This window comes from Streptomyces sp. NPDC057002 (genome assembly GCF_042673825.1).
Taxonomy (GTDB): domain Bacteria; phylum Actinomycetota; class Actinomycetes; order Streptomycetales; family Streptomycetaceae; genus Streptomyces.
The window spans coordinates 1,541,060-1,598,730 of record NZ_JBHURZ010000001.1; the positions used below are offsets into that span (position 1 = coordinate 1,541,060).

Annotated in this window: 46 protein-coding genes and 1 tRNA gene (2 of these 47 running past the window's edge); 14 read left to right on the plus strand and 33 right to left on the minus strand. The window is 71.3% G+C overall.

Features of this window, described 5'->3' with window-relative positions:
• Nucleotides 1-100 carry the 5' portion of a zinc-binding alcohol dehydrogenase gene (locus ACFT32_RS06930; RefSeq protein ID WP_382486577.1) on the minus strand. It extends 881 nt beyond the left edge of the window, so only the first 100 of its 981 coding nucleotides appear in the window; it begins with the start codon at nt 98-100; its stop codon lies beyond the left edge, outside the window.
• Between the two features lie 108 nt (nt 101-208).
• Between ACFT32_RS06930 and ACFT32_RS06935 the strand changes: the two genes are divergently transcribed.
• Nucleotides 209-970 (plus strand): CDP-alcohol phosphatidyltransferase family protein, encoded by a 762-nt coding sequence (locus ACFT32_RS06935; protein ID WP_382486579.1) that lies wholly within the window; start codon nt 209-211, stop codon nt 968-970.
• Nucleotides 971-982: 12 nt separating this feature from the next.
• Here the strand turns inward: ACFT32_RS06935 and ACFT32_RS06940 are convergent, their stop codons facing one another.
• The gene (locus ACFT32_RS06940; RefSeq protein ID WP_382486581.1) at nt 983-1,366 is read right to left on the minus strand and encodes a winged helix-turn-helix transcriptional regulator; all 384 of its coding nucleotides are present in this window, start codon (nt 1,364-1,366) and stop codon (nt 983-985) included.
• Between the two features lie 115 nt (nt 1,367-1,481).
• On the opposite strand from ACFT32_RS06940, the gene ACFT32_RS06945 reads away from it, so the two are divergent.
• Nucleotides 1,482-1,883: a RidA family protein gene (locus tag ACFT32_RS06945; RefSeq protein ID WP_382486583.1), complete on the plus strand. Its 402-nt coding sequence runs from the start codon at nt 1,482-1,484 to the stop codon at nt 1,881-1,883.
• A gap of 7 nt (nt 1,884-1,890) precedes the next feature.
• Here the strand turns inward: ACFT32_RS06945 and ACFT32_RS06950 are convergent, their stop codons facing one another.
• On the minus strand, nt 1,891-3,402 hold the full coding sequence (locus ACFT32_RS06950; RefSeq protein WP_382486585.1) for an ABC transporter substrate-binding protein: 1,512 nt from the start codon (nt 3,400-3,402) through the stop codon (nt 1,891-1,893).
• A 107-nt stretch (nt 3,403-3,509) separates the two neighbouring features.
• Between ACFT32_RS06950 and ACFT32_RS06955 the strand changes: the two genes are divergently transcribed.
• Both ACFT32_RS06955 and ACFT32_RS06960 read left to right on the plus strand, forming a co-directional pair.
• On the plus strand, nt 3,510-4,469 hold the full coding sequence (locus ACFT32_RS06955; RefSeq protein ID WP_382486587.1) for an AAA family ATPase: 960 nt from the start codon (nt 3,510-3,512) through the stop codon (nt 4,467-4,469).
• Nucleotides 4,470-4,715: 246 nt separating this feature from the next.
• Complete coding sequence (locus ACFT32_RS06960; protein WP_382486589.1) at nt 4,716-5,339, plus strand: HD domain-containing protein; 624 nt, start codon at nt 4,716-4,718, stop codon at nt 5,337-5,339.
• A 139-nt stretch (nt 5,340-5,478) separates the two neighbouring features.
• Here ACFT32_RS06960 and fusA read toward each other — a convergent pair whose 3' ends face one another.
• The 7 genes from fusA to ACFT32_RS06995 form a co-directional block, all read right to left on the minus strand.
• Nucleotides 5,479-7,518, minus strand: a complete 2,040-nt coding sequence (fusA, locus tag ACFT32_RS06965) for an elongation factor G (RefSeq protein WP_382486591.1) — start codon at nt 7,516-7,518, stop codon at nt 5,479-5,481.
• Between the two features lie 342 nt (nt 7,519-7,860).
• Nucleotides 7,861-8,775 (minus strand): YceI family protein, encoded by a 915-nt coding sequence (locus ACFT32_RS06970; RefSeq protein ID WP_382486593.1) that lies wholly within the window; start codon nt 8,773-8,775, stop codon nt 7,861-7,863.
• A 154-nt stretch (nt 8,776-8,929) separates the two neighbouring features.
• Nucleotides 8,930-9,772, minus strand: coding sequence for an NAD(P)H-binding protein (locus ACFT32_RS06975; RefSeq protein ID WP_382486595.1), 843 nt, complete (start codon nt 9,770-9,772; stop codon nt 8,930-8,932).
• Between the two features lie 201 nt (nt 9,773-9,973).
• Nucleotides 9,974-10,840 carry a GNAT family N-acetyltransferase gene (locus tag ACFT32_RS06980; protein WP_382486596.1) on the minus strand — a complete coding sequence of 289 codons (867 nt, stop codon included), beginning with the start codon at nt 10,838-10,840 and terminating at the stop codon, nt 9,974-9,976.
• Nucleotides 10,841-10,905: 65 nt separating this feature from the next.
• Nucleotides 10,906-11,985: a maleylacetate reductase gene (locus tag ACFT32_RS06985; RefSeq protein WP_382486598.1), complete on the minus strand. Its 1,080-nt coding sequence runs from the start codon at nt 11,983-11,985 to the stop codon at nt 10,906-10,908.
• On the minus strand, nt 11,982-12,851 hold the full coding sequence (locus ACFT32_RS06990) for an intradiol ring-cleavage dioxygenase (RefSeq protein WP_382486600.1): 870 nt from the start codon (nt 12,849-12,851) through the stop codon (nt 11,982-11,984). Before ACFT32_RS06990 ends, ACFT32_RS06985 begins: the two co-directional genes overlap by 4 nt.
• A gap of 87 nt (nt 12,852-12,938) precedes the next feature.
• The gene (locus ACFT32_RS06995; RefSeq protein ID WP_382486602.1) at nt 12,939-14,723 is read right to left on the minus strand and encodes an FAD-dependent oxidoreductase; all 1,785 of its coding nucleotides are present in this window, start codon (nt 14,721-14,723) and stop codon (nt 12,939-12,941) included.
• Between the two features lie 121 nt (nt 14,724-14,844).
• Here ACFT32_RS06995 and ACFT32_RS07000 point away from each other — a divergent pair, with 121 nt between their 5' ends.
• On the plus strand, nt 14,845-16,722 hold the full coding sequence (locus tag ACFT32_RS07000) for a helix-turn-helix domain-containing protein (RefSeq protein ID WP_382486604.1): 1,878 nt from the start codon (nt 14,845-14,847) through the stop codon (nt 16,720-16,722).
• A 52-nt stretch (nt 16,723-16,774) separates the two neighbouring features.
• Here ACFT32_RS07000 and ACFT32_RS07005 read toward each other — a convergent pair.
• Nucleotides 16,775-16,859: transfer RNA gene (locus ACFT32_RS07005), tRNA-Leu, on the minus strand.
• A gap of 142 nt (nt 16,860-17,001) precedes the next feature.
• On the opposite strand from ACFT32_RS07005, the gene ACFT32_RS07010 reads away from it, so the two are divergent.
• Nucleotides 17,002-18,342 (plus strand): DUF2254 domain-containing protein, encoded by a 1,341-nt coding sequence (locus tag ACFT32_RS07010; protein ID WP_382486606.1) that lies wholly within the window; start codon nt 17,002-17,004, stop codon nt 18,340-18,342.
• An 18-nt stretch (nt 18,343-18,360) separates the two neighbouring features.
• Here the strand turns inward: ACFT32_RS07010 and ACFT32_RS07015 are convergent, their stop codons facing one another.
• The 3 genes from ACFT32_RS07015 to sucC form a co-directional block, all read right to left on the minus strand.
• Nucleotides 18,361-19,902 carry an aldehyde dehydrogenase family protein gene (locus tag ACFT32_RS07015; RefSeq protein ID WP_382486607.1) on the minus strand — a complete coding sequence of 514 codons (1,542 nt, stop codon included), beginning with the start codon at nt 19,900-19,902 and terminating at the stop codon, nt 18,361-18,363.
• Nucleotides 19,903-19,983: 81 nt separating this feature from the next.
• Nucleotides 19,984-20,865 carry a succinate--CoA ligase subunit alpha gene (gene sucD, locus ACFT32_RS07020; RefSeq protein ID WP_382486609.1) on the minus strand — a complete coding sequence of 294 codons (882 nt, stop codon included), beginning with the start codon at nt 20,863-20,865 and terminating at the stop codon, nt 19,984-19,986.
• A 14-nt stretch (nt 20,866-20,879) separates the two neighbouring features.
• Nucleotides 20,880-22,010, minus strand: coding sequence for an ADP-forming succinate--CoA ligase subunit beta (sucC, locus tag ACFT32_RS07025; RefSeq protein WP_382486611.1), 1,131 nt, complete (start codon nt 22,008-22,010; stop codon nt 20,880-20,882).
• 143 nt (nt 22,011-22,153) lie between these two features.
• Between sucC and ACFT32_RS07030 the strand changes: the two genes are divergently transcribed.
• From ACFT32_RS07030 to ACFT32_RS07045, 4 genes are all read left to right on the plus strand, one after another.
• The gene (locus tag ACFT32_RS07030; RefSeq protein WP_382486613.1) at nt 22,154-23,836 is read left to right on the plus strand and encodes a thiamine pyrophosphate-binding protein; all 1,683 of its coding nucleotides are present in this window, start codon (nt 22,154-22,156) and stop codon (nt 23,834-23,836) included.
• Nucleotides 23,837-23,845: 9 nt separating this feature from the next.
• Complete coding sequence (gene frc, locus ACFT32_RS07035) at nt 23,846-25,087, plus strand: formyl-CoA transferase (protein ID WP_382486615.1); 1,242 nt, start codon at nt 23,846-23,848, stop codon at nt 25,085-25,087.
• A gap of 4 nt (nt 25,088-25,091) precedes the next feature.
• Nucleotides 25,092-27,236: an acetate--CoA ligase family protein gene (locus ACFT32_RS07040; RefSeq protein ID WP_382486617.1), complete on the plus strand. Its 2,145-nt coding sequence runs from the start codon at nt 25,092-25,094 to the stop codon at nt 27,234-27,236.
• 120 nt (nt 27,237-27,356) lie between these two features.
• A complete protein-coding gene (locus ACFT32_RS07045) occupies nt 27,357-28,745 on the plus strand; it encodes an OFA family MFS transporter (RefSeq protein WP_382486619.1) in 1,389 nt (462 codons plus the stop codon).
• A gap of 97 nt (nt 28,746-28,842) precedes the next feature.
• Here the strand turns inward: ACFT32_RS07045 and ACFT32_RS07050 are convergent, their stop codons facing one another.
• The 19 genes from ACFT32_RS07050 to ACFT32_RS07140 all read right to left on the minus strand — a co-directional run bounded on the left by ACFT32_RS07050 (nt 28,843) and on the right by ACFT32_RS07140 (nt 52,115).
• On the minus strand, nt 28,843-29,901 hold the full coding sequence (locus ACFT32_RS07050; protein WP_382486621.1) for a sugar phosphate isomerase/epimerase family protein: 1,059 nt from the start codon (nt 29,899-29,901) through the stop codon (nt 28,843-28,845).
• 82 nt (nt 29,902-29,983) lie between these two features.
• Nucleotides 29,984-31,423, minus strand: coding sequence for an alkaline phosphatase family protein (locus tag ACFT32_RS07055; RefSeq protein ID WP_382486623.1), 1,440 nt, complete (start codon nt 31,421-31,423; stop codon nt 29,984-29,986).
• A complete protein-coding gene (gene eboE, locus ACFT32_RS07060; protein ID WP_382486624.1) occupies nt 31,420-32,589 on the minus strand; it encodes a metabolite traffic protein EboE in 1,170 nt (389 codons plus the stop codon). Before eboE ends, ACFT32_RS07055 begins: the two co-directional genes overlap by 4 nt.
• 3 nt (nt 32,590-32,592) lie before the next feature.
• Nucleotides 32,593-33,513 carry a TatD family hydrolase gene (locus tag ACFT32_RS07065; protein ID WP_382486626.1) on the minus strand — a complete coding sequence of 307 codons (921 nt, stop codon included), beginning with the start codon at nt 33,511-33,513 and terminating at the stop codon, nt 32,593-32,595.
• Nucleotides 33,513-34,238, minus strand: coding sequence for an EboA domain-containing protein (locus ACFT32_RS07070; protein ID WP_382486628.1), 726 nt, complete (start codon nt 34,236-34,238; stop codon nt 33,513-33,515). The genes ACFT32_RS07065 and ACFT32_RS07070 overlap by 1 nt, the downstream gene beginning before the upstream one ends.
• Nucleotides 34,235-35,206 carry a sugar phosphate isomerase/epimerase family protein gene (locus ACFT32_RS07075; protein WP_382486630.1) on the minus strand — a complete coding sequence of 324 codons (972 nt, stop codon included), beginning with the start codon at nt 35,204-35,206 and terminating at the stop codon, nt 34,235-34,237. The genes ACFT32_RS07070 and ACFT32_RS07075 overlap by 4 nt, the downstream gene beginning before the upstream one ends.
• Nucleotides 35,203-36,246, minus strand: a complete 1,044-nt coding sequence (locus tag ACFT32_RS07080) for an SCO3242 family prenyltransferase (RefSeq protein ID WP_382486632.1) — start codon at nt 36,244-36,246, stop codon at nt 35,203-35,205. The genes ACFT32_RS07075 and ACFT32_RS07080 overlap by 4 nt, the downstream gene beginning before the upstream one ends.
• The gene (locus ACFT32_RS07085) at nt 36,243-37,430 is read right to left on the minus strand and encodes an inositol-3-phosphate synthase (protein ID WP_382486634.1); all 1,188 of its coding nucleotides are present in this window, start codon (nt 37,428-37,430) and stop codon (nt 36,243-36,245) included. The genes ACFT32_RS07080 and ACFT32_RS07085 overlap by 4 nt, the downstream gene beginning before the upstream one ends.
• Before the next feature lie 79 nt (nt 37,431-37,509).
• Nucleotides 37,510-41,232, minus strand: coding sequence for a ThuA domain-containing protein (locus ACFT32_RS07090; RefSeq protein WP_382486636.1), 3,723 nt, complete (start codon nt 41,230-41,232; stop codon nt 37,510-37,512).
• Nucleotides 41,233-41,351: 119 nt separating this feature from the next.
• The gene (locus tag ACFT32_RS07095) at nt 41,352-42,350 is read right to left on the minus strand and encodes a sugar phosphate isomerase/epimerase family protein (protein ID WP_382486637.1); all 999 of its coding nucleotides are present in this window, start codon (nt 42,348-42,350) and stop codon (nt 41,352-41,354) included.
• Nucleotides 42,351-42,365: 15 nt separating this feature from the next.
• Nucleotides 42,366-43,580, minus strand: coding sequence for a Gfo/Idh/MocA family protein (locus tag ACFT32_RS07100; protein WP_382486639.1), 1,215 nt, complete (start codon nt 43,578-43,580; stop codon nt 42,366-42,368).
• Nucleotides 43,581-43,641: 61 nt separating this feature from the next.
• Nucleotides 43,642-44,688, minus strand: coding sequence for a substrate-binding domain-containing protein (locus ACFT32_RS07105; protein WP_382486641.1), 1,047 nt, complete (start codon nt 44,686-44,688; stop codon nt 43,642-43,644).
• Between the two features lie 17 nt (nt 44,689-44,705).
• A complete protein-coding gene (locus tag ACFT32_RS07110; protein WP_382486643.1) occupies nt 44,706-45,722 on the minus strand; it encodes an ABC transporter permease in 1,017 nt (338 codons plus the stop codon).
• Nucleotides 45,719-47,236 carry a sugar ABC transporter ATP-binding protein gene (locus ACFT32_RS07115; protein ID WP_382486645.1) on the minus strand — a complete coding sequence of 506 codons (1,518 nt, stop codon included), beginning with the start codon at nt 47,234-47,236 and terminating at the stop codon, nt 45,719-45,721. Before ACFT32_RS07115 ends, ACFT32_RS07110 begins: the two co-directional genes overlap by 4 nt.
• A gap of 109 nt (nt 47,237-47,345) precedes the next feature.
• Nucleotides 47,346-48,527: an ROK family protein gene (locus ACFT32_RS07120; protein ID WP_382486647.1), complete on the minus strand. Its 1,182-nt coding sequence runs from the start codon at nt 48,525-48,527 to the stop codon at nt 47,346-47,348.
• A gap of 207 nt (nt 48,528-48,734) precedes the next feature.
• Nucleotides 48,735-49,412 (minus strand): GntR family transcriptional regulator, encoded by a 678-nt coding sequence (locus ACFT32_RS07125; RefSeq protein WP_382486649.1) that lies wholly within the window; start codon nt 49,410-49,412, stop codon nt 48,735-48,737.
• 153 nt (nt 49,413-49,565) lie between these two features.
• Nucleotides 49,566-50,504 (minus strand): beta-ketoacyl-ACP synthase III, encoded by a 939-nt coding sequence (locus ACFT32_RS07130; RefSeq protein ID WP_382486651.1) that lies wholly within the window; start codon nt 50,502-50,504, stop codon nt 49,566-49,568.
• 173 nt (nt 50,505-50,677) lie between these two features.
• On the minus strand, nt 50,678-50,815 hold the full coding sequence (locus tag ACFT32_RS07135; RefSeq protein ID WP_215117504.1) for a hypothetical protein: 138 nt from the start codon (nt 50,813-50,815) through the stop codon (nt 50,678-50,680).
• Nucleotides 50,787-52,115: an OFA family MFS transporter gene (locus ACFT32_RS07140; protein WP_382486653.1), complete on the minus strand. Its 1,329-nt coding sequence runs from the start codon at nt 52,113-52,115 to the stop codon at nt 50,787-50,789. The genes ACFT32_RS07135 and ACFT32_RS07140 overlap by 29 nt, the downstream gene beginning before the upstream one ends.
• A gap of 227 nt (nt 52,116-52,342) precedes the next feature.
• Between ACFT32_RS07140 and ACFT32_RS07145 the strand changes: the two genes are divergently transcribed.
• The 4 genes in view from ACFT32_RS07145 to ACFT32_RS07160 are tightly spaced (at most 6 nt apart) and all read left to right on the plus strand, a layout consistent with a single transcriptional unit that may run on beyond the window.
• Nucleotides 52,343-53,314, plus strand: a complete 972-nt coding sequence (locus ACFT32_RS07145; protein WP_382486655.1) for a 2-dehydropantoate 2-reductase — start codon at nt 52,343-52,345, stop codon at nt 53,312-53,314.
• Nucleotides 53,311-55,230: a molybdopterin oxidoreductase family protein gene (locus ACFT32_RS07150; protein ID WP_382486656.1), complete on the plus strand. Its 1,920-nt coding sequence runs from the start codon at nt 53,311-53,313 to the stop codon at nt 55,228-55,230. The genes ACFT32_RS07145 and ACFT32_RS07150 overlap by 4 nt, the downstream gene beginning before the upstream one ends.
• Before the next feature lie 6 nt (nt 55,231-55,236).
• A complete protein-coding gene (locus tag ACFT32_RS07155; RefSeq protein ID WP_382486658.1) occupies nt 55,237-57,060 on the plus strand; it encodes an NAD(P)H-dependent oxidoreductase subunit E in 1,824 nt (607 codons plus the stop codon).
• On the plus strand, nt 57,057-57,671 hold the 5' portion of the coding sequence (locus tag ACFT32_RS07160) for a 2Fe-2S iron-sulfur cluster-binding protein (RefSeq protein WP_382486660.1). 246 nt of this gene lie beyond the right edge of the window; the window shows 615 of its 861 coding nt (coding positions 1-615); its start codon is at nt 57,057-57,059; its stop codon lies beyond the right edge, outside the window. The genes ACFT32_RS07155 and ACFT32_RS07160 overlap by 4 nt, the downstream gene beginning before the upstream one ends.

The window sequence follows — 57,671 nt, forward strand, 5'->3', positions numbered from 1 at the left end:
GGACCAGCACCTCGTCCTCGCCGGGTGCCGGCAGGGTGACGTCCCGGATGGCGCCTCGCCCAGGCGAGTCGATCCAGAACGCCCGTGCGGTGTGCTTCATCGAAGTCCTCCTGAACGATCGGGAAGCTGCTTGCGTACCGAGGGGTGCACAGGCCGCGCACAAGGTAGCGGCGTTGATCGACTCTGTCACACGGCCGGAGGGTGTTCGGTGGCCCTGAACAACACTTACGACGCGAGGCTCGTACAGCAGGAGACCGCCCTGGGGGCGGGAGCGCAGATCCTGCTGCTCGCCCTGATCGGTACGGCGATCGGGATGGGCCCGGCGGGCTGGCTGACCGGCCTCGCGTTCGCCCTCGCCACCTGGGCGGTGCTCTCCCGGGCCCTGCACCGCTCCCGGCTGCGCTCCTTCGGGGCGGCCAACCGGGTCACCCTCGGCCGTGCCACCCTCGTCGGCGGGGTCACCGCCCTGGTCGCGGACTCCTTCCAGAGCTCGCCGCCCGTGTCGCTGTTCGTCGGCCTGACGGCGGTCGCCCTGATCCTCGACGGCGTCGACGGCAAGGTGGCCCGCCGCACCGGCACCTCCACGGCGCTGGGCGCGCGCTTCGACATGGAGGTCGACGCGTTCCTGATCCTGGTGCTGAGCGTGTACGTGTCGATGGAGCAGGGCCCGTGGGTGCTGCTCATCGGCGGTATGCGGTACGTCTTCGTCGCCGCAGCGCGGGTCTGGCCCTGGCTGACCGCCGCCCTCCCGCCGAGCACCGCCCGCAAGACGGTGGCGGCGCTCCAGGGCGTGCTCCTGCTGGTGGCGGGCGCCGATCTGCTGCCGTACGCGGGCAACTTCGGGGTCGCCGCCCTGGCCCTGGGCCTGCTGGTGTGGTCGTTCGGGCGTGACGTGCTGTGGCTGTACCGGACGTCGCGGGTCGATGAGACCGCGGCCCGGCGGCAGGTGCGGGAACTGGTCGCGGGCTGACGCCCCGGCCGGTCAGACCTCGAACCGCCCTCGCGCCGTCTCGATGTGACCGAGGTACTGGTGCGTCCAGCCGCAGAGCAGGTCGACCGTGGCCCGCAGGGCCCGGCCCGGCTCGGTGAGCGTGTACTCGACCTTCGGCGGCACGGTGGGGTGCACCTTCCGGTCGACCAGGCCGTTGCGCTCCAGCATCCGCAGGTTCTGGGTGAGCATCTTGTGGCTGACGCCCTCGACCTCGTCGCGCAACTCGCTGAAGCGCAGGGTGCGTTCACCGAGGGCCTCGATGATCAGCAAGGCCCACTTGTTGGCGACGTCCGAGAAGATCTCACGCGCCAGCGAGTCCGCCCGCCGCAGATCCGCGTCCTCGGGCAGTCCGCTCAACTCCTGCTTGGTCACCATCTGTTTCCCCAGTCACCGAAAAGTGCGTTCTTCCAGGTCGGCGGTCACTCTCCTACAGTTCCCGAGTAACCGCAAGAGAGCACGTAGACGCGTGCTCGACGGAAGGACAGGAACTGTGACGACTCCTGATGTCTACGACCACGCCATTCCGGCCGAGACCTACTTCGGCTACGCGCAGGCGATCCGGTCCGGCGATCTGATCCATGTCTCCGGGCAGCTCGCGTTCGACGAGGCGGGCGGCTTCCGCCCCGAGGACGACTGGGCCACCCAGCTCGAGCAGACCCACGTCAACATCGACAAGGTCCTGGCCCACTACGGCGTCACGCGCAACCAGGTCGTCTCCCAGACGCTGTACGCGGTGGACCTGGTGCGCCACGCCGATGTGCTGGCCAAGGCCAACCGGGCGTATTTCGGCGACCACCGCCCGGTCAGCACGGCCCTCGGCGTCACCGAGCTGACCTTCCCCGGGCAGTTGGTCGAGATCAGCTGCGTGGTGGACACCAGGCTGCCCGCGTGAGGGAGCCTCAGCGACGCGTTCCGGTGCCCACCAGGGTCCGCTCGTAGGGGTCGAGGACGACGCCCCGGACCTTGGTGGAGACGCCGGCGATGATCTGCTGGTGGGCCAGCGGCACGACGGCGTCCGTCCTGAGGATCGCGGCCTCGGCGGCCATGGCCGCGTCCTGCCTCTCACCGGTGCCGTCGGTCCCGTCGGCCTCGGCGACGGCCCGGTCGACGTTCTTGTCGCACAGCCGGGCCAGGTTGTAGCCGCCGTCGCAGGTGTAGTCGCTGCCGAGGACGCCGACGGGGTCGCCGGTGTCGAGGAGGCTGTTGCGGGCGCCGATGAACGCGTCGAACATCCCGGCGAGGGCGTCGCTCTCCAGCCGTGAGTACTCGCGCACTTCCAGCTTCACCGTGAAGCCGGCCTTCTCCAGCTGCTGTTGCACGACCTGGGCGGTCTCGGGCAGCTCGGGCCGGTTGTCGTAGGTGGCGAGGGTGATCCGCTCACCGTCGGGCTCGGCGGCGTCCGCACGTCCGGCCGGCTTCACCCGCTTGCTCTCGGCCCAGGTGACGGCTGGACCGTAGATGCCCGCGCCCGGGTCGGCGTAGCCCTCGAAGACGCCCTTGACGATGCTGGAGGAGTCGATCGCCGTGCGAGCGGCGGCGCGCAGCTTCGGGTCCTTGAAGGGACCTGTCCTGGTGTTGAGCTGCAGGCTGGTGGTGCGGGTGGTGCCGGCTTCCTTCAGGGTCGCCTTGTCGAGCGTGGCGGCCTGGGCGACGGGGACGGCCTCGGCTATGTCGATGTCACCGGTGCGGACCGCGTTGGCGCGTGCGGTGCCGTCCTTGACGAAGCGCGCGTCGATGCCGGAGGCCTGGGCGCGGCCGCCCCAGTAGTCGTCGAAGCGGTCGAGGGTGGCGGAGCCGCCGTTGACCTCGGTGATCTCGAAGGGCCCGGTGGCGCTTCCGACCGGGTCGGGGTTGCCCTTCCCGTCGTAGGCCTTCGGGGAGAGGATCGCGAGGCTCGGGCTGGACAGACGCATGGGCAGGACGGGGTCGGCCGTGGCCGTGGTGACGCGTACGCCGCGGTCGCCGTCGGCCGTCGCGTCGAGCGTGACACCGGCGAGGGCGGCGGGCGCGGGCTTCGCCTTCGTGGCGCGGGTGAGCGCCGCGGCCACGGCGGACGGGGTGACCTCCACGCCGTCTTGGAAGGTCGCCTCGCGCAGGGTGAACCGCCAGATGCGGTCGCTCTCCCGGCGCCAGGACTCGGCGAGGGCGGGGGACGCGGCACCGTTGGCGTCCAGGGCGGTCAGGCCCTCGGTGACGCCGAGCCGGCTGAGGAGCGTGGCGTCGGCTCCGTACGGCGAGAAGTTCTCGGCGGGCGGGAAGGCGAGGGCGACCCGCAGCCGGGAGCCCGACTGCCCACCGTTCGACGACGACTCCCCTCCCGGGGAGGCGAAGCAGCCGGCCAGGCTCGGGACGAGGGCGAGGGCGGCGAGGAACCGGAAGGGACTGTTGATGCTCTGAACACGCACTTGCACAGCATATGCATCACGTGATCCCGAACGGCCCAAGGGATTTGACAGTGGCGACGGTCACTCCCTAAACCTATCCACATGACATCCATTTTCAACAAGCTGGGGCGACCGTGAGGATCGCGTTCGTCGGCAAGGGCGGCAGCGGCAAGACCACGCTGTCGGCACTCTTCTCCCGCCACTTGGCGCGCTCCGGCGCCCAGGTCCTCGCCATCGACGGCGACATCAACCAGCACCTGGCGGAGGCGCTCGGCGGACAGGAGCAGTCCGCCCCTCCCCTGGGCGCCCACCTGTCCTCGATCAAGGACTGCCTGCGCGGCACGAACCCCCGCGTTCCTTCCCGCGAGGCGATGATCAAGACCACTCCCCCGGGCCGCGGCTCCCGCCTCCTGCGCCCGCTCGGCGACGACGAACTGCACGCCCGGCACGTCGGCCGCGCGGGCGGCGTACCCCTGATGGTCACGGGCGAGTTCGACGAGTCCGATCTGGGCGTGGCCTGCTACCACTCCAAGCTCGGCGCGGTCGAGCTGTACCTCGGTCACCTGCTGGACGGCCCCGGCGAATATGTCGTGGTCGACATGACGGCGGGCGCGGACGCCTTCGCCTCCGGCCTGTTCACCCGCTTCGACATCACCTTCCTGGTGGCGGAACCCACCCGCAAGGGCGTCTCGGTCTACCGCCAATACCGCGACCACGCCCGCGAGTTCGGCATCCGGGTCGCCGTGGTCGGCAACAAGGTGACCTCCGAGGACGACCTGCTCTTCCTCAAGGAAGAAGTAGGGGACGACCTCCTGACCCACCTGGTCCACTCCCCCTGGGTCCGCGCGGCCGAACAGGGCCGCGCCGAGGCCGGCCCGGACCCCCTGGCATCCCTGGAGCCCCACAACCGCCACGCCCTCGACGTCCTCCGCGAGGCGGTCGACACCCACCCCCGCGACTGGGACCGACTCCACCGGCACGCCGTCGAGTTCCACCTGCGCAACGCCCGCGCGTGGGCGGACGGCCGCACGGGCGTCGACCTGGCGGCCCAGGTGGATCCGGACTTCGTCCCCGGGCCGGCCGCCTTGCGCTGACTCCCCCCACCGGCTACTCGATCCCCGTGGCGTCGAGTAGCCGGACCACGGCCTTGCGCCCGTACCCGAGCAGTCGGGCACGGTCAGCGGCCATCAGATGTCGATGGACGAGAAGTCCCGTCACCAGCCCGAACGGCCCGCGAAGCCGACCCGTGCCCACTTCTGGGCGGCATCACCCGATCGCGTGAAACAGGCGGCGTGGGAAGTGGCCGACCAAGCGGGCAGGGCGGTTGTTACGCTCCTCCGGTGAGGATTCCGGGCCCCGCAGAGATCCAAGCGCTGCACGAGAAGCACGCGCCCTCCGCCGAAGCGTTCAGGCTCGTCCACACGCACTGCGAGATCATCTGGGGAATCGCCGAACAGCTCCTCTCCGCGCCCCACCTCGCTCACCTCGACGCCGAACTGGTCCGCGCCGGCTGCCTCCTTCACGACATCGGCGTCTACCGCCTCTACGGGGACGACGGACGGCTAAACCACGCGAACTACATCCGGCACGGCCTGCTCGGCCACGAGATCCTCGAAGCGGAGGGCTTCCCCGAACCCCTCTGCCGCTTCTGCTCCCACCACACCGGAGTGGGACTGACGCGGGACGACATCGTGAGCCAGAAGCTGCCTCTGCCTCCCGCCGACTACCTGGCGCAGTCGGAGGAGGAGAGGCTGGTGATGTACGCGGACAAGTTCCACACCAAGTCCAGGCCGTCGGTGTTCCTCTCCCCCGACGAATACGCCGCCCACGTCCGCCGCTTCGGTGCGGACAAGGTGACCGCTTTCCAGGCACTGCGCGCAGAGTTCGGCGACCCGGACCTCACCGGTCCGGTACCGGGCGTCGGAGCGGAGGAAAGCGCGACGACGGCCGCCGTTCAGGCGTAGGGGTCGGCCATGACGTGGCTGCGGCCTACGTGAACACCCAGTGGCGTTCCACCCGCGCCGGCTTGGCGAACCGCCTTCTCCACGCCCCGGAACGGCCCGTCCCCTTCCGGCACAGGAAGGGGACAGGCCTGACCGAGCGTTACCGCACCGGCGTCGCGACCGGTGCCGACGCATAGCCGGTGGGCCGGGCCGTGAAGGTGCCCCGGCCCTGGGTGCGGCTGCGCAACCGGGTCGCGTAGCCGAACAGTTCGGCCAGCGGCACAGTGGCGGTCACGACCGCCGCGCTCGCCCGGGTGACCGAGCCGCTCACCCGTCCGCGCCGGGCGGCGAGGTCGCCGAGCACACCGCCCACCGCGTCCTCGGGCACGGTGACCGTGACCTCGACGACCGGCTCCAGCAGGACCATCGCGCAGGCGCGCAGGGCCTCGCGGAGGCCGAGGCGGCCGGCCGTGCGGAACGCCGTGTCCGAGGAGTCCTTCACATGGGTCGCCCCGTCGGTGAGCGTGACGCGCAGCCCGGTCACCGGGTGACCGCCGAGCGGCCCTTCGGCGAGGGCGTCGCGGCAGCCGGCCTCGACCGCCCGGACGTACTCCTGCGGCACGCGCCCGCCGACGACGGCGGAGCGGAAGGCGAAGCCACCGTCGTACGGCTCCACGTCGAGGACGACATGGGCGAACTGCCCCGCCCCGCCGTCCTGTTTGACGTGCCGGAACACCAGTCCGGTCACGCCCCGGCCGACCGTCTCGCGGTAACTGACCCTGGGGCGGCCGATGTTGACGTCCGCGCCCAGCTCGCGCCGGAGCTTCTCCACCGCCACCTCCAGGTGCAGTTCACCCATGCCCGAGAGCACCGTCTGGCCGGTCTCCGGGTCGGTCCGCACGACCAGCGAGGGATCCTCCTCGGTCAGCCGCGCGAGCCCCGACGCCAGCCGGTCGGTGTCGCCGGTCCTGCGGGACTCGACCGCGACCGAGACCACCGGCTCGGGCACGCCCGGAGGCTCCAGGACGAGCGGGGCGTCCGGCGCGCACAGGGTCGAGCCGGCGCGGGCGGACTTCAGCCCGACGACCGCGACGATGTCACCGGCGACCGCCCGGTCCAGCGGTGCGTGCCGGTCGGCCTGGACGCGCAGGATCCGGCCGATCCGCTCGGTGCGCCGCGCGCTCGCGTCCCACAGGGTGTCTCCCTTCTCGATCGTTCCCGAGTAGATCCGCAGGTAGGTCAGCCGTCCCGTCGGGGTGGCGTGCACCTTGAAGGCGAGGGCGGCAGACGGCGCGGCCGGGTCGGCGGGCCGCTCCTGTTCCTCGCCGTCGTCGGTGCCTTGGACCGGCGGCACGTCAAGCGGCGACGGCAGATAGGCCACGACCGCGTCGAGCAGCGGCTCCACACCGCGGTTGCGGTACGCGGAGCCGCACAGCACGACCACGCCGTCGCCGTCCCGGGTCAGGTCCCGCAGCGCCGAGGAGAGGGTCCGCTCGCCGAGCTTGCCCGTGGCGCAGAACTCCTCCAGTGCGCCCGGATGGAGTTCCGCCACGGCTTCCTCCAGCGCCCGGCGGCGTGCCAGGACTTCGTCCCGGAGGCCGTCCGGCACCGGTGCCTCCTCACGGGTGTCACCGTCGCTCCACAGCAGCGCGCGCAGGCGTACGAGGTCGACGACACCGGTGAAGGTGTCCTCCGCACCGATCGGCACCTGCACGACCAGCGGGGCCGGGTGCAGCCGCTCCCGGATCGACGCCACGGCCGCGTCGAGGTCGGCACCGGCGCGGTCCATCTTGTTGACGAACGCGATCCTCGGTACGCCGTGCCGGTCGGCCTGCCGCCACACCGACTCGCTCTGCGGCTCCACCCCGGCGACCGCGTCGAACACGGCCACCGCACCGTCGAGCACCCGCAGCGCACGCTCCACCTCGTCGGCGAAGTCGACGTGCCCCGGGGTGTCGATCAGATTGATCCGGTGACCGTCCCAGGCGCAGCTCACCGCCGCGGCGAAGATGGTGATGCCCCGGTCCCGCTCCTGCGGGTCGAAGTCCGTGACGGTCGTGCCGTCGTGGACCTCGCCGCGCTTGTGCGTGGTTCCGGTGGCGAACAGGATCCGTTCGGTGACGGTGGTCTTGCCGGCGTCGACGTGGGCGAGGATGCCGAGGTTGCGGACAACGGCGAGCGGGTTGTGGTTGATGCGCACGGCCCATGGCCTTTCGAGGCGATCAGAAAAGGGGCAGCGCGATTTCCGGGCGAGGCAGGTGTGGTGACACACGTCCGCTTCGGCTCGCCGACGCTATGTCAGCGAGCCGAAGCAGGCGCTCTTCAGGCGTTCGTCCCGGTCATCCGGCGTCCGCCGCGCAGCGGGCACCGGAGCGACGAGGACACGAGGATCACCTCGTAGCGCGGCAGGGAGACGGCGACAGCGGTGTGGTCACGCATGGCGGTCTCCCTTCGGTCGTCACAACGGCGCGCGCCGCTCACGTCGTGGGCGGCGCCGGGTACTCCGTGAGTGTAGGGAGGGCGGGTGGAATCGGGCCAGGGATTATTCCGGCGGGGTCGGGGTGTCGTGGGTCCGGTACATCGCCTGGACGTCCAGCTCCAGTTGGACCGTCGGCCCGACCACCGCGATGCCCCGGGCCAGCATGGTGCGCCAGTTGAGCGTGTAGTCCTCGCGGTGCAGTTCCGCCGTCGCCAGGGCCGCGCAGCGCAGCTCCTGCCCGTAGCCGCCGTTCACCGTGCCGAGATACGTCGTGTCGAGCGAGACGGAGCGGCTCACGCCGTGCATCGTGAGGGAGCCCAGCAGTGACCACTTGCTGCCGCCGCGATAGGCGAAGCGGGTGCTGTTGAAGTCGATGTACGGGAAGCGTTCGACGTCGAGGAAGTCGGCGGACCGCAGATGGTTGTCGCGGGTGGTGTTGCCGGTGGTGATGCTGGAGGCGTCGATGCGGACGGACACCCGGGAGTCGGTCATGTCCTGGGAGATCATGATCCCGCCGTCGAAGCGTTCGAATCGGCCGTGGACGTTCGCCATGCCGACGTGCTTGGCGATGAACCGGATCGCGGTGTGCGGCGGATCGAAGAGCCACGTCCCGGGCGCCGGCAACTGGAGCGCCTCGGCCGGCTGGAGCCAGACCCGCTCGGTGGGCGTCGGGGTGCCGGTGCCGATCTCGATCGTCTCGCGGTGCGGCCGCAGGCCCTCCGCCGCGACCATCAGGCTGTACCGGCCGGGCGGCAGCGCGGCGAGGAAGTAGCCGTACGGGTCGGTCGTCCCGCGGGCGGCCACCCGGTGGGTGTCCAGGGCGGTGACGGTGACGTCCGCGGCCGCCAGGGGCGAGCCCATCGGGTCCACGACCTCACGGGCCACGGCACCCGCGCCGGACGGAAGGGGGAGCGCGAGGCCCGCCGCCGCGGCGGAGGCGCCCTTGTGCCGCCGGCGCCGGAGCAGTGCGAGGGCCATGATGTTCACCTTTCATCAGGTGGCACGGCCGTAGGCGCGGCGGTTCAGCGCACGACGACGGCCGCACCCTGTTGCGGTCACACCCCCCTTGTCGATCTTGCGGCACCGGGCTCCGGGACGGGTGTCTCAATACGAGACAGTCAGGACGAGACAGTCAGGCCCGTTTCCGGAAAACGTCCGCGTGTTCGCCGGCCCACTGGGCGAAGGTACGGGCCGGGCGGCCGGTGACCTTCTCGACGGTGCCGGACACCGTACGGCCCACCTCGGGGGTGTTCCCGTACGCCTCGAGGAGGAAGCCGATCACGTCCTCGGGGAGGTACGCCGCCCGCCACTGGGCGACGGCCTGCTCCTCGGTCAGTTCGACCAGGGCGATCTCCCGGCCGGCTGCGGCGGCGACGGCCGCCACCTTGTCGCCGACGGTGAGCACTTCGGGGCCGGTGATCACGTACTCCTGGCCCGCGTGGCCCTCCTCCGTGAGCGCGACCGCGGCGACGGCGCCGATGTCTCCCTCGTGGACCATGGCACTCAGCCGTGCGACGAACGGCTCCCGTACCTCGCCGGCGGCCTGGATCCCGTCCGCCCACTCCAGGGCGTTGGCCATGAACTCGACGGGCATGAGCACGGTCCAGCTCACTCCGTCGTCGCCGCGCACCGCGTCCTCCAACGGGGTGGGCCCGCCGCCGTGCAGCACGGTGATCCGGCGGACACCGGCCGAGCGGGCCAGTTCCAGGATCCGGGGGCCGGTCTCCAGCGGGGTGAAGGCGGCTCCGGCGAAGGTGATCAGGTGGAGTCCGGTGATCCCCTCCAGGGCGGGGGCCAGGCTGCCGGGGTCGTTCAGGTCGCCCTCGACGACCTCGACCCCGGCCGGGAAGGCGGCCTTCCCGGCGTCACGCGTGAGGGCGCGGACCGCGTGGCCCCGGGCGAGCAGTTCGGCGACCACCTGGCGGCCGACGGTTCCGGTGGCACCGGTGACAAGAATCTTCTGCGTCTGCGTCATGCCTCGACCGTAGGAACTCTTGCGGTCACCTTCTGTCCGCGAGCCAGGGGCTTCTCGTCGGCGAAGTCCGGCGAGTACTACGCCAGGAGGGACACGAGCAAGGTGAAGCCGTACAGGGCCGACCTCCGGGTGGATCTGTGGTGACAAGATCCAAGACGTCACGCCGGGCGGGTGGAGTTCCGGGGGCCTTCCCGGACAGGCCTAGGCGGGCCGGTATCGGTCCCGGACCTCGGGGCGTTGCCGGAAGCCGGCCGCCTTGTAGGTGGCGACGGCGCCCGCATTGGAGCTCGGGGTGCAGACGAGCGCGCTCGAAGAGCCCAGCGCCTGGAGTGCGGCCGCCGCGGCGACGGTGATCGCCTTGCCGTAGCCCTGACCGCGATGTTCCCGGTGCACGCCCATCGGTTCGAGCAGCCCGGGCCTCCCCGGGCCGGCCGACCACACCGTGACCGCCGCCACCGCGTTGCCCCGGTCGTCGTAGGCGACCAGACACCGGGCGTCGGCGTACGGCACTCCGGCCGCCATCGCGTGCCAGTGCTCGTCCCTGAACGTCGACCCGTCAAAAGACGCCCGCTGCACGGCGGTCCGCACCCCCGCCCGCTCCGGCCCGACCACCTCGATCCGCACGCCCGGGTCGTTCACCGGCTCCGTGAGGTCGCGGCGCAGCGGGGTCCACGGCTCGTCGGTGTGCCAGCCCTCCTCGCACAGCAGGTCCTGAACCAGCGCACCCGTCGGCGCCTCGACGTTCACCTTCCCCTCGGGCAGCACGCCGCGTTCCGGATCGGTCACGTCCGCGACCAGCTGCCGCGCCAGCTCCTCGTCCCCGTGGGCGCCCGGCGCGATCGTCAACCGCAACAGCCCGGGACCGTCCAGCAGCCCGACGGCGAGGATCCGTCCGTCCCGGCTCCAGGTCCGGACCGCCGCCGCGGTCGCTTCCGCGCCCGACCGCCAGAACCAGCCCAGGTCGCCCGGATGCAGTTGCGTCGGCGCCCCCTCGTACTGCCACTCCCGCAGCACGCCGACGGTCTCGCTCAGACCGTCGGCTCCCGGCTCGCCCAAGACAATCGCCATGCCCTGATGACACACCACGGCACCGACAGCCCGCACCCGGGTTTCCGGCCGGCAGAGGGCACGGCCTAGACGGCGGGCTCCGGCGGTCCGCCCTCGTACGCCGCCCGCAGCACGGCCCGGACACCGTCCGCCGTCACCGGGCGCGGATTGGCGTACGGCTCGCCCGCGACCCGAGTCGCCGCCGGTGCCACGTCGGCTTCCGTGAGGCCGAGTTCGGCGAGGGAGCGCGGTGCGCCGAGGCGTCCGGCCAGCTCCCACAGGGCGCGCGGCACGTCGTCCGTGCCGAGGGCCCGCCCCAGTACGGTCAACGCCTGTGGGGCGGCGGGGGCGTTGTAGGCCAGGGCGTACGGCAGCATCACGGTGTGCGTCTCGGCGTGCGGCAGCCCGAAGGTGCCGCCCAGCACGTGGCACATCTTGTGGTGCAGCCCCATCGTGGTCGCGCCGAGGCACGCGCCGCACAGCCACGCCGCGTACAGCGCCCGGCTGCGCGCGTCCAGGTCCCGAGGGTCGGCGGCCAGGTGCGGCAGCGCCCCGGCCATCGCCCGTACGCCCTCCTCGGCCATGACCGAGACCAACGGCGAGGCGTCCGGGGCGTACAGCGCCTCGACGGCGTGCGCGAGCGCGTTGACTCCGCTGGTGACGGTCAGCGGCACGGGCAAGGAGAGGGTGAGCCGGGGGTCGTAGACGACGCTGCGGGGCTGGACGACCGGGTCGCGGCCGGTGCGCTTGGCGCCGTGCTCGGTCAGGCCCCAGACGGGCGTCATCTCGGACCCAGCGTAGGTCGACGGCACGGCGATCAGCGGCAGCCCGGTGCGCAGGGCGATGGCCTTGCCGAGCCCGATCGCGGAGCCGCCGCCGACCGCGACACACCCGTCCGCCCTGGCCGCGCGCGCCACCTCGACGGCCCGGTCGGCGTCCTCGGCGGGCACGTGCATCCGGGCCTCGGCGTGCAGTCCCGCACAGGAGTCGCCCAGCGCGTCCGCGACCGCCCTGGCGACTGATTCGCCCCTGCTGCCGCACACCACGAGCAGTCGCCGCAGGCCCAGGCGTGCGGCCTCATCCGGGGTCGCGGTGACGGCCGCGCCGGGCCGGAAGACGACACGTACGGGCCGGGTCTCGTACGAGAACTCGCTCTGGTACGTCATGCGGCATGCTCCAGGACGAGGTCGAAGCGGGCGAGCCGGAACGGGTTCGGCACACCGAACTTCTCTGCCAGGGAGGGGTCGTCGGTCTCGGCGAAGTCCTGGACCAGGCTCTGCTTCACGGCGAACACCGCGTCGGTGTCCAGGTACTCCCCGCCCGCCACGAAGATGTGGGTGGTGACGGGCGTGTGTCCCTCGGCCGTGGCGATGAAGTGGATGTGCGCGGGACGGTAGGGGTGCCGTCCGGTCGCGCGCAGCAGACCGCCGACCGGACCGTCGGTGGGGATGGGGTACGCGGCCGGAACGCAGGTGCGGAACCAGAAGCGGCCCTCGGCGTCGGCGGTGAACAGCCCGCGTCCGTTGCCGGCGGGCTGGACGCCGGGCTGCTGGACGTCGTAGAACCCCTTGTCGTCGGCCTGCCAGACGTCGACGACGGCGCCGGGCAGCGGTGTGCCGTCCCGCGCCAGCACCCGGCCGCTGACCACGCATTTCTCGCCGCCGCCCACCAGGTCGATGTCGTCGCCGAGTTCACGGACCGGCGACTCTGTCATGTGGAAGGGACCCAGCACGGTCGACTCGGTGGCCCCGGGTGCACGGTCACCGTGGACGGTCTCCACGAGCATGGACAGGCCGAGCACGTCCGACAGCAGGATGAACTCCTGCCGGGTGTCGGTGCAGGCCTGCCCGGTCGCCGTCAGAAAGGCGATCGCCCGCTCCCACTCCTCCTGCGTGAGCCGGGTCTCACGCGCGAAGTCGTGCAGATGCCGGACGAGTCCGGTGAGCAGCTCGCGCAGCCGCGGGTCGGCGGTCGCGCGGAGGCTGGCGAGGGCCTGCTCGGTGACGCCGGCCCCGGTCGCGTCGGTGGTCATCCCGGCTCCTCGTCGTCGACGTCGGCTTCTTCCCTGTTGGCGTCCGCTGCTTCCCTGATCGCGTCCGCCGCTTCCATGATGGCGCTCTCAGGCGTGACCGAGGATCCGCCGCAGCGCGTCCGCGAGCAGTTCTCCGGCGTCCGGAGCAACGGACGCGTGCCGGAAGGCGACGAAGCCGTCGGGGCGTACGAGGAGGGCGCCGGTGTCCGTGATCTCGCGCAGCCGCGCCCAGTCGCCGTACGGGTCCTCGTACTGCTGCCCGGGACCGATCACCACGGTGGCGATCTCGATGTCCTGGGTCTCGGCCGCGCGCACCCAGTCCTCTCCCCCGATGCCGGTCAGCAGCGTGAAGCGGCCCCGGCCGACCGTGTCGAGGGTGGAGAGCGTGCGGGTGCCGGAGGTGATCCAGGCGTGCGGGAGCCGGGCGCCGGGGCGGGAGGACGGCTGGTGGTGCAGCTCGGGGTCGCGGGCGAAGCCGGGGTCGGGCGTGCCGTCCGGGACGATCGCGGCGGAGCTCTCGGCGGGATAGCGCTGGTTGAGGTCGACGCCGTGCGCGTTGAACTCGTACACCTTGAAGGCGATCGCCTCGCGCAGCTCGGCCCGCTGCTTCTCGGCCGCCTCGGTGGGGTCCTTGCGGGCGGCGATGTTGGCCCAGAGCTGCTCGGGGGTCTGCGGGGAGAGCCCGTCGAGGGCCTCGAAGACCGGGGCGGTCTCGCGGATGGACTGGTTGGCGCGGGTGACGATCTGCCGCCCGACCGGGGCGCGCTCGGCGGTGTAGGAGTCGAGCAGGGCGGGTGCGGCGGCGCCGTCGAGGACGAGCTTGAGCTTCCAGGCCAGGTTGTAGGCGTCCTGGATGGAGGTGTTGGAGCCGAGGCCGTTGGACGGCGGGTGGCGGTGCACGGCGTCGCCGGCGCAGAAGACGCGGCCGTTGGCGTACCTCTCCGCGTACATCTCGTTGACCGTCCAGGCGGAGGACGACTTGACGGTCACGGGGATGTCGTCGTCGCCGACGAGCTTGCGGACGACGGATTCCGCGTACGCGGTGGTCAGATCCGGGGCGCCCGCGGTGACGTCGTAGCCCCACACGATCAGCCACTCGTTCCAGGGCCGGACGCAGCGCACCAGGCCCGCGCCGATGCCGCCGACCGTCGCGCCGGGCGCGAGGACCCAGTAGAGGGTGGACGGACGGTGGGCGGTGTACTTGGTCAGGTCCGCCTCGAAGACGATGTTGACACTGCCGGCCACGCCCATCTGGCCGCCCATCGGCAGCCCGGCGTCCGCGGCGACCTTCGACCGTCCGCCGTCGGCGCCGATCAGGTACTTGGCGCGGATCTCGTAGGTGTCCCCGCGCAGCCGGTCGCGGACGGTGGCCGTGACGCCGTCCGCGTCCTGGGTGTGGGACAGGTACTCGGTCTCGAAGCGCAGCCGGGTGCCACGGGCGACGGCCGCGTTCACGAGGACCGGCTCCATGAGGTGCTGCGGCATGTCGCACATGCGGGTGGGGCTGGCGAGTTCGTGTTCCGCCTGGACGAGCGGGTCGTTGCCCCAGGAGCGCACCCGGCCCAGTTCCTCGCCCGCCAGGCTGGTGCAGAACGTCGTGTTGCCCATCAGGTGCTGCGGGGTCGCCTGCTCGATGACCTCCTGCTCCACGCCGAGGTCGCGCAGCACCTCCATGGTGCGCTGGTTGGTGATGTGCGCGCGGGGCGTGTCGGCGAGGCTCGCGTAGCGGGTCACCACGAGGTTGGGCACGCCGTAGGTGCTCAGGGCGAGCGCGGCCGAGGCACCGGCCGGGCCGCTGCCCACGATCAGGACGTCGGTCTCGACGACGGTGGACACGGGGCGCTCCTGCGGGGGGAATCGGACTTCGGCCATTCATGATCATGGAGGGGATCGGCGGGAGACGGGTGTCTCATTACGAGACAGCGTGCGCGCCGGACGTTCCGGACACGGCAGTGGTTGTCCGTTCAACGGAACCCGATACGGTGGACATGTCGTGACCACCACAGAGCACATCCCCGCCGCCACCGCCCTCTCCTCGCTGTATGACGCCCGTGAACGCTTCCTGACGGGGCGCCCGTTGCCCGACGGCGTACCGGAGGAGATCGCCGCGGCCTGGCGACGGGCGCGGTTCTTCGGGGTGCCGCACGACTTGAAGGAGCCGGCGGCCCGTCCGGTGCGACCGCCGGAGTCGGCCCTGCTCGGCGCCGCCCGCCCGGTGCTCGAACGGATCGCCCCCGCCCTGGGCGCGGGCAGGTCGCTCCTCGTCCTCACCGACGAGCGGCTGCGCGTGCTCTGGACGACGGGGAGCGTGCCCGGGCTCGAGACGTGCCCCGTTCTGTCGGAGCAGGAGGTCGGGGACAACAGCGCGGCCCTCGCCCTGCGCACCCGGCGCCGGGCCGAGATGCACGGGCCGGAGCACTTCCTCGACCGGTGGCAGGACGTGTCCGCGGTCAGCGTCCCCGTGCGCGACCCGGAGAATGCGCAGGCGCTCGGCACGGTGACCGTGGCGTCACGGCTGAGCGCCACGCGTGCGCCCCATCCGCAGGCGGCACTCGCCGAGGCCGCCGCGGCCGCGGTCGAGACGGAACTGCGCGCGCGGGCGGGCCGGGCCGAACGGATGCTGCTGGACGCGTACCTACGGGCGTCCGGGCCGGACGGAACACGCGGCGCGGACCTGGCCGTGGTCGCCCTGGACGGCCGCAACCGGCTGGTCAGCGACGCGGCGCAGCGGTTGCTGACCCCGGAGGTGCTCGAGGCGCTGGAGCGCACGGCGGTGAGCGCACGGCGTGGGGACGGCGCGGGCGGGACGGAGGGATCCGCCTGGGAAGCCGGGCGTACCGCGCGACTCGGGGGCGGTGCGGGTGAGACGGAAGGGGCCGCCCTGCCCGCCCTGACCGCCCGGCCCGGCGGGCTCACCGGGCGGCTCGAAGACGGCGGTGTGAGCGGGGCGGGGGTGACCGAGGCAGCCGGGTACACCGCCCGGATCACCCCCGCGCGTCTGGACGACGGCACGGTCCTCGGGATCGTCGCCGTCCTGGAACCGGTCGGCGATCCCGTACCGTCGGCGCCGGCCTCGCCGCGCCCGCCCGTCACCCTGACCGGTTCCTCGGTGCCCTGGCGGCACGCCGTCGCCCGCGCGGCGGAACTGGCGCGCTCCCCGGAGCCGCTGCTGCTGACCGGTGAGCGCGGAACGGGCAAGTCCGCGCTGGCCCGGGAGTTGCTCGGCCAGGGCGCCGTCCGGATCGCCGACGCGGCGCGGGACACCGGGCTCGACGGGGCCCTGACCGCGTGGCCGGCCGACCGGCCGCTCCTGCTGCGGCACGCCGAGCGCCTCGAACAACCGGGGGTGGCCGCGCTCAACTCCCTGCTCGACACGCGCCCTGACGCCCGCGTCCTGGTCACCTACACGCCCGGCGCGCCGGTCGGCCCCTGCCTGCAGCGCCTGCTGGACAAACTGTCCGCCCGCTCGGTGACCCTGCCCCCGCTGCGGGAACGCGCCGAGGACATCCGGGAACTGCTGCCGGTCCTCGCGCCCCGGCCGGCGCCCGGACAGCCCCCGCTGACCTGGACCCTGGACGCCCTGCGCGCGCTCGAGCTGTACCCGTGGCCCGGGAACATCACCGAGCTGACCCATGTCGTCCGGGCCCTGGCGGAGCAGCGGCGGATGTCCGGCCCGGTCCGCCGGGCCGAACTCCCGGACCCGGTGCGCGAAGGTCCGGCCGCTCGGCCCCTCAGCCCCATGGAGCACGCCGAGCGCGCCGCGATCCTGGAGGCACTGCGCCGCCACGGCGGCAACAAGGCACGCGCGGCCGCCGCGCTGGGGATCGGCCGGGCGACGCTGTACCGCAAGTTGCGGGGATACCGGGAGTGAGCAAACAGCTCGGGCGGGCCGGGAGATATCCCGACCCGCCCGAGCTGGTCTGTGTCCGAGGGGGGACTTGAACCCCCACGCCCGATAAAGGGCACTAGCACCTCAAGCTAGCGCGTCTGCCATTCCGCCACCCGGACAAGGTGTCTGCCGCCTGACCAGGGGTGTTCCCCGCGGCGACATGGACAACAATACCAAGGTTTCGGAGTGCCCTTCACCTGCGTTTCCGTCCGCCTGGCGGGGGTCCGGGACCTCGCGGCCCGATACCCCTAGGGTCGCACCATGAGTGACTGGATGGTTACGCAGAGCCCGGTTCGGGGTCACCGCCCTCGTGCGCTGTCGCCGCTACGGGAGCATCTGCGGGACACGTTCTGGTTCGCTCCCACCCTGGCCATGGTGAGCGTCTTCGTGGTCTGGGCGGGGGCGCAGGCCCTCGACACGGTCATCGTCGACGCGCTCCAGGAGGACGGCGACTACGAGACGCTGGACGAGCTGCTGCGGTTCGCGGAGGACGCGAAGGCCGTCGTGACCGCGGTCGGCTCGGCGATGATGACCTTCATCGGTGTGGTCTTCAGCATCTCGCTGGTGGCCGTGCAGATGGCGAGCGGGCAGTTCACCCCGCGCGTGGTGCGGCTCTTCGTGCGCAGCCGGATCACGAAGGCGACCTTCGCGGTGTTCCTGGCGACCTTCGTGCTGACCCTGCTGGTGCTGACCTCCTTCGACACCGCCGACGACCCCCGCGCCGTGACGTCGGTGCCGCTGGTGCAGTCGGTCCTCACGCTCTGCATGGTCGCGCTGAGCCTGTTCCTCTTCGTGCTGTACGTGAACACCACCCTGCGGCTGATGCGGATCAGCCATGTCATCGCACGGATCGCCACGGAGTGCTTCCGGGTGGCCGCCTCTATGCCCGTGCCGGCGGGCGGACCCGACGGGCCCGAGCCCGCCCTCCTCGGTCCCGCGACCGCATGGGTTCCGCACGAGGGCCGGGCGGGTGTGCTGCGGGACGTGCACATCGCGCGCTTGGTGCGGGTGGCGCGCAAACACGGGGTCGTATTGCGGCAGATCCCCAGGATCGGGGACTTCGTGGTGCCCGGTACGCCCGTGCTGGCCGTCCACGGCGGGCCGGCCCCGCCGCGCGGGGCGCTGCGCTACACGGCCTCGGTCGGGGTGGAGCGGACCTACCACCAGGATCTCGGCTTCGGTTTGCGCCAGTTGTCCGACATCGCGCTGCGCGCCCTTTCGTCCGCGATCAACGATCCGACGACCGCCGTCCAGGCGCTGGACCGCATCATCCAGTTCCTGGCCTCGCTGAGCCGACGCCCGCTGGACGCCGCGCTGCACCGGGACCGGGCCGGTGCGGTGCGGCTGGTGCAGCCCGTGCCGGGGTGGACCGAGCTGGTGGATCTGGGGTTCACCGAGGTACGGGGGTGCGCCATCGGGAGCCCGCAGGTCTCCCGGCGCATGCTGGCCGGACTGGACGACCTGCTCCTTCTCGTCCCGGCGGAACGGCGGGAGCCGCTGCTGCGCCACCGCGAACTTCTCCGCCAGGCGGTCGACCAGGCCGAACCGTCCCCCTCGGACCGCGCGTTCGCCCTGCGCCCGGACCGGCAGGGCATCGGCTGAGTCCGAGGGGGTCCCTCCTCACGGCAGGAGCTGGTACTCCGGGAAGTTGCCCGGCAGCCGCTCCCCCGCCGGTCCCCGCGTCACCGCGCGCACCAGCAGCTCCCCGCCGACGAACGCGCCGCGCCAGGACGCGCCGAGGCCGCCGAAGAGCTCGTCGCGATCGCCTCGGGAGCGGGGCCGGCCGTGGCCGACCTTGAAGGCGCGGATGTGCGGGGCGAGTCGCTCATAGGTGGCCCGGTCGTCGGTGGACAGCGTGGCCACGAGCGCGCCGTTCGAGGCGTTCATCGCGGCGAGCAGCTCCGCCTCCGTGTCGACCAGGACGATGGTGTCGACCGGGCCGAACGGCTCCGCGTGGTGCAGCGGAGAGGACGAGGGCGGGTTGAGGAGCGTGACCGGCTGGACGTAGGCCGAGGTGTCCTGGCCGGGCAGGAAGCGGGCGTCGGCCGGGCTGCCTCTGTGCAGTGGCACGGCTCCGCGCTCGATCGCCTCGGCGACCTGGTCCTGGAGCTCTTTCGCCTTGGCAGCGTTGATCACCGGCCCGAAGTCCAGCTCGGCGTACGGGTCGTCGGGCTTCTCGACGGCGAGCGGGTGACCGACCCTGACGTCGCGGACCGCCGGGAGGTACGCCGCCAGGAACGCGTCGAACAGGTGCCGCTGGACGACGAAGCGCGGGTATGCCGTGCAGCGCTGCTTGCCGTAGTCGAAGAGCTTGGGGATCACCGCGGTGAGCGCGTCCCAGTCCGAGTGGTTCCAGATGCCCCAGGTGTTGAGTCCTTCCTGTTCGAGTATGTGTCGTTTGCCGAGGTCGGCGACGGCCGTGGCCACCGCGGCGCCGGTGTCGCGGCCGCCGACGAAGGAGACGCAGCCGATCTCGGGCGCCCGCAGCAGCGCCTGGGACAGCTCGCCTCCGCTGCCACTGACGAGGGTCACGGGGATCCCCTCCCGTGCGGCGAGGGCACTGGCCAGGGTCAGGCAGGCGACACCGCCGTCGGTCGGGGTCTTGGCGATGATCGCGTTGCCTGCGAGTGCCTGTACCAGTAATGCGTGAACGAGCACGCTCATCGGGTAGTTCCAGCTGGCGATGTTGGACACCGGGCCGTCCAGCGGGGCCCGGCCGGCGACCATCGGTTCGATGCCGTCGACGTACCAGCGGACCCCGTCGATGGCCCGGTCGACATCCGCCTGGGCGAGCCGCCAGGGCTTGCCGATCTCCCAGACGAGCAGGAGCGCGAGCAGCCGGCGGTGTTCGGCGAGGGCGTCGAGCGTGGCGGCGACGCGGGCCCTGCGCTCCGGCAGGGGGATGTGCCGCCAGGCTCGGTGCTGATCGAGGGCCGCGCGCACGGCCCGGCGGGCGGTGGAGCCGTCCAGGCGCGGCGGGCCGGCGATGGGGCTGCCGTCGACCGGGCTGACGGCGGGCAGGACCCTGCCGTCCGCCTGCCAGGCGGAGTTCCAGAGGTTGAGGACCCGGTCGTCGCGGAAGGCCTCGGGCGCGACGGAGAGGCAGCGCCGCCACGCGTCGGGCCAGGAGGTGCCGGGTTTGAGGGTGAGGGTGGGTGCCATGGGGTTGCTCCGCTCTCGGTGCACAGTCGGGGGCGGGGGGCAGCTTTTTCGGGGGAAGTCTTTTTTTTGGGGGGGGGACGGCTAACGGCCTTCGAGCCGCGCCGCCACGAGCTTCGCGGTCTCGGTCGGTGTGCTTCCCACGCTCACCCCGACCGCCTCCAGCGCCTCCTTCTTCGCCTGCGCGGTACCGGACGAGCCGGACACGATCGCGCCCGCGTGGCCCATGGTCTTGCCCTCGGGCGCGGTGAACCCGGCGATGTAGCCGACGACCGGCTTGGTGACGTGCTCGCGGATATAGGCCGCCGCGCGTTCCTCCGCGTCGCCGCCGATCTCGCCGATGAGGACGATCAGTTCGGTGTCGGGGTCGTCCTGGAAGGCGGCGAGGCAGTCGATGTGGGTGGTGCCGACGACCGGGTCGCCGCCGATGCCGACGCATGTGGAGAAGCCGATGTCGCGCAGCTCGTACATGAGCTGGTACGTCAGCGTGCCCGACTTGGAGACCAGGCCGATACGGCCCGGCTTGGTGATGTCGGCCGGGATGATGCCCGCGTTGGACTGGCCGGGGGTGATGAGGCCCGGGCAGTTGGGCCCGACGATGCGGGTGCCCTTCTCCCTGGCGTACGCGGTGAAGGCGACGGAGTCGTGGACGGGGATGCCCTCGGTGATGACGACCGCGAGGCCGATGCCCGCGTCGGCCGCTTCGACGACAGCCGCCTCGGCGAAGGCGGGCGGTACGAAGACGACGGTGACGTCCGCCCCGGTCGCGCGCATGCCGTCGGCGCCCGAACCGAAGACCGGCACGGCACGGTCGTCGAAGTCGACCGTGCGGCCCGCCTTGCGCGGGTTGACGCCGCCGATGACGTTGGTGCCGGCCGCGAGCATGCGCCGGGTGTGCTTCATGCCCTCGCCGCCGGTCATGCCCTGGACGAGGACCTTGCTCTCCTTGGTGAGGTAGATGGCCATGGCGTTCCCTCTCCTCAGGCCGCGGTGGCGAGTTCGGCGGCGCGGCGGGCGGCGCCGTCCATGGTGGTGACCTGCTGGACCAGCGGATGCGCGTGCTCGTCGAGGACGGCCCGGCCCCTGGCCGCGTTGTTGCCGTCGAGGCGCACGACGAGCGGCTTGGTCAGCCGGACGGTGTCCAGGGCCCGGACGATGCCGTCGGCGACGGCGTCGCAGGCGGTGATCCCGCCGAAAACATTGACGAAGACGGATTTCACGGCCGGGTCGGAGAGGATCAGCGACAGTCCGTCCGCCATGACCTGGGCGCTCGCTCCACCGCCGATGTCGAGGAAGTTGGCCGGGCGGGCGCCGCAGCCCGCGACCACGTCCAGGGTCGACATGACGAGTCCGGCGCCGTTGCCGATGATTCCGACCTCGCCGTCGAGCTTGACGTAGTTGAGGCCCTTGACGGCAGCGGCGGCCTCGAGTGCGTCGTCGTGCCCCCTTTCGTCGGCACCCCATCGCGCCTGCCGGAAGCGGGCGTTGTCGTCGAGGGTGACCTTGCCGTCGAGGGCGAGGATCTGCCCCTGCCGGGTGCGGACGAGAGGGTTCACCTCGACGAGAAGAGCGTCCTCCCGGACCATGACGTCCCACAGCCGTACGAGGACGTCGACGCACTGCGCCGGCAGCCCTGCGGCCTCGGCGATCGCGCCCGCCTTCGCCGACGTCACGCCCTCGGCGGGGTCGACGGGGATGCGCGCCACGGCCTCGGGGCGGGTGGCGGCGACCTCCTCGATGTCCATGCCGCCCTCCGCGGAGGCGATGGCGAGGAAGCGGCCGGCAGCACGGTCGAGAACGTAGGAGACGTAGAACTCCTCCTCGATGGCCACGGGTTGGGCGAGCATGACCGTGCCGACCGTGTGGCCCTTGATGTCCATGCCGAGGATCTGGCGTGCGGTCAGCTCCGCCGCTGCCGGATCGGCGGCGAGCTTCACACCGCCCGCCTTGCCGCGCCCACCGGTCTTCACCTGCGCCTTGACGACGACACGGCCGCCGAGCCTGCGCGCGATCCCACGGGCCTCCTCAGGCGAGTCGGTGACCTCGGCCCTCGGGACCAAGATGCCGTGTTCTTCGAAGAGTTCCCTTGCCTGGTGTTCGTACAGGTCCATTTCCGGCTCCTGACTGAAAGTGCCGCACGCCCCCTGGACACCACCCACCGGATGCGGGATAACAAGCTTCATACAGTATTCGTCGACTGTATGCAATGTACCGCGAGCCGTTCCAACCCCCTACGAAGGGACAGGACTTCGCCATGCCCGACGACACCCAGGACTTGATTTCCGGTGGTCATCTCGTAGCCAAGGCGCTGAAGGCCGAGGGGGTCGACCGCATCTACACGCTGTGCGGCGGCCACATCATCGACATCTACGACGGCTGCGTCGACGAGGGCATCGAGGTCGTCGACGTACGCCACGAACAGGTCGCCGCCCACGCCGCCGACGGCTACGCGCGCATCACCGGCAAGCCGGGCTGCGCGGTGGTCACCGCGGGCCCGGGAACGACCGACGCCGTCACCGGTGTCGCCAACGCCTTCCGCGCCGAGTCCCCCATGCTGCTGATCGGTGGTCAGGGAGCCCTCACCCAGCACAAGATGGGGTCCCTCCAGGACCTGCCGCACGTCGACATGATGAACCCCATCACCAAGTTCGCGGCGACCGTGCCGGACACGGCGCGCGCGGCGGACCTGGTGTCCATGGCGTTCCGCGAGTGCTTCCACGGCGCGCCCGGGCCCTCCTTCCTGGAGATCCCGCGCGATGTGCTGGACGCCAAGGTGCCCGTGGCCAAGGCCCGCGTGCCGCAGTCCGGCGCCTACCGGGCCTCGACCCGCTCGGCCGGTGACCCCGAAGCGGTCGAGAAGCTCGCCGACCTGCTGGTGCACGCCGAGAAGCCGGCCATCCTGCTCGGCAGCCAGGTGTGGACGACCCGGGGCACCGAGTCGGCCATCGAGCTGGTGCGCACCCTGAACGTCCCGGCGTACATGAACGGCGCCGGTCGCGGCACCCTCCCGCCCGGCGACCCGCACCACTTCCAGCTGTCCCGCCGGTACGCCTTCTCCAACGCCGACGTGATCGTCATCGTCGGTACGCCCTTCGACTTCCGCATGGGCTACGGCAAGCGGCTGTCGCCGGACGCGACCGTCGTGCAGATCGACCTCGACTACCGCACGGTCGGCAAGAACCGCGACATCGACCTCGGCATCGTGGGCGACGCCGGACTGGTCCTGAAGTCCGTGACCGAGGCCGCCTCCGGGCGCATCAACGGCGGTGCGTCCAAGCGCAAGGAGTGGCTGGACGAGTTGCGGGCGGCCGAGCAGACCGCTCTGGAGAAGCGGCTGCCGAGCCTGAGGTCGGACGCCTCGCCCATCCATCCGTACCGCCTGGTCAGCGAGATCAACGACTTCCTCACCGAGGACTCGATCTACATCGGCGACGGCGGCGACATCGTCACCTTCTCCGGGCAGGTCGTCCAGCCCAAGTCACCCGGGCACTGGATGGACCCCGGTCCCCTGGGCACGCTCGGCGTCGGCGTCCCCTTCGTGCTCGCGGCCAAGCAGGCGCGGCCCGACAAGGAGGTCGTCGCGCTCTTCGGCGACGGCGCGTTCTCCCTCACCGGCTGGGACTTCGAGACGCTCGTCCGCTACGACCTCCCGTTCGTCGGCATCGTCGGCAACAACTCCTCCATGAACCAGATCCGCTACGGCCAGGCCGCCAAGTACGGCAAGGACCGCGAGCGGGTCGGCAACACCCTCGGCGACGTCCACTACGACAAGTTCGCCCAACTGCTGGGCGGTTACGGCGAGGAGGTCCGCGACCCCGCCGACATCGGCCCGGCCCTGAGGCGCGCCCGCGAGTCCGGCAAGCCGTCCCTGATCAACGTCTGGGTCGACCCCGACGCGTACGCCCCCGGAACCATGAACCAGACCATGTACAAGTGAGGTGCCCCGATGACTGCTCCGTCCACCAAGGCCCTCGAAGGCATCCGCGTCCTGGACATGACCCATGTCCAGTCCGGGCCCTCCGCGACCCAGCTGCTCGCCTGGCTCGGCGCGGACGTCGTCAAGCTGGAGGCGCCGACCGGCGACATCACGCGCAAGCAGCTGCGTGATCTGCCGGACGTCGACTCCCTGTACTTCACGATGCTCAACTGCAACAAGCGGAGCATCACCCTCAACACCAAGACCGAACGCGGCAAGGAGATCCTCACCGAGCTGATCCGGCGCTCCGACGTCATGGTCGAGAACTTCGGACCGGGCGCGGTCGACCGGATGGGCTTCACCTGGGACCGCATCCAGGAGATCAATCCACGGATCGTCTATGCCTCCATCAAGGGGTTCGGCGAGGGCCCGTACACCGACTTCAAGGCGTACGAGGTCGTCGCGCAGGCCATGGGCGGGTCGATGTCGACCACCGGTTTCGAGGACGGGCCGCCGCTGGCGACGGGAGCCCAGATCGGGGACTCGGGGACGGGGGTGCACGCCGTGGCGGGGATTCTCGCGGCGCTGTACCAGCGGGAGAACACCGGGCGTGGTCAGCGGGTCAACGTGGCCATGCAGCATGCCGTCCTCAACCTCTGCCGGGTGAAGCTGAGGGATCAGCAGCGGCTGGCACATGGCCCGCTCCGTGAATATCCCAACGAGGACTTCGGCGACGAGGTTCCCAGGTCCGGAAACGCGTCCGGCGGCGGCCAGCCCGGCTGGGCGGTCAAGTGCGCGCCGGGCGGCCCGAACGACTACGTGTACGTCATCGTGCAGCCCGTCGGCTGGCAGCCGATCAGCGAGCTCATCGGCCGGCCCGAACTGGCCGACGACCCCGAATGGGCGACGCCCGAGGCGCGGCTGCCCAAGCTGAACAAGATGTTCCAGCTGATCGAGGAGTGGTCCTCGACGCTGCCCAAGTGGGAGGTGCTGGAGCGGCTCAACGCGCACAACATCCCGTGCGGGCCGATCCTGTCCACCCGGGAGATCATCGAGGACCGGTCGCTGGTCGCCAACGAGATGGTCGTCACCGTCCCGCACCCGCAGCGGGGCGAGTTCGTGACCGTCGGCAGCCCGCTCAAGCTGTCCGACTCCCCCGTCGAGGTGACCGGTTCACCGCTGCTCGGCGAGCACAACGAAGAGGTCTACGTCGGCGAACTCGGTCTCGGTGACGAGGAAGTGCGCCTGCTCAAGTCGAACGGAGTGATCTGACGTGATGGCAGAAGACCGCCTCCTGCGGGTGCGCGGCCTCCTCGACTCGGTGCGTGCCGAGGGGCGGACCGCGCTGACCGCGCCCGAGGGCAAGGTGATCGCCGACGCGTACGGGATCGCCGTACCGGGCGAGGAGCTGGCGACCGACGTCGAGGAGGCCGTCGCGTACGCGGCGCGCTTCGGCGGGCCCGTCGTGATGAAGATCGTCTCGCCGGACATCCTGCACAAGACCGACGCCGGCGGGGTGATCGTCGGCGTCGAGGGATCCGCGGACGTACGGGCCGCGTTCCACACCATCGTCGACAACGCGCGCGCCTACGACGCCGATGCGCGCATCGACGGGGTGCAGGTGCAGGAGCTGCTGCCGAAGGGGCAGGAGGTCATCGTCGGCGCGGTCACCGACCCGACGTTCGGGAAGGTGGTCGCCTTCGGACTCGGCGGGGTGCTCGTCGAGGTCCTGAAGGACGTCACCTTCCGGCTCGCCCCGGTGGACGCCGACGAGGCGCTGTCGATGCTGGACTCGATCCGCTCGGCGGAGATCCTGCGCGGGGTGCGCGGCCAGGCGGGCGTGGACCGGTGGGCCGTGGCCGAGCAGATCCGCCGGGTGTCCGAACTCGTCGCGGACTTCCCGGAGATCGCCGAGGTGGACCTCAATCCGGTGATCGCGACGGCGGAGGGGGCCGTCGCGGCCGACATCCGGGTGATCCTCGCCGAGTCGCAGCCCCCGCCGCGCCGGCGGTACTCGCGGGACGAGATCCTCGCGTCCATGCGCCGGCTGATGCAGCCGAGCTCGGTCGCCGTGATCGGTGCCTCCAACGAGCAGGGCAAGATCGGCAACTCGGTGATGCGCAACCTCGTCGACGGGGGCTTCGCCGGGGACATCCACCCGGTGAATCCCAAGGCCGATGACATCCTGGGCCGCAAGGCGTACAAGAGTGTCACGGACGTTCCCGGTGAGGTGGATGTGGCGGTCTTCGCGATCCCCGCCAAGTTCGTGGCCTCGGCCCTGGAGGAGGTGGGACGCAAGAAGATCCCGAACGCCGTGCTGATCCCCTCCGGCTTCGCCGAGACCGGCGAACACGGACTCCAGGCGGAGATCGTGGAGATCGCCGAGCGGCACGGAGTACGGCTGCTGGGTCCGAACATCTACGGCTACTACTCCACCTGGCAGGACCTCTGCGCCACGTTCTGCACGCCGTACGACGTCAAGGGCGGGGTCGCGCTGACCTCGCAGTCGGGCGGCATCGGGATGGCCATCCTGGGCTTCGCGCGCACCACCAAGACGGGCGTGTCGGCGATCGTCGGACTCGGCAACAAGTCGGACCTGGACGAGGACGACCTGCTGACCTGGTTCGGGGAGGACCCCAACACCCAGTGCATCGCGATGCACCTGGAGGACCTCAAGGACGGGCGCGCCTTCGTGGAGGCCGCGCGGGCGACCGTGCCGAAGAAGCCGGTGGTCGTGCTGAAGGCGGGACGTACGGCGGCGGGCGCGAAGGCGGCCGGTTCGCACACCGGTGCCCTGGCGGGCGACGACGCCGTGTACGACGACATCCTGCGGCAGGCCGGGGTCATCCGGGCACCGGGGCTGAACGAGATGCTGGAGTACGCGCGCGCGTTGCCGGTGCTTCCCGCCCCTCAAGGCGGCAACGTCGTGATCATCACGGGGGCCGGGGGCAGCGGCGTGCTGCTCTCGGACGCGGTGACGGACAACGGCCTGTCGCTGATGGAGATCCCGCCCGATCTGGACGAGGCGTTCCGGAAGTTCATCCCGCCCTTCGGGGCCGCCGGCAACCCGGTGGACATCACCGGGGGCGAGCCGCCGTCGACGTACGAGGCGACGATCCGGCTGGGGATGGAGGACCCGCGCATCCACGCGCTCGTCCTCGGCTACTGGCACACCATCGTCACCCCTCCGATGGTCTTCGCGGAGCTCACCGCGCGCGTGGTGGCCGAGTTCCGGGAGCGCGGGATCGAGAAGCCGGTGGTGGCGTCGCTGGCGGGCGACGTGGAGGTCGAGGAGGCCTGCCAGTACCTCTTCGAGCGCGGGGTCGTGGCGTACCCGTACACGACCGAGAAGCCGGTGGCCGTGCTCGGCGCCAAGTACCGCTGGGCGCGGGAGGCGGGTGTGCTGGGGGGCGGTACATGAGGTGAGGGAGCGGGGGCCGGCCGACGGTGCGCGTCGGCCGGCCCCGGGACCCGTACGCGCACGAAAGGCATGGGACAGGGGGCGCTGGCCAGATCTTTCGACGCAAGGGGTGCAATCCACGTGACAACCACCGACGTTCCACGGGTCGCCGCCTATCGCGAGGTGACCGACAAGAACGGACGCGTCTATCGCATCGGCGAGTCCGACATCGACATCATGGGGCGCAAGCGCAAGTGGATGGTGATCCTGCCCTGGATCGGCATGATGGGCATCTCCTCCGCCGAGTACGCGTTCGCGTCCGCAGAGGACACCCTGCACACGGCGCACAGCTGGAACAGCATGCACATCTTCTGGATGATGACCGTCTGGGTCTTCTTCCAGGCCGCGGTGGCCTTCCCCGCGGGCAAGCTGCGTGAGAGCGGAAAACTGCTGGCCCGCTGGGCGATGATGTGCGGCGCGACGGGCACCTTGCTCGGCTATCTGTCGCTGGCCTTCGCACCGCACGTCGTCTTCGCCTACATCGGCTTCAGCATGTTCAGCGGCATGGGCGCGGGCATGGTGTACGCCACCTGCGTCAACATGGTGGGCAAGTGGTATCCGGAGCGCAAGGGCGGCAAGACCGGCTTCGTCAACGGCGGATTCGCCTACGGCTCGGTGCCCTTCGTCTTCATCTTCAACGGCTACATGGACCTGACCAACTTCCGTTGGGTGCTGGTCTCGGTGGGTGTGTTCCTGGCCGGAATCGTCGCGTTCTCCGGCTACTTCTTCAGGGACCCGCCGAAGAACTGGTGGCCCGCCGCGATCGACCCGCTCAACCCGCCGAAGGACCCGCGTGCGGCGCGCTCCATGCGGATGAACCCGCCGGCGGTCCGCCAGTACTCCCCCAAGGAGGCGTGGAAGACCGGCCGGGTGGCCCTGATGTGGTTCTGTCTGGCGTGCACGTCCGGCGTGAACATCTTCGGTATCGCGTTCCAGGTGGACATCGGCGAGGAGGCCGGCTTCGCGGGCGGGATCGTGGCCACGGCCATGTCCCTCAAGGCGATCGTCAACGGTACCGGCCGTGGCGTCATCGGCTGGCTCTCCGACCTCTACGGCCGCAAGCGGTGCCTGCTCGCCGTGTGTGTCATCCTGGGCCTGGCCCAGTTCGGCATCCTCTGGTCGGCGGACAGCAAGAACCTGACGCTGTTCCTGGTCTTCTCCGCGATATCCGGCTTCGGCGGCGGCGCGATCTTCCCGATGTTCGCGGCCCTCACCGCGGACTACTTCGGCGAGAACAACAACGCGTCCAACTACGGCATGGTCTACAGCGCCAAGCTCGTCTCCGGTCTGGGCGCGGGTATGGGTGCCGTGGTCGTCGGCGCCTGGGGACACTCCGGTGCCTTCGTCCTGGCCGGCTCGATCTCGCTCTTCGCCGGCTGCGTGGCACTGTTCCTCACCCCGCCGGGACGCGACAAGGAAGAGAGCCGCATCGTTCCCAATCCACAGCCGCTCGGCGAGGACACGGCCTGATCGTGACGCGCCCGGACAGGGCTCGTGGGCTGACCGTCCCACGTGTGAGGAGGCCCCTCCCCGGTACGGGAGGGGCCTCCTCATGCCGGTACTGCCCTCAGCACTTCTCCCTCAGGGAGTGCAGGTGCGCGCTGGAGCGGCGCGCGAAGGTGAAGGACTCGGCCGGGTTGTCGTGCTCGGCCTGCCAGTGGTGGGCCATGCGGTGGCCGCGCAGCCGGGTGACGGCGGAGATGAACCGCTGGTAGTCGATGTCGCCGTCGCCGACGTCGGTCATGTTGTAGCCGTACGGGTTCGACGGGTCGCTCTCGCCGTCCTTCACGTGGAACAGCGGGTAGCGGTCGGGCCGCTTGAGGACGTAGTCCAGCGGTTCGAACGGCGCGGGCTTGCCGTCGGGCCGCTTGGAGAAGCGGAACTGGCCGACGTACGCCCAGTAGATGTCCATCTCCAGGTAGACGAGGTCCGGGTCGGTCTCCTTGAGCAGGATGTCGTAGAGGCGGACCTTGGGGTTGTCGGTGGCGAAGGAGAACTCCTCGGAGTGGTTGTGCTGGTAGAACTTCATGCCCCGGGCCTTCGCCGCGGCGCCGTAGGTGTTGAACTCCTCGGCCGCGCGCTTCCAGGCGTCGACGGTGGAGCCGTAGCGGAACGGGCCCGAGGCCGTGCCGATGTGCTTGAGGCCGAGGGCCTGGGCGTCGTCGAGGACCTTGGTGAGGTTCTGGGCGAAGGTGTAGGCGTTCGGGTCGTTGGAGTAGTAGCCGACGTGGCTGCCGATGGGGTTCAGGCCGTGGTTCCGTGCCAGCCGCTTGAGCTGGGCGAGCGTGATGGCGCCCGCGGAGCCCTGGGTGTAGCCGGCGAACTCGACCTCGTCGTAGCCGTACCTCTCCAGTTCGGCGAAGACGGGTCCGAAGCCGAGGGTGGAGACCTTGTCGCGCAGGCTGTAGAGCTGGATGCCGAGGCGGCCGGGCGGCAGCACGGGGCGGCCTCGGCCCTTGGCGCCGGACGCGGTGCCGGTGGCACCCGTGGTGTTGCCGGTGGCGGCGGTCGCGGGGGCAGCGGCGCCGAGCAGGGCGGCGGCGGTGGCGCCTGCGGCGACGCCGAGCATGCCGCGTCTGCTGAGGCGGTGGTTGAGCTCGGGATCGGGCTGGGAGAAGCGGCTCATGCGTGGAACTCCTCGTGATCGCGGGGCGTTGTCAGTGGTGAGTGCTTCACTTGTGACCAGTCGGATACTGAGGGTGACGACCTCAGGTGAGACCGGCGAGTCGGAGCAGCAGTGACTTCACATCGGTGGCCGCGACGCGGTCGCCGACAGCGCGGGGGGTGGAGCAGATGAGGAGCGGACCGTCGTCGTCGCTCGCCGGAAGGCGGCCGTGGCTGCCGCGAATAGGTGAGGGGTCGAGGGGCACGACCGCCATGCGGTAGCGCATGCCGAGTTTCTTGCGCGCCAGTGCGGTGGCCGCCTTGACCTTGACGTAGGGGTCGAGGGGATCCATGAAGAGTTCGACCGGGTCGTAGCCGGGTTTGCGGTGGATCTCGACGAGTGGCGCGAAGTCGGGCGCGTGGGCGTCGTCGAGCCAGTAGTAGTACGTGAACCAGGCGTCGGGTTCCGCGACGGCGACGAGTTCGCCCGCGCGCGGATGGTCGAGGTGGTGGGCCTTCTTGCCCTCGTCGTCGAGGAGCTGGCCGAGGCCGGGCAGACCGTCGAGGGCTGCCCGGGTGGCGTCGAGGTCCTCGGGGCGGCGCACATAGACGTGGGCGATCTGGTGGTCGGCGACCGCGAAGGCACGGGACGCCATCGGGTCGAGGTACTCCATGCCGTCCTGGGTGTGCACTTCCAGCAGTCCGGCACGGCGCAGGGCCCGGTTGATGTCGACGGGCCGGCTCACGCGGGTGATGCCGTACTCGGACAGCGCGACGACCGTGCGGCCCTCGGCGCGGGCGTCGTCCAGGAGCGGGGCCAGGGCGGCGTCCAGGTCGGCGGCCGCCTTCAGGGAGCGCGGGTCGTCGGGGCCGAAGCGCTGCAGGTCGTAGTCGAGGTGAGGGAGGTAGCAGAGCGTCAGATCGGGGTGCCGGGTGCGGATGATGTGGCGGGTGGCGTCGATGATCCACCGGCTGGAGACGAGGTCGGCTCCGGGGCCCCAGAAGTGGAAGAGGGGGAACGTGCCGAGCTTTTCGGTGAGTTCGTCGTGCAGCGCGGCAGGCCGGGTGTAGCAGTCGGGTTCCTTGCGGCCGTCGGCGTAGTAGACCGGGCGGGGGGTGACGGTGAAGTCGGTGTCGGCGCCCATGGCGTACCACCAGCAGATGTTCGCGACGGTGTAGCCGGGGTGGGCGCGGCGGGCGGCGTCCCAGAGCTTGTCGCCGGCCACGAGCCCGTTGTGCTGGCGCCACAGGAGGACGTCGCCGAGTTCGCGGAAGTACCAGCCGTTGCCGACGATGCCGTGCTCCGAGGGCATGGTGCCGGTGAGGAAGGTGGACTGGGCGGCGCAGGTGACGGCGGGCAGGACGGTGCCCAGCGGGGCTCGGGAGCCGGACTGTCCGAGCGCCTTGAGACGGGGCATGTGGTCGAGGAGCCGGGGGGTGAGGCCGACGACGTCGAGGACGAGGAGGGGTGTGGGGCCTGCCGGGGCCGGGTGGGTGCCCGGGGCGGAAGGGGCGGTGCCTGGGGCGGAAGCGTGGGTGCTCACGGCAGCTCCTTCAGGCCGAGGTCCGTCAGCAGGTCGCGGGCGAGGGTGAGTTCGGCGGCGATGCCCTCGGCGAGCTGGCTGCGGCCCCGGGGGCGCAGCTCGGGCGGGAGGGCCTGCCAGGTGTAGGTCTCCACCTCCAGGTGGCGGGTGAGCGGGGCCGGGCCGCCGACGAGCCGGGTCAGTGCGTTCTTCAGGACCGGGAGTGTGGAGGTGAGGGGCGCGGCCGGGGGCGCGTGCAGGGGGACGTGGAAGTGGGCGCGCCAGGGTGCGCCGTCGGGCAGGGCGTGGCCCGCGAGGGCCTCGTCGAGGTCGTCGGTGGCGCGCAGGCCGGCGGCGGTGGCGGTACGGGTCTGGTGCAGGAAGCGGGGTTCGGCGAACGCGGCGAGGGCGTCGCGGACCTCCGGCAGATGGGGGTGTTCGGCGTGCAGGGCGGCCGAGAGCTGGGACTTGACGACGGGGACACGGGCCTCGGTGAGGGCGTCCAGGGCGGTGTCCGGATCTTCGAAGGAGGTGGCTAGATGGCAGGTGTCGACACAGATGCCGATGCGGTCGTGGCCGATCGCGGTGAGCGGGGCGATGGCGTCGCGGGTGGTCTCGACGACGCAGCCGGGTTCCGGTTCCAGGCCCACGCGGATGGAGCGGCCGGTCAGTTCCTCGATGACGTCGAGGCGTTCGGCGAGGGTGCGCAGAGCGGTGCGGGCGGTCTCGGCGCGCTCGTCGTCGTACGCGGTGCGCCAGGCGAGGGGCAGGGTCGAGATGGTGCCCTCGGCCACGTCGTCGGGGAGGAGCCCTGCGAGGACCCGGGCCAGGGCGCTGGTGTGGTCGAGGCGTTCCGGGTCGGCCCAGTCCGGCTTGTAGACGCGGTACTTGACCTCCTCGGCGCCGAAGCCCTCGTAGGGGAAGCCGTTGAGGGTGACGACTTCGAGGCCGCGCCGGTCGAGTTCGGTGCGCAGGCCGCGCAGCGCGGACGGGTCGGTGACGAGGGCGTGGGCGGCGTCCTTGGCGAGCCACAGCCCGATGCCGAGCCGGTCGCGGCCCAGGCGGCGGCGGACGGGCTCGCAGTGGTCGCGGAGCTGGGCGAGGACCCCGTCGAGGGTTTCGGCGGGGTGGACGTTGGTGCAGTAAGCGAGGTGGACGGTGGAACCGTCGGGGTGGCGGAAGCGCATGGTTCACGCCTCCGCGACGGGGACGCGAGCCGGCTCGTCGCCCTCTCCCGGGCCGTGATCCGGCTCGTGCGGATCCTTCGGGGCGCCGCGGAGGATGGAGTTGCCCTCGTGCGTGGCCTCGGTGCCGTTGAGGTCGAGGTTCAGGCGGCCGCTGAGCCCGTAGAAGGCGACGGGGTTGCGCCACAGCACCCGGTCGACATCGTCCTCGTCGAAGCCCTCGGCCAGCATCAGGTCGCCGACCTTGCGGGTCTTGAGGGGGTCGCTCCTCCCCCAGTCGGCGGCGGAGTTCACCAGGACCTGCTCGGTGCCGTAGGCGCGCAGGATCGCGACCATCCGTTCCTCGTCCATCTTGGTGTCCGGATAGACGGAGAAGCCCAGCCAGCAGCCGCTGTCCTTGGCCTCCTTGACGGTGGTCTCGTTGAGGTGGTCGACCAGGACGCGCTCCGGGGGCAGGGCGGACTCCCGGACGGCGTCGAGGGTGCGGCGCAGACCGGCGAGCTTGTCGCGGTGCGGGGTGTGCACCAGGGCGGGCAGGCCGTGGTCGGCGGCGAGCTGGAGCTGTGTGGCGAGGGCGGTGTCCTCGGCGGGGGTCATGGAGTCATAGCCGATCTCGCCGACGGCCACGACGTTGTCCTTGACGAGATACCGGGGCAGTTCGTCGAGGACGGGCACACAGCGCGGGTCGTTCGCCTCCTTGGGGTTGAGGGCGATCGTGCAGTGGTGGGCGATGCCGTACTGGGCGGCGCGGAAGGGTTCCCAGCCGAGCAGGGCGTCGAAGTAGTCGCGGAAGGAGGCGGGCGAGGTGCGGGGCTGGCCGAGCCAGAAGGAGGGCTCGACGAGGGCGCGGACGCCGGCGGCGTACATGGCCTCGTAGTCGTCGGTGGTCCGGGAGGTCATGTGGATGTGGGGGTCGAAGATGCGCATCAGGACTCCTTGCCGTGGGGGTGGTCCGTGCCGGGGGCCGGGGTCACGGACTCGGTCAGGTCCAGGACGCGGGACAGGTCCTCGGGGACGGTGCGGCCTGCGGCCGTGCGTTCGGCGGCGTAGTCGCCCAGCATGCGGGCGAGTTCGCCGTCGCCGTGGGCGCGCCGGGGCAGGTCGGCCACATGCTCGACGGGGACGCCGGTGAACAGGCACTTCAGCACGGCGTGGCGCCAGTCGTGGGGGGCCAGGTGCCGGGCGGCGTACGGGCCGACGGCTGCGGTGAGGAGCCGGGTGTCGTTGGTGCGCAGGGCGTCCTCGACGAGAGGGAGGGCGCCGGGGCCGGAGACGAGGTGGGGCAGGGCGTGCAGGACGGCGCGGCGTTCGTCGGCGGTGCCCTGGAAGTACACCCGGGTCAGGGCATCGGTGCCGGCACGGGCCGCGTGGAGGATGAGCACCCGGGCGGCGTCGGCGTGCGCGGCACCGCAGCGGCGGCCGGCCTCGGCGAGACGCAGCTCCCAGGGGGAGATCGGCCCGTGGATGCCGGGGTGTGCGGCGGCCTCGTCGAGGGCGTGCTCGAGCCAGGACCGGGCTTCGGGGGCGAGGTGGGTGGTGAGGTGGCGACGGAGGTCGGCGGGCGAGGGGGTGAGGGCGGTGCCGGGACCGGGTTGGCCGGTGTGGGTGGTGCTCTCGGTTCTCGCCGCCGGTGTGGCGCGGGGCTGGGTCATGGGGTGCTGCTCCCTTCAGGGGTGGCGGAGGGAGCGCCGTGGGGTGGCGCGGCCTGCTGGAGGGCCGGAGCGGGGGACTGCGGCACGGTGGCCGCGACCTGCTCGGCGTGGCGGAGGAACGGGAGGGAGTGTGCGGCGAAGTGAGGGCCCGCGTGGGAGTGGCGGGGCAGTTCGACGACGGTCAGGCCCTGGTATCCGGTGGCGGCGAGGGCCGCCAGGAGCGGCGGGAAGTCGATCTCCCCGTCTCCGAAGGGGAGGTGCTCGTGGACGCCGCGCCGCATGTCCTCGATCTGGACATGGCGCAGCCAGGGGGCGGCGGCGCGCACGCAGTCGGCGGGAGAAAGGGGTTCGAGGCACTGGCAGTGGCCGAGGTCGAGAGTGAGGCCGAGCGGCTCGGGATCGCCGAGCGTGCGGCGGAGGTGGTGGAAGTCGGCCAGGGTGGCGAGGAGGTGGCCCGGTTCGGGTTCGACGGCGAGCGGGACGCCGGCGGAGGCGGCGGCGTCCAGGACGGGCGTGAGGGTCTCGGCGAGACGCTTCCAGGCGGTGTCCGTGTCGGTGCCGTCCGGGAGGACGCCGCTGAAGCAGTGGACCGCGTGGGCTCCGAGGTCGGCCGCGACCCGCACGGCACGGACGAGGAGTCCGGCCCGGCGCGCCCGGTCATCGGGGTCCGGGTCCAGCAGGGAGGGGCCGTGCTTGCGGCGCGGGTCGAGCACATAGCGGGCGCCCGTCTCCACCGTGACGCCCAGCCCGAGTGCGTCCAGCCGCCGCGCGACCCGTCGGGTGCGGGTGGCGAGGCCGGGGGCGAGCGGGTCGAGATGCATGTGGTCGAGGGTCAGACCGACGCCGTCGTAGCCGAGATCGGCGAGGAGGGAGAGCGCGTCGTCGAGCCGGAGGTCGGCGAGACCGTTGGTGCCGTAGCCGAAGCGGAGGGGCTGGAGCGGAACGAGAGGAGAGGTCTCCGGAGTCACGTCACACTCACCTTCTTCGCGAACCTCGCCCCCAGCGGGGCCAGGGCCGCGATGACGAGGGCCGTGGCCGTGCCCTTGGAGCGGGCGGTCAGGGCGGCCTGGAGGGGGATCGTGGCGCGGACGCCGGCGCCGACGGCTCGTTGGGTGAGCGGAGGTGAGGGGTTGAGCGTGGCGTGGAAGTAGGGACGGGCGGTGGCCGCGACGTAGGCGGCCGCGAGAGCGGTGGTGAGGTGTGCCGCGGGACTCCGGCCGGGCACAGGTCCTCGAGGCCGAGTCGCCCGTGGCCCGGGATGGCCATGAGCGGTTGCTTCTCGTTGTTCTGCGGGCCGGTGCGTCACCACACGGGTCAGCAGGGCGGTCGTCGCGAGCGCCGCCAGAGGGGCCAGAGGCGAACCGCCCTGGGCTTCCTGGCGGGAGACCGTCGTGACGGCCAGCGTGTGGGTGCCGAGGAGGGCCGCTGAGGGGAGTGCCGGACGGGTGCGGCCGGTCGTCGCGGCGGCTCCCAGGAGCAGGTCGAGTCCACGTGCGGCGGCCATGGCCACGGGGCCCGCGGGTGTGTGCTTCAGGCCGAGGTCGTAGGCCCAGACGGTAGCCGCGAGGGGAGCGGCGACGGCCAGGGCGGGGCGGCCGGCGCCGGCGGCCAGGGCCAGTCCGGCACCGGTGAGGGCGCAGGCCGCCGTGAGCGCGGCGGCCGGGTGGACGCGGCCCGAGGGCAGGGGGCGGTGCGGGCGTTCGACGGCATCGACGTCGCGGTCCGCCCAGTCGTTGAGGGCCATGCCGGCCTCGTAGAGGCAGAGGGAGGAGCCGATGGCGAGCAGGGTGCGGGCGTTGGGCGCCGCGCCGGTCGCGGCCGTGCCGGCCAGGGCGTCGCCCGGGACGCTGAACAGGGCGGGCAGACGGAGAAGTTCGGCCCAGGCACGTCCGCGTCCGCGCTGTGACCGGCCGGTGCATGCGCAGGGGGCCGTGTCGCCGGCGCCGCCTTGCGGAGCGGCTGTCGACGCGCCCTCAAGGCAATCGCAAGAGCTTTCGCGTGGCGTCACAGAGCATCCCCCGTGTCGTCAAGGCGCTCCACCGACCCCACGTCCTGGCGGCCCTCTTCACCGGCAGGCCCCAGGCGCCGCCCGAACCGGAGCAGTTCCGCGTACTGCTCGGCAAGACCGGACGGTCCGTCCCCGACGGGGTCCTTGAAGTAGAAGCCGAGGGCGTCGAGCGGACCGGACAGCCCTGCTTCGTGGGCGCGGGCCGTGAGCCGGGCAAGGTCCAGCACCAGGGGTGCGGCGAGTGCCGAGTCGCAGCCCTGCCAGATGGTCTGGAGGATCATGCGGGTGCCGAGGAAGCCGTCGAAGGCGATGTGGTCCCAGGCCGTCTTCCAGTCGCCGAGGGCCGGGACGTCGTCGATGTGCACCTCGCCCTCGGGGACGGTGCCGAGGGTGTCGGCCAGGACGCGTTCCTTGCCCGCGTTCTTCGCCGCGGCGGCGGCCGGGTCGGCGAGGGCGGCGCCGTCGCCACCGCCGAGCAGGTTCGTTCCGGACCAGGCCCGGACCGTCAACGCCCGCTGCGCGAACATCGGGCCGAGCACGGCCCGCAGGAGGGTCTGTCCGGTCTTGCCGTCCCGGCCGGCGTACGGCAAACCGCTCCGCTCGGACTCGCGGGCGGCGGCGGGGTGGTGCATGCCTTCGGAGGGGGTGAAGTTGACGTAGGGGCAGCCCGCGCGCAGGGCTGCCAGCGCGTACAGGGTGCTGGCCGGCAGCGGGGCGTCAGGCCCCTGGGACGCGGGTTCGGTGGAGGCGACGTTGACCACCACGGCCCGCGCCAGTTCATGGCGGTGCATGAAGTCGTGTATGTCGTCGGCGAAGGCCGTGATCAGTGCGGTCTCGCTCCTGGTGTCCCCCGGGGTGGGGCCACCGGGCCTGATCTCCCGGTCGGCGGCCTCCAGTTCGGCGGCGACGGCGGAGGCGACGCCCGGCGGGAGGACACCGCCGGCGGTCAGGGACTCGGCGCGCTTGGGCAGGGGGCAGTCGAGGGTGTCGTGGCCGCCGAAGACGAGATCGGACAGGGCGGGCAGGGCGCTGCCGGTGAACGCCGGGGTCTCGGTGACCATGCCGGTGGGCGGGTGCAGTCCCGCGGTGATGGCGGCGCACCCCGTGACGACGGTGGTGGCGACGGAGCCTCGGGCTCCGATCAGCCACACCCCCACACGCGGTCGGGAGAGGGACGCGGACATAGGCAGCCTCCTGATCGTGCGCGGACCCGGGCGAAGGGAGACGGCGAGCGGGGGTCCGGCGTCCCCCGCCCGCCGCCGTTCAGTCGCCCTTGACGGGCAGTTCCTTCAACTGGATGTTACGGAAGGAGACTTGGTCGTCGGCGCCATGGTTCTGGAGGCCGATGTAGCCGTCTGTCAGGCTCCGCTGGGGGTCCTTGTTGGTGAAGTCGTTGATCTTGACTCCGTTGAGGAACACCTGGAGCCGTTCGCTCTGGACCTTGATCTCGTAGGAATTCCACTGGCCGGGCGGCCGCAGGACCTGGTCACGGGCCTTGATGTTCGCCGACTTGAACGAGTAGACGGAGCCCGTGGTGCGCTCGGGCGCGTCCGTGGCGTCGATCTGGATCTCGTAGCCCTTGTTCACCGCGGACCAGGGGTCGTCGGAGGCCGGGAAGCCCACGAAGATCCCGGAGTTGTCGTCGCCCCGCATCTTCCAGTCGAGCTTGAGGGAGTACGACTTCAGCTCCTTGGCCTGGTACCAGAGCAGGCCCATGCCTCCCTCGGACTCCATCACGCCGTCCTTGACGACGAACTTGCCGGGGCCCGCCTGCTTCCAGCCGTCCAGGGTCTGGCCGTTGAAGATCTTCCGGTAGTCCTTGCCCGGCTTGCAGTCGGCCTTGACCTGGCCGGTGGCGTACTGGAGGCCGCCGAGCAGATGGGCCCGGAAGGCCTCTTCGGCGTAGGACTCCTTGGTGTGGCCGCCGCCGGTGTAGAAGGAGCGGCCGCCGCCGTAGCTCTGGCACCAGGCGATCGGGTGGTCGCCCTTCATGTTCCCGCCCTGGTAGGTGGTCTCGTCCAGGGTGGCGAGGACCTTGGCCTGCTCACGCGGGTTGGTGCGGTAGTTGTACCACTCGTCGGTGCGCTCCCAGGCCTGGTCCAGATGCCCGGTCGACGGGTGGTCGTGGTCCTCGACGCGCACGGTGGCCTTCTGGATGGCCGGGTGCGAGTCGAAGTAGGCGCCGACGAGGCCGCCGTAGAACTGCCAGTCGTACTCGGTGTCGGCGGCGGCGTGGATGCCCAGGTAACCGCCGCCGCCCGCCACGTAGTCCTCGAACGCCTTCTGCTGCTCGGCGTTGAGGACATCACCCGTGGTGGACAGGAAGGCCACCGCGTCGTACTTGGCGAGGTTGGTCGTGGTGAACTGGCGGGCCTCCTCGGTCGCGTCGACCGTGATGCCGGCCGGGCCGCCGAGCTCCTTCAGCGCGGTGATGCCGGCCGGGATGGAGTCGTGGCGGAAGCCGGCGGTCCTGGAGAAGACCAGGACCTTCTTGCCGCCCTTGAACGGCTCCTTGGAGAACTCGAAGTCGTCCACGTCGTACAGCGCGCCCTCGCCGCCCTTGAAGACCAGGTAGATGTCCGTGGCCTTCTTGGGCAGCGACCGCAGCGGCACATCGACGTTCTGGAAGGTCTCCCAGCCGCCGGTCGGCGGGATGTAGGCCGAACCGTGCAGCGGTCCGTCGGGCGAGCCGGTGCGCAGTTCGATGAAGCCGCCCGCGCCGCCGGAGGAGGCCCGCACGGTCATCTTCTTCTGCCCGTCGAACCGGTAGGGGCTGAAGGAGATCCAGTCGCCGTCGTCGATGTTGCCGACGGTCTTGCCGCCGTTGGCGCCGGTCTTGTCGATCACCGTCACGCCCGACTGGGTGGTGAAGTGCTCGCCCTGGCGGTGCAGCGGCTGGAGCACGGCGCGGGCGGTGCCGGTGAGCGTCTCCTGGCCGTTCGCCCCGCCGTCGGTGTAGCTGGCGCCGACGACGCCGTAGATGTTGGCGTTGGGGTCGTGGCCGCCGTCGCCGGGGGGCGGCTTCAGGGTGCCTTCGCAGCCCATCTCGCTGGTCAGCTCGTGGGCGTGGGAGTCGTGGCCGAGGCTGTAGGCGACCTTGACCTTGGAGCAGTCGACGGTCTCCTCGGGGTCGGTGACGGTCACCTTGAACGGGACGGGCTTGCCGAACTCGGCCATGGTGCCGTTGCCCGGGATGTCGATCCGCACCTTGGGCTCGGTGTTGCCGACCACGATCCGGGTGCTGGCGTTGCCGGTGTGGCCCTCGGCGTCCTTGGCGGTGAAGGTCGCGGTGTAGGTGCCGATCTTCTTGTACTTGTGGGTGGGGTTGAGGCCCTCGCCCTTGGTGCCGTCGCCGAAGTCCCAGCTGTAGGTGAGGTCCGCGGAGTCGGCGTCCTTGGCCGAGCCGGTGAACTTGACCTTCAGGCCGGCCGCTCCGGACGTCTTGTCGGCGCTCACCTCGGCGATCGGCGAGAAGCCGTCCTCGGCGTTCTCGATCCGGTACAGCGCGGAGTGCTCGTCGCCCTGGAACCAGGAGACGCCGTAGTCGAGGACGTAGAGCGCGCCGTCGGGGCCGAACTCCATGTCCATGATCTGGGTGCCGGTCCACGGGAAGTCGTTGATCTTCGCGACCGAGCCGTCGCCGTTCTGCTCGATCCGCTTGATCCAGCGGCGGCCGAACTCACCGGCGAAGAAGTCACCGTCGTAGGCCTCGGGGAACTTCACCTTGGAGTCGAGCTCGGGGTCGTAGCGATAGACCGGGCCGGCCATCGGGGACTCGGAGCCGCTGCCGAACTCGGGCACGGAGCCGCCGTCGTACGGGATCCAGGCGGCCTGCGCGGGCGGCAGGTCGGTGAGGCCCGTGTTGTACGGCGAGGTGTTCTTCGGGGCTGCGCAGTCGAACTTCTCGCCGGACTCCTTGGTGGCGAAGTCGTAGTCGACGTACGCGTCGTTGTTGCCGGTGCAGAACGGCCAGCCGAAGTTGGCGGCCTTGGTGACCTTGGCGAACTCGACCTGTCCCCCCGGGCCCCGCTTGGGGTCCGCGGCGCCCGCGTCGGGGCCGTAGTCGCCGACGTAGACGATGCCGGTCTTGTCGTCGACGCTCATCCGGAACGGGTTGCGGAAGCCCATCGCGTAGATCTCGGGACGGGTCTTGTCCGTGCCCGGGGCGAAGAGGTTGCCGTCCGGGACGGTGTACGAGCCGTCCTCGGCGACCTTGATCCGCAGGATCTTGCCGCGCAGGTCATTGGTGTTGGCGGAGCTGCGGCGGGCGTCGAAGGCGGGGTTGCGGCCCTCGCGGTCGTCGATCGGCGTGTAGCCGTCGGAGGCGAAGGGGTTGGAGTCGTCGCCGGTCGACAGATAGAGGTTGCCGGCCGCGTCGAAGTCGATGTCGCCGCCGACATGGCAGCAGATGCCCCGGGAGGCCGCGACGTCGATGACCTTCTTCTCGCTGGCCGTGTTCAGCGTGCCGTTGGCGTTCAGGGTGAAACGGGAGAGGCGGTTGACGCCGTCGAACTTCTTGAACTCCTCGGCGGTGCCGGTCTCCGGGGCGTCGCCCGCGGGGGTGTCCAACGGCGGGGCGTAGTAGAGGTAGATCGCCCGGTTGTTCTTGAAGTCCGGGTCGATGCCGACGCCCTGGAGGCCCTCCTCGTCGTGGCTGTAGACGGGGATCTTGCCGGCGACCTTGGTGACGCCGCCCTGGTCGGTGAGGCGCAGTGTGCCGTCGCGCGAGGTGTGCAGCACGCTGCGGTCCGGGAGCACGGCGAGCGACATCGGCTCGCCCGTCTCGGGTTCGCCCTTGGCGAGCGGCACCTGCTGGAACTGGCCCTCGGCGGCCGCCGGTTCGTCGTGCTCCGGATGGCCGGGGTGGGCCCCGGCGACGGTGGCCGGGGCGCCCACGGCCAGGAGCAGGCCGGTGAACAGGGCGACGGTGGTGCGCAGCCTGGGATGTCCGGCGCTGCGGGTGGCTCTGAGTCTGGTTCTGTGCACGAAGTCCCTCCGGGAACGGGGTGGGCCGTACGGGATGGGTGCGTAGACGTGCGGTGCGGGCGCCGGGGTGCGCCGTCACCCCGGAGGTGTGTGACCTGAACACAAGGAAGGTGCGTGGTTCAGCTGTTGAACGCGGCGTCGAAGGACGCGCTGGGCGGCTCGAAGTCGAAGGCCTTGAGGCGGGTCAGCGCCTCGGGCGCCCCCTGGAGCCGGTCCATGCCGGCGTCCTCCCACTCGACGGAGACCGGCCCCTGGTAGTCGATGGAGCGCAGCATCCGGAAGACGTCCTCCCAGGGGACGTCGCCGTGCCCGGCGGAGACGAAGTCCCAGCCGCGCCGCGGGTCGCCCCAGGGCAGGTGGGAGCCGAGCCGGCCGTTGCGTCCGTCGAGGCGCTTGCGGGCCTCCTTGCAGTCGACGTGGTAGATCCGGTCGCGGAAGTCCCAGAGGAAGCCGACCGGGTCGAGGTCCTGCCACACGAAGTGCGACGGGTCGAAGTTGAGCCCGAAGGCGGGGCGCCGGCCGACCGCCTCCAGCGCGCGGACCGTCGTCCAGTAGTCGTAGGCGATCTCGCTGGGGTGCACCTCGTGCGCGAACCGCACGCCCTCGGCGTCGAAGACGTCCAGGATCGGGTTCCAGCGGTCGGCGAAGTCCTGGTAGCCGCGTTCGATCATGGCGTCGGGGGCGGGCGGGAACATGGCGACCAGGTGCCAGATGGCGGAGCCGGTGAAGCCGATGACGGTGTCGACGCCGAAGGCGGCCGCGGCGCGCGCGGTGTCCTTCATGCGTTCCGCGGCCCGCTGCCGGACCCCTTCCGGGTCTCCGTCCCCCCACACCGCGTCGGGCACGATGGCCTGGTGGCGTTCGTCGATGATGGCGTCACAGACGGCCTGGCCGACGAGGTGGTTGGAGATGGCCCAGCACTTGAGGCCGTACTTGTCGAGCAGCGCCCGGCGGCCGTCGAGATACCCCGGGTCGGAGAGCGCCTTGTCGACTTCGAAGTGGTCGCCCCAGCAGGCGAGTTCGAGGCCGTCGTAGCCGAAGTCGCGGGCGAGCCGGCAGACCTCCTCCAGGGGCAGGTCCGCCCACTGGCCGGTGAACAGCGTGAACGTACGCGGCATCGCGCGTCAGCCTCCTCAGACCGCAATCGGGGTGTAGACGGAGTTCTTCTCGGCGCTCTCCTCGACCGCCGCGAGCACGCGCTGCACCTGCAGCCCGTCGGCGAAGGAGGGATCGGGGCGGCGGCCCTCGGCGACGGCGTGGACCAGGTCGCGGGCCTGGTGGACGAAGGTGTGCTCGTAGCCGAGGCCGTGGCCGGGCGGCCACCAGGCGTCCAGGTAAGGGTGGTCGGGTTCGGTGACGAGGATCCGGCGGAAGCCTGCCTCCGCGCCCGGCTCGGTGCCGTCGTGGAACGACAGCTCGTTGAGCCGCTCCAGGTCGAAGGCGAGCGAGCCGCGCTCCCCGTTGAGCTCGATGCGCAGGGCGTTCTTGCGGCCGGTGGCGTAGCGGGTGGCCTCGAAGGAGGCCAGGGCGCCGGAGGGGAAGCGGGCCGTGAACAGGGCGGCGTCGTCCACGGTGACCTGGCCGGTGCCGGCCGAGGAGACCGCGGCCAGCCCGCTCGTGGCGCCGGTGGGCAGCGGCCGCTCCCGTACGAAGGTCTCCGTCAGCGCGGAGACACCCGCCAGCCGCTCCCCCGTCAGATACTGCGCGAGGTCGACGATGTGCGCGCCCAGGTCGCCGAGCGAGCCCGACCCCGCCTGCTCCCTGCGCAGCCGCCAGGTCAGCGGGAAGTGCGGGTCGACGAGCCAGTCCTGGAGGTACGTCACACGCACGTGCCGCAGCCTGCCCAGGCGGCCCTCGGCGACCATCCGCCGGGCCAGGGCGGTGGCCGGCACCCGGCGGTAGTTGAAGCCGACCATCGCCACCTGGCCGCGTGCGTGCGCCTCCTCGGCCGCGCGTTCCATCGAGGCGGCTTCCTCGACGGTGTTGGCGAGGGGCTTCTCGCACAGGACGTGCTTGCCGGCGGCCAGGGCGGCGAGGGCGATCTCGGCGTGGCTGTCGCCGGGGGTGCAGATGTCGACCAGGTCGATGTCGTCCCGTTCGACGAGGGCACGCCAGTCGGTCTCGACCGACGCCCAGCCGTGCCGGTCCGCCGCCGCCCGCGCGGCGGCGGCGTCCCGGCCGCAGATCGCGGCCTGCACCGGGTTCAGCGGCAGGTCGAAGACACGGCCCGCGGTGCGCCAGCCCTGCGAGTGGGCGGCGCCCATGAAGGCGTAGCCCACCATCCCCACGCGCAGGGGTGGCTTGCCTGCCTCCTCGGTCCCTTCTGACTGCTGCTGCGGCTGTCCCATGTGGGAGTCCTCCTCGTCCTGGTCGGGGTCGCGCACGTGGGGGGTGCGGGGGCGGAACCGGTCACTGGAAGCCGGTGGGCATGTACTGGTCGACGTTGGTCTTGTCGACGACGGCCGAGTAGAGCGTGATCGACGCGGGGATCTCGAACTCGGCCATGCCGCCGATGCCCTTGCCCTGGCCGAGGGCGCGGGCGAGGTCGATCGCGGAGGCGGCCATGGTCGGCGGGTAGAGCACCGTCGCCTTGAGCACGCCGTCGTCCTGCTTGATGGCCTGGAAGGCGGAGAGCGCACCGGCCCCGCCGACCATCAGGAAGCCGTCGCGCCCGGCCTGCTCGATGGCCCGCAGCGCGCCCACGCCCTGGTCGTCGTCGTGGTTCCACAGCGCGTCGAACTTCGACTGGGCCTGGAGCAACTGGGCCATCTTGGCCTGGCCGGACTCGACGGTGAAGTCGGCGGCCTGGCGGGCGACCTTCTTGATGTTGGGGTAGTTCTTCAGGGCGTCGTCGAAGCCCTTGGTGCGCTGCTTGGTCAGCTCCAGGTTGTCGAGGCCCGCCAGTTCGATGACGCGGGCGCCCGACTTGCCCTTGAGCTTCTCGCCGATGTAGTGCCCGGCGTTGAGGCCCATGCCGTAGTTGTCGCCGCCGATCCAGCAGCGGTAGGCCTGCGGGGTGTTGAAGATCCGGTCGAGGTTGACGACCGGGATGCCCGCGCGCATCGCCTTCAGCCCGACCTGGGTGAGGGCCTTGCCGTCGGCGGGCAGCACCACCAGGACGTCGACCTTCTTGTTGATGAGGGTCTCGATCTGGCCGATCTGCTGGGCGGTGTCGTTGGAGCCCTCGGTGATCTCCAGGGTGACGTCCGAGTACTTCTCGGCGCGCTCCTTGGCGTTGTCGTTGATGGCGTTGAGCCAGCCGTGGTCGGCCTGCGGTCCGGCCAAGCCGACGGTGACCTTCTTGCCCGGCTTGTCGTCCGCGGCGGGCTGGTCGTTCCCGGCCGGCTCGTCCTTGGCGTCGGACGGCTCGTTGCTCGTGCAACCCGTGAGGAGGGCACCGGCGGAGACGGCGGCGGCCCCGAAGAGCAGTCCTCTGCGGCTCGTGATCTCTGTCATGGCGGTGAACCCTTTCCTCAGGTCGTGCTCGCGGTACGGCGCTGGACCAGCACGGCGGCGACGATGATCGCGCCCTTGGCGATCTGCTGGACGTCGCTCTGCAGGTTGTTCAGGGCGAAGATGTTGGTGATCGTGGTGAAGATCAGGACGCCGAGGACGGAGCCGACGATGGTGCCCCGGCCCCCGCTGAGCAGGGTGCCGCCGATGATCGCGGCGGCGATGGCGTCGAGTTCGTAGAGGTTGCCGTTGGTGTTCTGGCCGGAGCCGGACAGGACGATCAGCAGGAAGGCGGCGATGCCGCAGCACAGGCCGGACAGCAGATAGAGGTAGAGCCGCTGGCGGCGTACGTCGATGCCGGCGAGCCGGGCGGCCTCCGGGTTGCCGCCGACGGCGACGGTGCGGCGGCCGAAGGTGGTGCGGTTGAGCACCAGCCAGCCGATGACCGTCACGACGGCGAAGACCATGACCAGGGGCGGGATGCCGAGGATGTAGGCGTCGCGTTCGCCCAGGTCGAGAACGGACGGCACGGTGACGATCTGGGTCTTGCCGTCGGTGATCTGCAGGGCGAGGCCGCGGGCGGAGGCCAGCATGGCGAGGGTGGCGATGAACGGCACCATCGCGCCGTAGGCGATGAGCACCCCGTTGACCAGGCCGCAGCCGACTCCGACGACCATCGCCGTGAAGAGGATGCCGGCGAAGCCGTACTCCTGGGTGGCCACCGTCGTCGCCCACACCGAGGCGAGGGCGACGATCGCGCCGACCGACAGGTCGATGCCGCCGGAGACGATGACGAAGGTCATGCCGACGGTGACGACGCCGATCACGGAGGCCTGGGTGAGGACCAGTTGCAGGTTGCGGGTGTCGAGGAACTCGTCGGGCTTGGTGATGCCGCCGATGAGGATCAGCGCGGCGAGCACGCCGAGCAGGGAGAGGGTGCGGACATCGGCGCGGAACAGCAGGCCGCGCCAGGCCGGGGGCTGAGCCTCGGGCACCTTGTCGGTGCTGTCCCGCGGCGGGGAGACGGGCTGCGTCATGACGCCGGGCTTCCTTCCATGACCAGGTCGAGTACGCGGTGTTCGTCGAGTTCGCGCGCGGGCGCCGTGTGGACGACACGGCCCTCGCGCAGCACCAGGACGCGGTCGGCGAGGCCGAGCACCTCGGGCACCTCGCTGGAGACCAGCAGTACGGCGAGGCCTTCGTCGGCCAGCCGGCGGACGACGGCGTACAGTTCGGCGCGCGCGCCGACGTCGACGCCGCGGGTGGGTTCGTCGAGCAGCAGCACCCGGCAGCCGCGCAGCAGCCAGCGGGCCAGGACGGCCTTCTGCTGATTGCCGCCGGACAGGGTGCGCACGGGCACGGACGGGTTGTCCGGCCGCAGGGACAGCTCGCGCGTCGCGGCCCGGGCGGCACCGAGTTCGGCGCGCCGGTCGATCCAGCCGCCGCGCGAGAAGCGGGACATGGAGGAGACCGACACATTGCGGGTGACGGACTCCAGCATCAGCAGGGCCTGGGCCTTGCGTTCCTCGGGGGCGAGCCCGAGCCCGGCGCGGACGGCGGCCCGTACGCTGCCCGGCTTCAAGGGCCGTCCGTCGACCAGCACCTGACCGGACGTCGGTTTGCGGGCCCCGTAGACGGTCTCCAGGATCTCGGAGCGGCCCGAGCCGACGAGTCCGGCGAGGCCGACGATCTCGCCCGGCCTGACCTCCAGGTCGAAGGCCTCGAACTCCCCTTGACGGGCCAGCCCTTGAATCTGGAGAACCGATTTTCCGGTCGGCGGGGAGAGGGGCCGGCCGGGGAAGACGTACTCGACGTTGCGGCCCGTCATCAGCGCGACGACCTCACGGGTCGGTGTCGACTTCGCCGGGAGCCCGTTCGCGACGGCCCGTCCGTCCTTCAGCACGGTCACCCGGTCGCCGATGCGCCGGATCTCCTCCAGGCGGTGTGAGATGTAGACGACGGCGACTCCGGCGGCGGTGAGATCGCCGACGATACGGAAGAGGTTGTCGACCTCGTCCGGGTCGAGGGCGGCGGAGGGTTCGTCCATCACGATGAGCCGCACATCGTGGGAGAGCGCCCGGGCCATGGACACGATCTGCTGCTGCGCGGCCGACAACTCCCCCACCAGACGGGCCGGATCGACCTCAGGGTGCCCGAGCCGCTTGAGGAGCCGAGCGGTCGACTCGCGCGCCGTCTTCCCGCGTACGACGAACCCGGCGGCGGTCGGCTCATGGCCGAGGTGGACGTTCTCGGCGACCGACAGATGCTCCACCAGGTCGAGTTCCTGGTAGATGGTGGCGATGCCGAGGCGCATGGCGGCGATCGGCGAGCGGAGCGTGACCTCCTCGCCGCGCCAGCGGATGGTGCCGGTGTCGGGCTGATGGGCACCGGCCAGGACCTTGATGAGGGTCGATTTGCCCGCGCCGTTCTGGCCGAGCAGGCAGTGCACCTCACCGGCCTGGACGTCGAGGTCGACGCCGTCGAGGGCCCGGACTCCGGGGAACGACTTGGTGATGCCGGACATGCTGAGCAGCGGTGGTTCTGGTGCCATGAGGTCCCCTTGGCGGGCGTGCGGGCCGGTTTCAGGGCAGGGCGGAGCGCGGAGCGGAGCAGGGAACTGTGCGGGGCGCGGTACTGGTACGCCGTACTGAGCTGTGCGCTTACGCGGGTGAGAACAGGTGATCGCTGATGAGCCGGGCCGCGCCGATGACACCGGCGGCGGGTCCCAGCTCGCCCAGGACGATGGGCAGATTGCCGGTTGCCAGCGGCAGCGACTGGCGGTAGACCTGGGTGCGGATCGCGGCGAGCAGCGTGTGGCCGAGGCCGGTCACTCCGCCGCCGATCACCACCAGACCCGGGTTGAAGAAGCTGACCAGGCCGGCGATGACCTGGCCGGTGTGATTGCCGCCCTCGCGGATCAGGTCGAGTGCGGTGGCGTCGCCCGCGGCGGCCGCGGCGGCGACGTCGACGGCGGTGAGGCCGCCGTTCGTCTCCAGCCGCGATGCCAGTTCGGCCGAAAGCCCCTGCTGGGCGGCCTCCGTGGCGTCGCGGGCGAGGGCCGCCCCGCTGAAGTGGGCCTCCAGGCAGCCCCGGTTGCCGCAGGCACAGGGCCTGCCGTCGGACACGGCTTGGATGTGCCCGATGTCGCCGGCGCTGCCCGTCGTACCGCGGTAGACGTCACCGCCGACGACGATGCCGCAGCCGATGCCGGTGCCGATCTTGACGCAGAGGAAGTCGGCGACGGTGCGGGCGACGCCCGCGTGCTGCTCCCCCATCGCCATGAGGTTCACATCGTTGTCGACCATGACCGGGCAGCCGAGTTCCTGGCTGAGCGCCTCCCGCACGGGGAAGCCGTCCCAGCCGGGCATGATCGGCGGTGCCACCGGAATGCCCTCGGGGAAGCGGACCGGGCCCGGGACGCCGATGCCGGCGCCGTCGAACCCCTCCGCGAGCCCGGAGGCCTTCAGTTTCGCGGCCATGGCCAGGACCTGCTCGAACACCGCGACCGGGCCTTCGCGCACGTCCATGGGCTGGTTGATGTGGCCGAGGGTCTCCAGTTCGGCGTTGGTGACGGCGACGTCGACCGAGGTCGCGCCGATGTCGACGCCGAGGAAGCGCAGACCGGGGTTGAGCCGGATGTTGTGGGAGCGACGGCCACCGCGCGAGGCGGCGAGTCCGTCGGCCACGACCAGCCCCGTCTCCAGCAGCCGGTCCACCTCCACGGCGAGCTTGGACCGTGAGAGGTCGACCTGGTCGCCCAGCTGGGCACGGGAGTTGGGGCCGCCGTCGCGCAACAGCGTGAGCAGTCGGGCCTGGTGGGCGTTTCCGGGTCGTGCGGTCATACGTCTCACGAGCCCCTCCCCGCCTCGATCGGCCTGTGCGCGCCGGTTTCCCGCCACATCAGTGGCTTGCTTTCGGAGGGAACGTAGCAGCGGCTGCCGGAGGTGGGAAGAAGTCGCGCAGGAATTGCCCTCTACTTTTTCCACTCACAGGACAAAGACGTGGAACGGGAGTTGAGGGTCTGGAGTTGCCGACAACGGCCGAGAGCCCTACGAACGCGCCCGCGCGTGATACGACCGCCGCGTGTGCTCGGTGTGTTCGCGCATCAGCTGGGTGGCCCGCTGTTCGTCCCGGTCCGCGATGGCGGCGATCAGTTCGCGGTGTTCGATCCAGGACTGGTGGCCGCGCTGACGGGCCACCGGCGTGTAGTACCAGCGCACCCGCCGGTCGACCTGGGCGGCGAGTTCGGCGAGGACCGCGTTGCCGGCCAGCTCCATGATCTTGGTGTGGAAGCGGGCGTTCATGGCGACGGCGCCGTCCACGTCGTCGGCCTCGACGGCCTTCTCGCCCTCCGCACAGAGGGATTCCAGGGCGGTGAGGCCGGCACTGTTCGCGTTGGCCGCCGCGAGCCGGGCCGCCTCGGCCTCCAGGAGCGTGCGGACCGTGAGGAGCTGGTCGGCCTCCTCCTCCGTCGGCTCGTGCACGAACGCGCCCTGGGCGGGCCGCAGATCGACCCACCCCTCGGTGTTGAGCCGCTGCAGCGCCTCGCGCACCGGCTGCCGGGAGACCCCGAGATGCCCGGCGAGTTCGCTCTCGACGAGGTGCTGGCCGGGCTGGAGGGCCCGGGTGGTGATGAGTTCGAGGAGTGCCTCATAGACACGGTCACGCAGCGGACCCGGGCGTTCCAGCTTGGGTACCGCCCCCTGGGGCAGGCCTGTCGAAAGCATCGCGGTCCCCCTCCTCGGCAGGGCCGTGCACAGCGCGGCGGCTACCGGTGTCGCCGCAGAGTCAGTATCGATTGTCTTTCGTCTACAGTCTACGGCGCACAAAGGCCAGGGATTCGGGCAGTTGGCCGCGTCACACCCGGGCGGCCGGGAGAGCTAGGGGCAGCGCACGACCTGTCCCGCGTACGACAGGTTCCCGCCGAAGCCGAACAGCAGGACCGGGTCGCCGGTGGAGACCGCGCCCTGTTCGACGAGCTTGGAGAAGGCGAGCGGGATGCTCGCGGCCGAGGTGTTGCCGGACTCGGTGACATCGCGCGCGACGACGGCGTTCACGGCACCGATCTTCTCGGCGAGGGGTTCGATGATGCGCAGGTTCGCCTGGTGCAGCACGACCCCGGCGAGGTCCGCCGGCTCCAGACCGGCCCGCTCGCACGCCCGGCGCGCGATGGGCGGCAGCTGGGTGGTCGCCCAGCGGTAGACGCTCTGCCCTTCCTGGGCGAAACGGGACGGAGTGCCCTCGATCCGCACCGCGTGTCCCATCTCGGGTACCGAGCCCCACAGCACCGGCCCGATGCCGGACTCCTCTGCGGCCTCGACCACCGCGGCCCCGGCCCCGTCCCCGACGAGCACGCAGGTGCTGCGGTCGCTCCAGTCGGTCACCTCGGACATCTTGTCGGCCCCGATGACCAGCGCACGGCTCGCGCCCCCCGCGCGGACGGCGTGGTCGGCGGTGGCCAGGGCATGGGTGAACCCGGCACACACGACGTTGAGATCCATGGTGGCCGGGTGCGGCATCCCGAGGCGGGCCGCGACCCGGGCCGCCATGTTGGGCGAGCGGTCGACGGCGGTGGAGGTGGCGACCAGCACCAGGTCGATGTCGGCGGGGGCCAGGCCGGCCGCCGCGAGGGCCTTGGCGGCGGCCTGGGCGGCCAGCTCGTCGACCGGCTCGTCGGGCCCGGCGATGTGGCGGGTGCGGATGCCCACCCGGCTCCTGATCCACTCGTCACTGGTGTCCACCAGGCCCGCCAGGTCCTCGTTGGTGAGTACCTTGGCGGGCTGGTAGTGGCCGACGGCGGCGATGCGCGAGCCGTTCATCTGGGTGGGTCCCCCTCGTTGCCTTGGGTAGCGGGACCCACCAGTCTGATCAGTGACTCACGGGTACGACGGCAGCCAAGGCAACAGGAAACCGGCGCCAGGCTTGTCAGCTTCGGTCAGGACCTCGGACGCCCTGGCACCTGTCGCACGCCGGGGCGACCCGGTCCCAGACCTCAGCCGGTGAACAGCTGTGTCGCCTTCCGGACGAGCTCGTACAGCCCGTAGGCGAGCGGTACGCCCACCCACACCCAGGCGAAGGCGATCAGCCACCGCCGGTCCGGGCTAGGCGGACTCTGACTGCTGCTGGACACGATCGGCCTCCTTCGGCTGCGGGACGTGATGGCGGGGGTCGACGGGCCGGACGAGTTCGTTGGCGACGAAGCCGACGACGAGCAGGCCGATCATGATGACGAAGGACAGCCCGTACAGGGACGCGCCGTGCCGGCCGGCCTCCTCCTGGCGGTCGGCGATCCAGTTCACGATGAGCGGCCCGAGCACACCGGCCAGGGACCAGGCGGTGAGCAGCCGCCCGTGGATGGCGCCGACCTGATAGGTGCCGAACAGGTCCTTGAGATACGCCGGGATCGTCGCGAAGCCGCCGCCGTAGAAGGAGAGGATGACCAGCGCGCACAGGATGAACAGCGGCTTGGAGGTGTCGCCGAACAGGGCGATGAGCGCGTACATCAGCGCGCCGACGCCCAGGTAGACGCGGTAGATGTTCTTCCGGCCGATCAGGTCGGACGTCGACGACCAGCCGATGCGGCCCGCCATGTTCGCGGCCGACAGCAGGGCGACGAAGCCGGCGGCGGCCGTCACGGACACCGGCGTGGAGGTGCCCGCGAAGAAGTCCGTGATCATCGGGGCGGCCTTCTCCAGGATGCCGATGCCGGCGGTGACGTTCATGCAGAGCACGAGCCACAGGCACCAGAACTGCGGGGTCCGCACCGCACTACGGGCCGAGACCTGCGGTCCGGCGAGGACGCTCGGCCCGCTCTCCACCGGCTTCTCGGTGCGGGGCACCCGCACCAGCAGCACACCCAGCAGCATGAAGACCGCGTACGACAGCCCGTGCACGAGGAAGGCCAGGGCGATGCCGGAGCTGTCGCTGCCGAACGACTCCAGCATCTGCGCCGACCACGGCGAGGCGATCAGCGCACCGCCGCCGAAGCCCATGATGGCGATGCCGGTGGCCATGCCGGGCCGGTCCGGGAACCACTTGATCAGTGTGGAGACGGGCGAGATGTAGCCGATGCCGAGGCCGATGCCGCCGACGAAGCCGTAGCCGAACACGATCAGCCAGTACTGCTCGAGGGACGCGCCCAGCGCGGAGAGCAGGAAGCCGGAGGAGAAGCAGACCAGGGCGACGGTCATCGCCCAGCGGGGGCCGTTGCGTTCCACGAGCGTGCCGCCGAACGCGGCGGACAGGCCCAGCATGACGATGCCCAGCTGGAAGGGCAGCGCGCTCTGTGTGCCGCTGAGGCCGAGCGCGGACTCGAGGGGCGGCTTGAACACGCTCCAGGCGTAGGCCTGGCCGATGGAGAGATGTACGGAAAGAGCGGCGGGCGGAACGAGCCAGCGGCTCCAGCCCGGGGGCGCGACTGGGGGACTCATGAATCCCGGACGGTAGGCAGTCGCAGGGTAGTTGAAAAGGCGGCGCGTCGACCGTATGCGGTGAGCGGTATTCAGGATGCGCCGAACGGTCGCCGCGCGGACCCTTGCCGCCCCAACCTCCATACTGTAGACAATATTTCGTCGACACAAGCCGCACGGCGCGTTCCTGAGCGGTCGTACGGCGGTCACACCTCCGCGGTATCCCTCAAACCGAACGGAGTGTTCCCGTGAAAGTCGCAGTTCTCGGCGCCGGTGCCATCGGCGCCTACGTCGGCGCCGCGCTCCATCGCGCGGGTGCCGAGGTGCATCTCATCGCCCGTGGACCGCATCTGGCGGCCATGAGGCAGCACGGAGTCCGGGTGCGCAGCCCGCGGGGCGATTTCACCGCGCACCCCCACGCGACCGACGACCCGGCCGAAGTGGGCCCGGTCGACTACGTCTTCCTGGGCCTGAAGGCCAACGCGTACGCGGCGTGCGGGCCGCTGATCGCGCCGTTGTTGCACGGGACGACGGCGGTCGTCGCGGCCCAGAACGGCATCCCTTGGTGGTACTTCCACCGGCACGGCGGCCCGTACGACGGCCACCGCGTCGAGAGCGTGGACCCGGACGGCGCGGTCAGTGCGGTGCTCGCGCCCGAACGGGCCGTCGGATGTGTCGTCTACGCGGCCACCGAGCTCGAAGGGCCGGGCGTCGTGCGGCACTTGGAGGGCACGCGGTTCTCGATCGGCGAGCCCGGCCGGGGCCTCTCGGCACGCTGTCTCTCCTTCAGCGAGGCGATGCACGCGGGCGGGCTGAAGTGCCCGGTGGAGCCCGATCTGCGGGACGACATCTGGGTCAAGCTGCTCGGCAACATCTCCTTCAACCCCATCAGCGCGCTGGCCCGCGCGACCATGCGGCAGATGTGCCTGCACGGCGGCACCCGCAGGGTCATCGAGATCATGATGACCGAGACGCTCGCGGTCGCCCGGGCCCTCGGCTGCGAGGTCGGCGTCTCCATCGAGCGCCGGCTCGCGGGCGCCGAGCGGGTCGGCGACCATCGCACCTCCACGCTCCAGGACCTGGAGCGCGGCAAGCCGCTCGAACTCGACGTACTCCTCGCGGCGGTCGTCGAGCTGGCGGAGATCACCGGCGTGGAGGTGCCCACCCTGCGCACCGTGCACGCCATCTCGGACCTGCTCGCGCTGAGGAGCGCCGCATGAGGAAACGGCAACCGAAGACCTACACCCGACTGACCCACCCGCTCGTACGTGACTCCCGCGACGAGCCGTTCCGGCAGGCGAGCTGGGAGGAGGCCCTGGACCGGGCCGCCCGGGGCATCGCCCGCAACCGCGGCGCCTTCGGGATGTTCAGCTGCGCCCGCGCCACCAACGAGATGAACTACGTGGCGCAGAAGTTCGCCCGGGTCGTCATGGGCACCAACAACGTCGACTCCTGCAACCGCACCTGCCACGCCCCGAGCGTGGCCGGTCTCTCGGCGGCGTTCGGCTCCGGCGGCGGGACGTCGTCGTACGAGGAGATCGAGCACACCGACCTGATCGTGATGTGGGGCTCCAACGCCCGCTTCGCGCACCCGATCTTCTTCCAGCACGTGCTGAAGGGGATCAGGAACGGCGCCCGGATGTACGCGGTCGATCCGCGCCGGACCTCGACCGCCGAGTGGGCGGAGAGCTGGCTCGGCCTCAACGTCGGCACCGACATCCCGATGGCGCACGCGATCGGCCGCGAGATCATCCACGCGGGGCTGGCCAACGAGGCGTTCATCGAGCGGGCGACCACCGGCTTCGAGGAGTACAGGGCGCTGGTCGAGCCGTGGACGCTGTCGCTCGCCGAGAAGGTGACGGGCGTACCGGCCGCGGCGATCCGCGAGCTGGCGCACGCCTACGCCCGTGCCGAACGCGCCCAGCTGTGCTGGACCCTCGGCATCACCGAGCACCACAACGGCACCGACAACGTCCGCGCCCTGATCAACCTGTCCCTGCTCACCGGGCACGTCGGCCGCTACGGCTCGGGCCTGCAACCCCTGCGCGGGCAGAACAACGTGCAGGGCGGCGGCGACATGGGCGCGATCCCCAACCGGCTGCCGGGCTTCCAGGACATCCTCGACCCGGACACCCGGCTGAAGTTCGAGTCGGCCTGGGACACCGTCATCCAGCCGCACTACGGCCTGAACCTCACGGAGATGTTCGAGGCGATGGAGGACGGCGGTCTCAAGGCCGTCTACTGCATCGGCGAGAACCCGGCCCAGTCGGAGGCCGACAGCGAGCAGGCCGTACGGCGGCTCAAGGCCCTGGACTTCCTCGTCGTGCAGGACATCTTCCTCACGAAGACGGCCGAACTCGCGGACGTCGTCCTGCCGGCCACCGCCGGCTGGGCGGAGACCGAGGGCACCACCACCAACAGCGAGCGGCGGGTGCAGCGCGTCCGCAGGGCCGTCACCCCGCCGGGCGAGGCGCGCGAGGACATCGACATCCTCTGCGACCTCGCCGGCCGCCTCGGCCACGACTGGAAGTACGCCGACGCCGAGACCGTGTGGAACGAGCTGAGGTCCGTCTCGCCCGACCACTACGGCATGACGTACGAGCGTCTGGAGGAGCACCAGGGCATCCAGTGGCCGTGCCCCAGCAGGGACGGGCTCGAACCGACCTATCTGCATGGCCGGTTGTGGGACCCGGACCCCGCCGGGCGCGGACGGCTCGCCCCCTTCGGGATCGTGCAGCACGACCCGCCCGTGGACCTCACCGACGAGCGGTACCCGATCCGGCTGACCACCGGACGGCGGCTCGACTCGTACAACACCGGTGTGCAGAGCGGTGGTTACGCCTCGCCGCTGCGGCGCGGCGAGTTCATCGAGCTGTGCCCGGAGGACGCCGAGCGCTACGGGGTCGTGGTGGGTGAGCAGGTCCAGGTCATCTCACGGCGCGGGTCGGTGACCGCGCCGGTGTGGGTGGACACCGCGCTGCGGCCCGGACTCGCCTTCATGACCATGCACTTCCCCGACGAGGTGGACACCAACTCGCTGACGATCGAGGCGAACTGCCCGATCGCGGGGACGGCGGAGTTCAAGGCGTCGGCGATCCGGATCGAGAAGCTGCCCATCGCGACCATCGTGGGGTGACGCACTGTGGACCTGCACTTCGGTGACAGCAAGCCGACGGACGAGGAGCGGGCGGCCGTCGACGCCCTGCTCGGCCCTCCGGAGTCCTCCTGGGAGGGCGCCGATCGCTCCGATGCCGATCTCAGATGGGCCCGGGGCGGGCGCGCGGCCCGGGACCGCCGCGACCTGCTGTTGCCGGGGCTGCACGCCGTCAACGACCGGATCGGCTGGATCAGCGACGGCGCCCTCGACTACCTGTGCCGGCGGCTGACGGTGCCGCCGGCGGAGGCGTACGGGGTCGCCACCTTCTATGCCATGTTCTCGGTCAAGCCCCGGCCGGCGACCGTGCTCCATGTGTGCACGGACCTGGCGTGCGCGGCGGCCGGGGCGCCGGAGCTGTGCGCCGGGATCGAGGCCCGGCTGGGCCTCGGCAGCGGTGTCACGGTGGAGCGCAGCCCCTGTCTGGGCCTGTGCGAACGGGCCCCGGCGGTGCTCGCGGTCAAGGCCGGGGATCCCGTGCGTACGGCGGTGTCGGCGCCGGCGACCGTCGAGCGGGCCGTCCTCGCCGCGAGTGCGCCCGACTCGGCGCCGGAGGAGCCGCCCGCGGCGCTGGCGGTGCCCCAGGCCGGGCAGGACGGTCTGATGCTGCTCCAGCGCGTCGGCGTGGTCGACCCGGCGTCCCTCGACGACTACCGCGCCCACGGCGGCTACACCGCCCTGCGCCGGGCCTTCGAGCTGGGCCCGGCCGGGGTGATCCGCGAGGTCACCGACTCGGGTCTGGTCGGGCGCGGCGGTGCCGCCTTCCCCACGGGCCGCAAGTGGCAGGCCACGGCGTCCCAGCCCGATCATCCGCACTACCTCGTCTGCAACGCCGACGAGTCCGAGCCGGGCACCTTCAAGGACCGGGTGCTCATGGAGGGCGACCCGTACGCGCTGGTCGAGGCGATGACGATCGCCGCGTACGCGACTGGCGCCCACCGGGGCTACCTCTATCTGCGCGGCGAGTACCCGCGCGCCCTGCACCGGCTGGAGCACGCGATCGCGCAGGCACGCGCTCGCGGACTGCTCGGCGACGACATCCTCGGCCAGGGCTACGCCTTCGACATCGAGATCCGGCGCGGCGCGGGCGCCTACATCTGCGGTGAGGAGACGGCCCTGTTCAACTCCATCGAGGGGTACCGGGGCGAGCCCCGCTCGAAGCCGCCGTTCCCGGTGGAGAAGGGCCTGTTCGGCAAGCCGACGGTCGAGAACAACGTCGAGACGCTGGTCAACGTCCTGCCGATCCTCACGATGGGCGCCCCGGCGTACGCGGCGATCGGCACGGAGAGGTCCACCGGTCCGAAGCTTTACTGCGTGTCGGGGAGTGTGGAGCGGCCCGGTGTCTACGAGCTGCCGTTCGGCGCGACGCTGGGCGATCTGCTCGCGCTCGCCGGGGTGCGTGAAGGACTGCGGGCTGTGCTGCTCGGCGGGGCGGCGGGCGGCTTCGTCCGGGCCGACGAGCTCGGCGTCCCGCTCACCTTCGAGGGGACGCGGGAGGCGGGCACGACGCTCGGCTCGGGGGTCGTGATGGCCTTCGACGACAGCGTGCCCCTGCCCCGGCTGCTGCTGCGCATCGCCGAGTTCTTCCGGGACGAGTCGTGCGGGCAGTGTGTGCCGTGCCGGGTCGGCACCGTACGGCAGGAGGAGGCGCTGCACCGGATCGTGGAGCGCACCGGCGCCGGCGCCGCCGGGGACATCGCCCTGCTGAGGGAGGTCGGCCGCGCGATGCGGGACGCCTCGATCTGCGGTCTCGGGCAGACCGCGTGGAACGCCGTGGAATCCGCCATCGACCGTCTGGGGGCGTACGAATGACCGTCACACCGCTGGGGATCCCGCGCCGTCTGCTGGAGTTCACGCTCGACGGGGAGCCGGTGCGGGCGCCGGAGGGCTCGACGATCCTCGACGCCTGCCGGGCCGCCGGGAAGGACGTCCCGACCCTGTGCGAGGGCGACACACTCCGGCCCAAGAACGCCTGCCGCGTCTGTGTCGTCGAGGTCGAGGGGGCCAGGACCCTCGTCCCGGCCTGCTCCCGCAAGGCCGAGCCCGGGATGGAGGTGCGCACGGACACCGAGCGGGCCCGGCACAGCCGGAAGATCGTCCTGGAACTGCTCGCGTCCTCCGTGGACCTGTCGACGACCCCGAAGGCCGCCGAGTGGCTCAAGGAGTACGAGGCGAAGCCCGACCGCTTCGGCCCGGACGCGGCCCGGATCGACGAGGAACCGAAGGTCGACAACGACCTCTATGTGCGTGACTACGACAAGTGCATCCTCTGCTACAAGTGCGTCGACGCCTGCGGCGACCAGTGGCAGAACACCTTCGCGATCTCGGTCGCCGGGCGCGGTTTCGACGCCCGGATCGCCGTGGAGCACGACGCTCCGCTGACCGACTCGGCGTGTGTGTACTGCGGGAACTGCATCGAGGTG

Excerpts from the sequence above, each read along its gene's own strand:
- ACFT32_RS07120 (WP_382486647.1), bottom strand. The coding sequence starts at position 48,527 with ATGACCGCACGACCCGGAAACGCCCACCAGGCCCGACTGCTCACGCTG.
- sucC (WP_382486611.1), bottom strand. The coding sequence starts at position 22,010 with ATGGACCTGTACGAACACCAGGCAAGGGAACTCTTCGAAGAACACGGC.
- ACFT32_RS07125 (WP_382486649.1), bottom strand. The coding sequence starts at position 49,412 with ATGCTTTCGACAGGCCTGCCCCAGGGGGCGGTACCCAAGCTGGAACGC.
- ACFT32_RS07130 (WP_382486651.1), bottom strand. The coding sequence starts at position 50,504 with ATGAACGGCTCGCGCATCGCCGCCGTCGGCCACTACCAGCCCGCCAAG.
- ACFT32_RS06975 (WP_382486595.1), bottom strand. The coding sequence starts at position 9,772 with ATGACGCAGACGCAGAAGATTCTTGTCACCGGTGCCACCGGAACCGTC.
- eboE (WP_382486624.1), bottom strand. The coding sequence starts at position 32,589 with ATGCGCTTCCGCCACCCCGACGGTTCCACCGTCCACCTCGCTTACTGC.
- ACFT32_RS06970 (WP_382486593.1), bottom strand. The coding sequence starts at position 8,775 with ATGGCCCTCGCACTGCTCCGGCGCCGGCGGCACAAGGGCGCCTCCGCC.
- ACFT32_RS07095 (WP_382486637.1), bottom strand. The coding sequence starts at position 42,350 with ATGCCGCGTACGTTCACGCTGTTCACCGGCCAGTGGGCGGACCTGCCC.
- ACFT32_RS07040 (WP_382486617.1), top strand. The coding sequence starts at position 25,092 with ATGGCAGAAGACCGCCTCCTGCGGGTGCGCGGCCTCCTCGACTCGGTG.
- ACFT32_RS06995 (WP_382486602.1), bottom strand. The coding sequence starts at position 14,723 with ATGGCCGAAGTCCGATTCCCCCCGCAGGAGCGCCCCGTGTCCACCGTC.
- ACFT32_RS07030 (WP_382486613.1), top strand. The coding sequence starts at position 22,154 with ATGCCCGACGACACCCAGGACTTGATTTCCGGTGGTCATCTCGTAGCC.
- ACFT32_RS06985 (WP_382486598.1), bottom strand. The coding sequence starts at position 11,985 with ATGACGTACCAGAGCGAGTTCTCGTACGAGACCCGGCCCGTACGTGTC.
- frc (WP_382486615.1), top strand. The coding sequence starts at position 23,846 with ATGACTGCTCCGTCCACCAAGGCCCTCGAAGGCATCCGCGTCCTGGAC.
- sucD (WP_382486609.1), bottom strand. The coding sequence starts at position 20,865 with ATGGCCATCTACCTCACCAAGGAGAGCAAGGTCCTCGTCCAGGGCATG.
- ACFT32_RS06990 (WP_382486600.1), bottom strand. The coding sequence starts at position 12,851 with ATGACCACCGACGCGACCGGGGCCGGCGTCACCGAGCAGGCCCTCGCC.
- ACFT32_RS07050 (WP_382486621.1), bottom strand. The coding sequence starts at position 29,901 with ATGAGCCGCTTCTCCCAGCCCGATCCCGAGCTCAACCACCGCCTCAGC.
- ACFT32_RS07100 (WP_382486639.1), bottom strand. The coding sequence starts at position 43,580 with ATGGGACAGCCGCAGCAGCAGTCAGAAGGGACCGAGGAGGCAGGCAAG.
- ACFT32_RS06980 (WP_382486596.1), bottom strand. The coding sequence starts at position 10,840 with ATGGCGATTGTCTTGGGCGAGCCGGGAGCCGACGGTCTGAGCGAGACC.
- ACFT32_RS07015 (WP_382486607.1), bottom strand. The coding sequence starts at position 19,902 with ATGGCACCCACCCTCACCCTCAAACCCGGCACCTCCTGGCCCGACGCG.
- ACFT32_RS07110 (WP_382486643.1), bottom strand. The coding sequence starts at position 45,722 with ATGACGCAGCCCGTCTCCCCGCCGCGGGACAGCACCGACAAGGTGCCC.
- ACFT32_RS06940 (WP_382486581.1), bottom strand. The coding sequence starts at position 1,366 with ATGGTGACCAAGCAGGAGTTGAGCGGACTGCCCGAGGACGCGGATCTG.
- ACFT32_RS07085 (WP_382486634.1), bottom strand. The coding sequence starts at position 37,430 with ATGTCCGCGTCCCTCTCCCGACCGCGTGTGGGGGTGTGGCTGATCGGA.
- ACFT32_RS07150 (WP_382486656.1), top strand. The coding sequence starts at position 53,311 with ATGAGGAAACGGCAACCGAAGACCTACACCCGACTGACCCACCCGCTC.
- ACFT32_RS07140 (WP_382486653.1), bottom strand. The coding sequence starts at position 52,115 with ATGAGTCCCCCAGTCGCGCCCCCGGGCTGGAGCCGCTGGCTCGTTCCG.
- ACFT32_RS07105 (WP_382486641.1), bottom strand. The coding sequence starts at position 44,688 with ATGACAGAGATCACGAGCCGCAGAGGACTGCTCTTCGGGGCCGCCGCC.
- ACFT32_RS07070 (WP_382486628.1), bottom strand. The coding sequence starts at position 34,238 with ATGACCCAGCCCCGCGCCACACCGGCGGCGAGAACCGAGAGCACCACC.
- ACFT32_RS07115 (WP_382486645.1), bottom strand. The coding sequence starts at position 47,236 with ATGGCACCAGAACCACCGCTGCTCAGCATGTCCGGCATCACCAAGTCG.
- ACFT32_RS07065 (WP_382486626.1), bottom strand. The coding sequence starts at position 33,513 with ATGCGCATCTTCGACCCCCACATCCACATGACCTCCCGGACCACCGAC.
- ACFT32_RS07010 (WP_382486606.1), top strand. The coding sequence starts at position 17,002 with ATGAGTGACTGGATGGTTACGCAGAGCCCGGTTCGGGGTCACCGCCCT.